This window comes from Vibrio sp. A2-1, from assembly GCF_021728355.1.
In the GTDB taxonomy this organism is placed as follows: domain Bacteria; phylum Pseudomonadota; class Gammaproteobacteria; order Enterobacterales; family Vibrionaceae; genus Vibrio; species Vibrio splendidus_K.
The window spans coordinates 57,672-115,342 of the sequence record NZ_JAKKCO010000005.1 but is presented as its reverse complement, the minus strand read 5'-3'; the positions used below and the strand labels follow the sequence as shown (position 1 = coordinate 115,342).

General features: G+C 41.4%; 50 protein-coding genes and 1 pseudogene (1 of these 51 only partly in view). 40 read left to right on the top strand and 11 right to left on the bottom strand.

The genetic code is table 11. From position 1 onward, the window contains the following. Positions 1 to 6 precede the first annotated feature (6 nt). The gene (gene rfaD, locus L3V33_RS17030) at positions 7 to 948 is read right to left on the bottom strand and encodes an ADP-glyceromanno-heptose 6-epimerase (protein ID WP_237290880.1); all 942 of its coding nucleotides are present in this window, start codon (positions 946 to 948) and stop codon (positions 7 to 9) included. A 266-nt stretch (positions 949 to 1,214) separates the two neighbouring features. Here rfaD and L3V33_RS17025 point away from each other — a divergent pair, with 266 nt between their 5' ends. Next, positions 1,215 to 1,850, top strand: coding sequence for a TetR/AcrR family transcriptional regulator (locus tag L3V33_RS17025; RefSeq protein WP_237290879.1), 636 nt, complete (start codon positions 1,215 to 1,217; stop codon positions 1,848 to 1,850). A 362-nt stretch (positions 1,851 to 2,212) separates the two neighbouring features. Here the strand turns inward: L3V33_RS17025 and L3V33_RS17020 are convergent, their stop codons facing one another. The 5 genes from L3V33_RS17020 to L3V33_RS17000 all read right to left on the bottom strand — a co-directional run bounded on the left by L3V33_RS17020 (position 2,213) and on the right by L3V33_RS17000 (position 7,030). After that, positions 2,213 to 3,364 (bottom strand): peptidoglycan DD-metalloendopeptidase family protein, encoded by a 1,152-nt coding sequence (locus L3V33_RS17020; RefSeq protein WP_237290878.1) that lies wholly within the window; start codon positions 3,362 to 3,364, stop codon positions 2,213 to 2,215. A gap of 406 nt (positions 3,365 to 3,770) precedes the next feature. Beyond that, a complete protein-coding gene (gene cysE, locus L3V33_RS17015) occupies positions 3,771 to 4,592 on the bottom strand; it encodes a serine O-acetyltransferase (protein WP_009847961.1) in 822 nt (273 codons plus the stop codon). Between the two features lie 95 nt (positions 4,593 to 4,687). Next, positions 4,688 to 5,752, bottom strand: a complete 1,065-nt coding sequence (gene gpsA, locus L3V33_RS17010) for an NAD(P)H-dependent glycerol-3-phosphate dehydrogenase (RefSeq protein WP_054547947.1) — start codon at positions 5,750 to 5,752, stop codon at positions 4,688 to 4,690. Between the two features lie 267 nt (positions 5,753 to 6,019). Continuing rightward, complete coding sequence (gene secB, locus L3V33_RS17005) at positions 6,020 to 6,496, bottom strand: protein-export chaperone SecB (protein WP_004733234.1); 477 nt, start codon at positions 6,494 to 6,496, stop codon at positions 6,020 to 6,022. A 99-nt stretch (positions 6,497 to 6,595) separates the two neighbouring features. Further along, a complete protein-coding gene (locus L3V33_RS17000; protein WP_237290877.1) occupies positions 6,596 to 7,030 on the bottom strand; it encodes a rhodanese-like domain-containing protein in 435 nt (144 codons plus the stop codon). Positions 7,031 to 7,280: 250 nt separating this feature from the next. Between L3V33_RS17000 and yjbE the strand changes: the two genes are divergently transcribed. The 8 genes from yjbE to L3V33_RS16960 all read left to right on the top strand — a co-directional run bounded on the left by yjbE (position 7,281) and on the right by L3V33_RS16960 (position 17,805). Beyond that, positions 7,281 to 7,496, top strand: a complete 216-nt coding sequence (gene yjbE / locus L3V33_RS16995) for an exopolysaccharide production protein YjbE (protein WP_102440971.1) — start codon at positions 7,281 to 7,283, stop codon at positions 7,494 to 7,496. Between the two features lie 101 nt (positions 7,497 to 7,597). After that, positions 7,598 to 8,299, top strand: coding sequence for a YjbF family lipoprotein (locus L3V33_RS16990; protein ID WP_237290876.1), 702 nt, complete (start codon positions 7,598 to 7,600; stop codon positions 8,297 to 8,299). A 17-nt stretch (positions 8,300 to 8,316) separates the two neighbouring features. Continuing rightward, complete coding sequence (locus L3V33_RS16985) at positions 8,317 to 9,252, top strand: capsule biosynthesis GfcC family protein (RefSeq protein ID WP_237290875.1); 936 nt, start codon at positions 8,317 to 8,319, stop codon at positions 9,250 to 9,252. After that, the gene (locus L3V33_RS16980; protein ID WP_237290874.1) at positions 9,252 to 11,561 is read left to right on the top strand and encodes a YjbH domain-containing protein; all 2,310 of its coding nucleotides are present in this window, start codon (positions 9,252 to 9,254) and stop codon (positions 11,559 to 11,561) included. The genes L3V33_RS16985 and L3V33_RS16980 overlap by 1 nt, the downstream gene beginning before the upstream one ends. Positions 11,562 to 12,474: 913 nt before the next feature. Further along, the gene (locus tag L3V33_RS16975) at positions 12,475 to 13,611 is read left to right on the top strand and encodes a polysaccharide export protein (protein WP_237290873.1); all 1,137 of its coding nucleotides are present in this window, start codon (positions 12,475 to 12,477) and stop codon (positions 13,609 to 13,611) included. Positions 13,612 to 13,729: 118 nt separating this feature from the next. Next, positions 13,730 to 14,170, top strand: a complete 441-nt coding sequence (locus tag L3V33_RS16970) for a low molecular weight protein-tyrosine-phosphatase (protein WP_237290872.1) — start codon at positions 13,730 to 13,732, stop codon at positions 14,168 to 14,170. Positions 14,171 to 14,356: 186 nt separating this feature from the next. Then, positions 14,357 to 16,528, top strand: coding sequence for a polysaccharide biosynthesis tyrosine autokinase (locus L3V33_RS16965; protein WP_237290871.1), 2,172 nt, complete (start codon positions 14,357 to 14,359; stop codon positions 16,526 to 16,528). Between the two features lie 105 nt (positions 16,529 to 16,633). Beyond that, a protein-coding gene (locus L3V33_RS16960; RefSeq protein WP_237290870.1) for an IS3 family transposase occupies positions 16,634 to 17,805 on the top strand; the annotation gives its coding sequence in 2 pieces (ribosomal slippage) (positions 16,634 to 16,916 and positions 16,916 to 17,805; 1,173 coding nt in all). A 316-nt stretch (positions 17,806 to 18,121) separates the two neighbouring features. On the opposite strand, the gene L3V33_RS16955 is transcribed toward L3V33_RS16960, so the two are convergent. Next, a complete protein-coding gene (locus tag L3V33_RS16955; RefSeq protein ID WP_004733275.1) occupies positions 18,122 to 18,457 on the bottom strand; it encodes a hypothetical protein in 336 nt (111 codons plus the stop codon). A 166-nt stretch (positions 18,458 to 18,623) separates the two neighbouring features. Continuing rightward, entirely contained in the window at positions 18,624 to 18,980 is a 357-nt protein-coding gene (locus L3V33_RS16950; RefSeq protein ID WP_237290869.1) for a hypothetical protein, read from the bottom strand. A 320-nt stretch (positions 18,981 to 19,300) separates the two neighbouring features. Here L3V33_RS16950 and L3V33_RS16945 point away from each other — a divergent pair. The 27 genes and pseudogenes from L3V33_RS16945 to L3V33_RS16815 all read left to right on the top strand — a co-directional run bounded on the left by L3V33_RS16945 (position 19,301) and on the right by L3V33_RS16815 (position 50,038). Beyond that, positions 19,301 to 20,409 (top strand): annotated as a pseudogene (locus L3V33_RS16945) (helix-turn-helix domain-containing protein). Positions 20,410 to 20,572: 163 nt separating this feature from the next. Continuing rightward, entirely contained in the window at positions 20,573 to 20,893 is a 321-nt protein-coding gene (locus L3V33_RS16940; protein WP_237290868.1) for a hypothetical protein, read from the top strand. Between the two features lie 386 nt (positions 20,894 to 21,279). After that, on the top strand, positions 21,280 to 22,188 hold the full coding sequence (gene cysD, locus L3V33_RS16935) for a sulfate adenylyltransferase subunit CysD (RefSeq protein ID WP_237290927.1): 909 nt from the start codon (positions 21,280 to 21,282) through the stop codon (positions 22,186 to 22,188). A 77-nt stretch (positions 22,189 to 22,265) separates the two neighbouring features. Next, positions 22,266 to 23,981: an SLC13 family permease gene (locus L3V33_RS16930; RefSeq protein ID WP_237290867.1), complete on the top strand. Its 1,716-nt coding sequence runs from the start codon at positions 22,266 to 22,268 to the stop codon at positions 23,979 to 23,981. A gap of 34 nt (positions 23,982 to 24,015) precedes the next feature. Next, positions 24,016 to 24,645, top strand: a complete 630-nt coding sequence (cysC, locus tag L3V33_RS16925) for an adenylyl-sulfate kinase (protein ID WP_237290866.1) — start codon at positions 24,016 to 24,018, stop codon at positions 24,643 to 24,645. A gap of 2 nt (positions 24,646 to 24,647) precedes the next feature. Further along, positions 24,648 to 25,610 carry a DHH family phosphoesterase gene (locus L3V33_RS16920; protein WP_237290865.1) on the top strand — a complete coding sequence of 321 codons (963 nt, stop codon included), beginning with the start codon at positions 24,648 to 24,650 and terminating at the stop codon, positions 25,608 to 25,610. Between the two features lie 70 nt (positions 25,611 to 25,680). After that, on the top strand, positions 25,681 to 27,093 hold the full coding sequence (cysN, locus tag L3V33_RS16915) for a sulfate adenylyltransferase subunit CysN (RefSeq protein ID WP_237290864.1): 1,413 nt from the start codon (positions 25,681 to 25,683) through the stop codon (positions 27,091 to 27,093). Beyond that, entirely contained in the window at positions 27,090 to 28,145 is a 1,056-nt protein-coding gene (locus L3V33_RS16910; RefSeq protein WP_237290863.1) for a DegT/DnrJ/EryC1/StrS family aminotransferase, read from the top strand. Before cysN ends, L3V33_RS16910 begins: the two co-directional genes overlap by 4 nt. Continuing rightward, positions 28,142 to 28,987 carry a sulfotransferase gene (locus tag L3V33_RS16905; protein ID WP_237290862.1) on the top strand — a complete coding sequence of 282 codons (846 nt, stop codon included), beginning with the start codon at positions 28,142 to 28,144 and terminating at the stop codon, positions 28,985 to 28,987. Before L3V33_RS16910 ends, L3V33_RS16905 begins: the two co-directional genes overlap by 4 nt. A gap of 23 nt (positions 28,988 to 29,010) precedes the next feature. Next, entirely contained in the window at positions 29,011 to 30,093 is a 1,083-nt protein-coding gene (gene rfbB, locus L3V33_RS16900; protein WP_237290861.1) for a dTDP-glucose 4,6-dehydratase, read from the top strand. After that, on the top strand, positions 30,093 to 30,968 hold the full coding sequence (gene rfbA / locus L3V33_RS16895) for a glucose-1-phosphate thymidylyltransferase RfbA (protein WP_237290860.1): 876 nt from the start codon (positions 30,093 to 30,095) through the stop codon (positions 30,966 to 30,968). The genes rfbB and rfbA overlap by 1 nt, the downstream gene beginning before the upstream one ends. After that, positions 30,961 to 32,397 carry a lipopolysaccharide biosynthesis protein gene (locus tag L3V33_RS16890; RefSeq protein WP_237290859.1) on the top strand — a complete coding sequence of 479 codons (1,437 nt, stop codon included), beginning with the start codon at positions 30,961 to 30,963 and terminating at the stop codon, positions 32,395 to 32,397. The genes rfbA and L3V33_RS16890 overlap by 8 nt, the downstream gene beginning before the upstream one ends. Before the next feature lie 54 nt (positions 32,398 to 32,451). Continuing rightward, the gene (locus L3V33_RS16885) at positions 32,452 to 33,282 is read left to right on the top strand and encodes a glycosyltransferase family 2 protein (protein WP_237290858.1); all 831 of its coding nucleotides are present in this window, start codon (positions 32,452 to 32,454) and stop codon (positions 33,280 to 33,282) included. A gap of 162 nt (positions 33,283 to 33,444) precedes the next feature. Next, positions 33,445 to 34,560 carry a hypothetical protein gene (locus L3V33_RS16880; RefSeq protein ID WP_237290857.1) on the top strand — a complete coding sequence of 372 codons (1,116 nt, stop codon included), beginning with the start codon at positions 33,445 to 33,447 and terminating at the stop codon, positions 34,558 to 34,560. A 53-nt stretch (positions 34,561 to 34,613) separates the two neighbouring features. After that, entirely contained in the window at positions 34,614 to 35,582 is a 969-nt protein-coding gene (locus tag L3V33_RS16875; RefSeq protein WP_237290856.1) for a polysaccharide pyruvyl transferase family protein, read from the top strand. Continuing rightward, positions 35,569 to 36,501, top strand: coding sequence for a glycosyltransferase family 2 protein (locus L3V33_RS16870; RefSeq protein ID WP_237290855.1), 933 nt, complete (start codon positions 35,569 to 35,571; stop codon positions 36,499 to 36,501). Before L3V33_RS16875 ends, L3V33_RS16870 begins: the two co-directional genes overlap by 14 nt. 49 nt (positions 36,502 to 36,550) lie before the next feature. After that, on the top strand, positions 36,551 to 37,714 hold the full coding sequence (locus L3V33_RS16865) for a glycosyltransferase (protein ID WP_237290854.1): 1,164 nt from the start codon (positions 36,551 to 36,553) through the stop codon (positions 37,712 to 37,714). A gap of 16 nt (positions 37,715 to 37,730) precedes the next feature. Beyond that, positions 37,731 to 38,237, top strand: a complete 507-nt coding sequence (locus L3V33_RS16860) for an acyltransferase (protein ID WP_237290853.1) — start codon at positions 37,731 to 37,733, stop codon at positions 38,235 to 38,237. Positions 38,238 to 38,270: 33 nt separating this feature from the next. Further along, the gene (locus L3V33_RS16855) at positions 38,271 to 39,518 is read left to right on the top strand and encodes a glycosyltransferase family 4 protein (RefSeq protein WP_237290852.1); all 1,248 of its coding nucleotides are present in this window, start codon (positions 38,271 to 38,273) and stop codon (positions 39,516 to 39,518) included. A gap of 4 nt (positions 39,519 to 39,522) precedes the next feature. Continuing rightward, entirely contained in the window at positions 39,523 to 40,146 is a 624-nt protein-coding gene (locus tag L3V33_RS16850; RefSeq protein ID WP_237290851.1) for a sugar transferase, read from the top strand. A gap of 6 nt (positions 40,147 to 40,152) precedes the next feature. Continuing rightward, on the top strand, positions 40,153 to 41,367 hold the full coding sequence (locus tag L3V33_RS16845) for a decarboxylase (RefSeq protein WP_237290850.1): 1,215 nt from the start codon (positions 40,153 to 40,155) through the stop codon (positions 41,365 to 41,367). A 5-nt stretch (positions 41,368 to 41,372) separates the two neighbouring features. Then, entirely contained in the window at positions 41,373 to 42,293 is a 921-nt protein-coding gene (locus L3V33_RS16840; RefSeq protein WP_237290849.1) for a branched-chain amino acid transaminase, read from the top strand. 8 nt (positions 42,294 to 42,301) lie between these two features. Continuing rightward, a complete protein-coding gene (locus L3V33_RS16835) occupies positions 42,302 to 43,114 on the top strand; it encodes an aldolase/citrate lyase family protein (RefSeq protein WP_237290848.1) in 813 nt (270 codons plus the stop codon). Between the two features lie 61 nt (positions 43,115 to 43,175). Then, positions 43,176 to 44,342, top strand: a complete 1,167-nt coding sequence (locus L3V33_RS16830; RefSeq protein WP_237290847.1) for a nucleotide sugar dehydrogenase — start codon at positions 43,176 to 43,178, stop codon at positions 44,340 to 44,342. Positions 44,343 to 45,240: 898 nt separating this feature from the next. Next, on the top strand, positions 45,241 to 47,181 hold the full coding sequence (locus L3V33_RS16825; protein WP_237290846.1) for a nucleoside-diphosphate sugar epimerase/dehydratase: 1,941 nt from the start codon (positions 45,241 to 45,243) through the stop codon (positions 47,179 to 47,181). A gap of 291 nt (positions 47,182 to 47,472) precedes the next feature. Beyond that, on the top strand, positions 47,473 to 49,005 hold the full coding sequence (gpmM, locus tag L3V33_RS16820; RefSeq protein WP_237290845.1) for a 2,3-bisphosphoglycerate-independent phosphoglycerate mutase: 1,533 nt from the start codon (positions 47,473 to 47,475) through the stop codon (positions 49,003 to 49,005). Between the two features lie 550 nt (positions 49,006 to 49,555). Beyond that, the gene (locus tag L3V33_RS16815; RefSeq protein ID WP_114634273.1) at positions 49,556 to 50,038 is read left to right on the top strand and encodes a hypothetical protein; all 483 of its coding nucleotides are present in this window, start codon (positions 49,556 to 49,558) and stop codon (positions 50,036 to 50,038) included. A gap of 114 nt (positions 50,039 to 50,152) precedes the next feature. Here the strand turns inward: L3V33_RS16815 and L3V33_RS16810 are convergent, their stop codons facing one another. Both L3V33_RS16810 and L3V33_RS16805 read right to left on the bottom strand, forming a co-directional pair. After that, positions 50,153 to 50,632: a methylated-DNA--[protein]-cysteine S-methyltransferase gene (locus L3V33_RS16810; protein ID WP_237290844.1), complete on the bottom strand. Its 480-nt coding sequence runs from the start codon at positions 50,630 to 50,632 to the stop codon at positions 50,153 to 50,155. A 257-nt stretch (positions 50,633 to 50,889) separates the two neighbouring features. Further along, positions 50,890 to 52,233 (bottom strand): MATE family efflux transporter, encoded by a 1,344-nt coding sequence (locus L3V33_RS16805; protein ID WP_237290843.1) that lies wholly within the window; start codon positions 52,231 to 52,233, stop codon positions 50,890 to 50,892. A 355-nt stretch (positions 52,234 to 52,588) separates the two neighbouring features. Between L3V33_RS16805 and L3V33_RS16800 the strand changes: the two genes are divergently transcribed. The 4 genes from L3V33_RS16800 to L3V33_RS16785 all read left to right on the top strand — a co-directional run bounded on the left by L3V33_RS16800 (position 52,589) and on the right by L3V33_RS16785 (position 57,155). Next, positions 52,589 to 52,879, top strand: coding sequence for a co-chaperone GroES (locus L3V33_RS16800; RefSeq protein WP_076667770.1), 291 nt, complete (start codon positions 52,589 to 52,591; stop codon positions 52,877 to 52,879). A 51-nt stretch (positions 52,880 to 52,930) separates the two neighbouring features. Further along, positions 52,931 to 54,577, top strand: coding sequence for a chaperonin GroEL (gene groL / locus L3V33_RS16795; protein WP_017079119.1), 1,647 nt, complete (start codon positions 52,931 to 52,933; stop codon positions 54,575 to 54,577). Positions 54,578 to 54,835: 258 nt separating this feature from the next. Further along, positions 54,836 to 55,393 (top strand): hypothetical protein, encoded by a 558-nt coding sequence (locus L3V33_RS16790; protein WP_004733330.1) that lies wholly within the window; start codon positions 54,836 to 54,838, stop codon positions 55,391 to 55,393. Positions 55,394 to 55,676: 283 nt separating this feature from the next. Further along, positions 55,677 to 57,155, top strand: a complete 1,479-nt coding sequence (locus tag L3V33_RS16785; RefSeq protein WP_237290842.1) for a sensor domain-containing diguanylate cyclase — start codon at positions 55,677 to 55,679, stop codon at positions 57,153 to 57,155. Positions 57,156 to 57,296: 141 nt separating this feature from the next. Here the strand turns inward: L3V33_RS16785 and L3V33_RS16780 are convergent, their stop codons facing one another. After that, a protein-coding gene (locus L3V33_RS16780) for an MgtC/SapB family protein (RefSeq protein WP_237290841.1) crosses the window boundary here: on the bottom strand, positions 57,297 to 57,671 show its 3' portion. Its footprint extends 114 nt past the window's final position; 375 of the gene's 489 nt are visible here — the last part of the coding sequence; its start codon lies beyond the right edge, outside the window — the gene reads right to left on this strand; the stop codon is at positions 57,297 to 57,299.

Here is a 57,671-nt window from a genome sequence, read left to right as displayed (position 1 = left end):
GAGTGATTATTGGTTTTGCAGAGTCATGTATTCCGCAACACCTTCTGCAACCGTTTTGAACTCAATATCACAGCCAGCAGCACGAAGCTTGGTTAAGTCTGCTTGTGTGAATTCTTGGTAAGCGCCTTTTAAATGCTCAGGGAAAGGAATCGTTTCGATTTCACCTTTACCGTGGTGTTTAATGACCGCTTTGGCTACTTCGTCAAAAGACTCAGCATTGCCGGTGCCTAGGTTAAAGATGCCAGAAACACCATTTTCGAAGAACCACAGGTTTACGGCGGCAACATCACCTACGTAAACAAAATCACGCTTAAAGGTTTCGCTACCTGCGAACAGTTTAGGGTTCTCACCGGCGTTCATTTGGTTGTTTAGGTGGAAAGCAACAGAGGCCATGCTGCCTTTGTGATCTTCACGAGGGCCATAAACATTGAAGTAACGGAAACCCGTAATTTGAGGCAACGTCTCATTATGCGCTACAGCATCTGCTGTTAAGCGACGAACATAGTTATCAAATTGTTGTTTAGAGTAACCGTAGACATTTAATGCGCCTTCGTACTCTTTCTCTTCGATAAAAGTATTGGTCTCACCGTAAGTAGCGGCAGAAGAGGCGTATAGAAATGGAATTTCACGCTCAATACAGTAGTGAAGCAGCTCTTTTGAATACTCGTAGTTGTTGAGCATCATGTATTTGCCATCCCATTCAGTCGTCGCAGAGCACGCACCTTCGTGGAAAACGGCTTCAATAGGGCCGAAATCATCGCCAGCCATAACTTGAGTTAGGAAGTCGTCGCGATCCATGTAGTCAGTGATGTCTAGGTCGACAAGGTTTTTAAACTTCTTACCATTTTTGAGGTTGTCGATGACCAGGATATCGTTGTGGCCAGCTTTGTTTAGCGCCTTAACAATATTGCTGCCAATCATACCAGCACCACCAGTTACGATAATCATACTTTTCCTACTCTTTTGAATACAAAACTATCGCGAGTATAGCAAGGAATGAACAATACGGGCTAGTGCAAACCCAGGTGACTCATTCATTAGTATATGAATTAACTTCATGAATTTAGCTATCCAATGCGACGTCTAAGATAAACATGGTGAGCGACTTATGAACGGATGAATATTGAGCTTCGCAGACCAGATGTTATCAGCTCGATCTATCCGCTTAGTGGCGATATACTGAACCACTAAACGGATAGGGATACTAGTAACTAATGAAAACACGTGACAAGATTGTTTACGCTGCTCTAGAGCTTTTTAATGAGCACGGCGAGCGTAGTATTACGACCAATCATATTGCTGAGCATATCGAGATTAGCCCTGGTAACCTCTACTACCACTTCCGTAACAAACAAGAAATTGTACGTGATATCTTCACCCTCTATTCAACAGAGTTGCTTGAAAGGTTCACGCCGATTCAAGGCCAGCAAGAAAGCCTGACGCTATTAAAGACCTACTTAGATTCTATCTTCACGCTAATGTGGAAATACCGATTTTTCTATGCGAATCTGCCTGAAATATTGTCACGTGATGAAAAACTCCATCTTGATTACATGGCTGTGCAAGAAAGATTGCAAACCAACCTTGTCGATATTATGAGAGCCTTTGTTGAGTTGAATTTGCTAAAAGCAACGGATACGGAAATGAAGTCGATGGTCACTTCTCTTCACTTGATCGCATCGGGTTGGTTAGCTTATCAATCTGCGATGTCGCCAAAAGCTCAAATTACTGAGCAAGTAGTTCATCAAGGAATGCTGCAGATGATCGCAACCGTTAAACCAATTGCGACTGCTCAAGGTTTTGAGCAGCTGACACTGTTGGAAGATGGTGTGAAAGCTTTGAACAGCTAACGCCAGATGCGGGTAATCGAGATTCGAGTAACGAAAAGCAGGGTACAGCGACGACTAGGCTAGCATTTTTCATGTAACGTTTTACTCTAACCTTGTATCTGCTTTCATGCTTTTTGTATCTCGGTTACTCGAATCTCGCATCTGATTTCAAGCTCTTCGCATTTCGGCTACTCGAATCTCGCATCTGCTTTTAAGCTCTTCGCATCTTGGCTACTCGAATCTCGTATCTGCTTTTAAGCTCTTCGCATCTCGGTTACTCGCATCCCGTGTCTGCTTTCAAGCTTTTCGCATCTCGGTTACTCGCATCCCGTATCGGCTTTTAAGCTTTTCGCATCTCGGTTACTCGAATCCCGCATCTGCTCTTACCTAACTAACCAACTCTTTGGATTCTGAGCTTGGCTGTTTCTGCGAATTTCAAAGTACAGTGATGGGCGCGTTTGGCCGCCAGTGTCACCAGCAAGTGCAATCGCTTCACCCGCTTTCACTTTGTCACCTTCTTTCTTTAAAAGTGCTTGGTTAAAGCCGTAGAGCGTCATATCGCCTTTACCGTGGTCAAGTAGTACTACTAAGCCATAACCACGCAGATACTCTGCAAAAACCACCGTGCCTGAATAAACAGACTTAACTTGCTGACCATATTTAGCGTTGATCACCATGCCTTTCCAGTTAATTTGCCCCGTTTGGCGTGAACCGTAGTTATGCAGAACTTTGTCTTTGATTGGCCAAGGTAGTTTGCCTTTACGTTTGGCTAACCCATCCATAGGGATTGCATTACGTCTCTCGCGAGCCGCTTTCTCTGCTTTCGCTATTTCAGCTTTTAGGCGAGTTTCATTGCGTTGAAGCTCTGCCAAGTAATTCTTGTCACCCGAGATGTTTTTCTTGATGCTGCCAACGGTTTTCTTACGCTGCGTTTGAGTTTTGGCTAACGTATCGCGCTTGGTGGTTTGCTGTTTTAACAGTGATGCTATCTGTTCTTGCTCAAGTTGACGCTGTTTATGGCTTTCTTCTAATTCAAGTTGCGTCTGTTCAATCGTTTTGATTGTTGCGGAGCGCGCTTTGGCAAGGTGTTGGTAATAGTGACTGATGCGATCTTCTTCAACACCCGTGTTGAGGATGTGAGAAGACGCTTTAGCTCGACTTGTCATGTAGTAAGTTTGAATCAGTTGTTCTAACTTGTCGGTATGGATTTTTTTCTGAGCCGTAAGCGCTTTAATCTTGGTGTCTAAGTTAGCAAGATTTACATTAGCGGTATTGAGTTGCTTTTTACTGTCTAGAATCGCCTTTTCAAGCGACACAATGGACAGCTCTTGTTTCTTGAGGTTTGCCTGTAGGCTATCGAGTTTTTTTTGCTGTGAGGAAAGGTTTTTTTGTTGGCGAGATATTTCGCTCGATACGCCTTTCAGTTCCCCCTGAGAGGCGGAAAATGACGATGTAGATAACAGAGCAGCGCAAAGGCTGGTAGATATCAGAAGAGTCCGGCTAATGGCTCGAATTTGTTTCATCATTATCGTCATTTAGTTGTATTCATCTGCTCTTAATTTTTCGAATTTCGCTGAATCGAATCCCGAATCTGCTTTTAAGCTCTTCGCATCTCGGTTACTCGCATCCCGAATCTGCTTTTAAGCTCTTCGCATCTCGGTTACTCGAATTCTGAATCTGCTTTTAAGCTCTTCGCATCTCGGTTACTCGAATCCTGAATCTGCTTTTAAGCTCTTCGCATCTCGGCTACTCGAATCCCGAATCTGCTTTTAAGCTCTTCGTATCTCGGTTACTCGAATCCCGAATCTGCTTTTAAGCTCTTCGTATCTCGGTTACTCGAATCCCGAATCTGCTTTTAAGCTCTTCGTATCTCGGTTACTCGAATCCCGAATCTGCTTTTAAGCTCTTCGCATCTCGGTTACTCGCATCCCGTATCTGCTCTTAAATCCCATCACCATGGATGAAGTTCTGAGAGCGACCGTTAAACCCCTGATCCATATCCAAAGACGGCTTGTCAGTTTTCGGCTTTCCAACAATTTTTGCAGGAACGCCAGCGACTGTCGTATGAGGTGGAACTGCCTGAAGAACCACAGAGCAAGAACCAATCTTCGCGCCTTCACCCACTTCAATGTTGCCGAGTATTTTAGCGCCGGCACCAATCATTACGCCTTCGCGGATCTTAGGATGACGATCGCCACCTTCTTTACCGGTACCACCAAGGGTCACGTCTTGAAGAATCGATACATCATTTTCAACGACAGCGGTTTCACCAATCACAATGCCTGTCGCGTGGTCGAGCATGATAGCTTTGCCGATACGAGCGGCTGGGTGAATATCCACTTGGCAAGCAACCGAAATTTGGTTCTGTAGGTAAGTGGCAAGTGCAATACGCCCTTGCTTCCACAGCCAGTTAGCCACTCGGTAACCTTGCAGAGCGTGGTAGCCTTTCAGATAAAGCAGAGGCATCGAGTACATCTCGACCGCAGGATCTCGATTTACCGTCGCGCAGATATCACAAGCGGCAGCATCAATAATCGATTGGTCCTGCTTAAATGCTTGTTCAACCACTTCACGTACTGCCATTGCTGGCATTGAAGCCGTCTTTAGCTTGTTTGCTAGGATATAGCTAAGGGCTGCGCCTAAACTTTCATGGTTGATAATCGTGGCATGATAAAAACTCGCAAGCATAGGTTCTTGCTCCGACTGCTGTCGAGCTTCCTTCACAATGCATTGCCAAACTTTTTGTTGTTCACAGTGTTTCATTTTACCATCCATTCCTTTAAACCAGATACGTGTAGCGAGATGAGAGATGCGAAGAGCTGTAAGAGCAGATTACTCGAATCCCGTATCTGCCCTAATTATCTTTCTGACTTCTTGTCTCGTGCAAGTAGATCTTGTGCTGCTAAGTGGGCATCTTTCCCTTGATACAACACTTGATAAATTTGTTCAACAATTGGCATTTCAACGCCCATGCGTTCTGATAATAACCAAACTTCTTTGGTGTTGCGATAACCTTCAACGACTTGGCCAATTTCTTCTTGTGCGGTATCCACATCTTTGCCTGCGCCAAGTGCCAAACCAAAGCGACGGTTGCGTGATTGGTTATCAGTACAGGTTAGTACTAAGTCACCCAACCCTGCCATGCCCATGAAGGTTTCTGGTTGCGCGCCAAGAGCTGCACCTAATCGGCTCATTTCCGCTAAGCCGCGAGTGATAAGTGCGGTACGTGCATTAGCACCAAAGCCAATACCATCCGACATACCTGCGCCAATTGCGATAACATTCTTCACTGCGCCGCCAAGCTGCATACCAATGAAATCAGAGTTTGCGTATACGCGGAATGTTTTGCCGCAATGAATCTTCTCTTGCAGCTCTTCTAAGAAAACTTCATCAGGTGAAGCGACAGAGATAGCCGTTGGCATACCCATCGCTAACTCTTTGGCAAAAGTAGGACCCGACAGAACAGCCAGTGAGTAACCATCACCAAGTACATCGTGAGCGACGTCTTTAAGTAGGCGGCCTGTTTCTGGCTCTAAGCCTTTGGTCGCCCAGCAGATGCGAGAGTTCTCTGTTAAGTGAGGCTTAAGGCTATTTAAAACGATACCAAACACGTGGCTTGGAACGACAACCAAAAGGTCTCGGCTTGAAGTCACGGCTTTTTCTATATCTGACTCAATAATTAAGCTGTCTGGGAAAGCGATATTGGGTAGAAACTCATTGTTCGCACGCTCAGATTCAAGGCGAGCCATATGAACAGGGTCATGTCCCCAAAGAACAACATTGGCACCGTTACGCGCTAGAGAGATCGCTAAAGATGTCCCATAAGAACCTGCGCCTATCACTGTCATCGCAATGTCTTTACCGTAAGCGCTATCTTTACCGTAAGCGGCTTTCGCGTGAGTCGGGCGAGTTGTTTCTGTCATGCTTCCACCTAAAAATAATGAGGGAAATCGAAGAGTTCTTGAGATGTTTTCTAAAGTAAGAAGAAAAATCTCTCTATCAAAGTACAGTGTAAATAAAAAATGCACATCGCAGAAGCTGCGATGTGCATTTAAAAGCTAACTATTTAACGAAAACTAGCTATCTAATAAAAGCCCAGCTTCTTAAAAATAAGCGATTTGAGCATTAGTCAGAGTAGTTCTATTTCGAAACTTAAGCTCTACTTGAAAACCTAAGCTCTATTTGAAAACCTAAGCTTGCTCGCCTTCAGTTTGTTCTGCTTGTTGAGCTTGGTTTTGTAGGTAGTTCATGAACAAAGCATCAAAGTTTACTGGCGCTAGGTTCAGTTGTGGGAACGTACCTTTAACCACTAGGCTAGAAATCGTTTCACGAGCGTATGGGAACAGGATGTTCGGGCAGAATGCACCTAGGCAATGAGCTAGTTGGCCAGCTTCCATTTCGCTTGCAGAGAAGATACCGCCTTGTTGAACTTCACAAAGGAATGCAGTGTCTTCTGCGTTCTTAACCGTAACCGTTAGACGTAGGATGACTTCGTAAACGCCTTCGCCAAGTTCACGGCTTTGAGTGTCTAGGTCCAGTTTTACATCTGGGTTCCACTCTTTTTGAAACATGTCTGGAGAGTTTGGCGCTTCGAAAGAGACGTCTTTTAGGAAGATACGTTGGATTGCGAAGTTTTGTTGTGCGTCTTGTTGTGCTGCTTCAGCCATTTTCTTGTCCTTAAAAATTTTAAATTAGACTCTGTTCATTATATTTATCGAACAAAGCCTGAAAGTTAGTATATCGGTCAGCCGCTTCTTGCCTTTAAGCTATTTCTTACCTTTAACTAAAGGAAGATTAGCTTCGCTCCAAGTCACTAAGCCGCTTTTCAGTACGCTTACGTTTTCGAAACCAGCTTTAACCAGCAAGTTCGCGCTTTCTTGAGCGGTTTGACCTGTCTTGCATACTACGATGATTGGGTCTGCTTTGTGGCTTTCAAGGCTACCAAAGCTATTTGCTTTGATATCTGACGGCAAAATGTGAACTGCGTCCGTAATATGGCCCTTTTTGAACTCATCCTTAGTACGAATATCAACCACAATCCCATTTTCACGGTTAATCATGTGTGTGGTTTGCGCTGCCGTGATCTCTTTGTAGGCTGCGTTTGATGTCTTGATAACGTTCGCAATGATGGCAACAACCAAGCCGATCCATACGATGGCTAAAATCATATTCTCTTGAACAAATGGAACTAACTCTTGCATATCTTGAACTCTTATTCGTTATTGGGCGAAAAACTATAGGTCAGGAGTATAGCGATAAAGGATAGGAGAATACAGAGGAAGCATAGGGTTGTGATGACAGGTGAGATGTAAAATGGTTTCTGTCTACAATTTATGCATTTACTTGAACACATTTATTCACTAATATTGTCAATTGGTTGTTTAAGCTGAACAATCAGTTGAGGTTATTCTTAACCTCAGCATATAAACGTTTATATTAATGGGAATCATTATGAAAAAAATGGCTTTAGCGGCAGCACTAGCTGTTAGCTTCTCTGGCGGTGTTTTTGCAGCAGCAGAAGGTGCAGCAGCAGGTGCTGGCGCATCAACAGCAGCAGCAGGTACAGCAACAACAGTAGCAGTAACAACTGCAGCAGTCGCAGTAGGTGCAGCAGTTGCTGTTGCTTCTAACGACGGCGGCGCTACAACTACAACTACAACTAAATAGTTCTTATTTGTAGTCTGTATAAAACCATTTTATGTGAAAGCATAAAATGGTTTTTTTATATCAGTGTGTCCTAAATAGCCTCGCTAGGAAGCAAAATAATCATGATCAAACCGCTTATCGTATTTTTAGGGCTGCTAGTTACTGGTTGCTCACAACAGTTCCAAGATCTTAATTCCACATTCAATGAAGCTCTCTTTGGTGATGCCGACGTCAGTACCACGGCCGAATATATTCAAGATCTGCCTTACGCTAGTATCTATGCCGAAATTAACGACCAAGGTAAGATTTTTATGGTGTTGGCTTTTGTTGGTCAAAACCCTGTAACCGGGGCTGAACAACTCAAATGGATGTCATCAGACAAAGCCATGATCGTGACGGAAAATGGACGAGTGGTTCAAACCTTATTACTGCCTTATGAAAATCTATCTGGTTTAACCGTTAAACCGGCCAATGCATTAGTACCGAGTTTTGATTTGTCGGCAACGCCCAAGGCTCAAGAGTGGCAAGCTACCTACGATTGGCAACCAGATTACCGATTTGGCTACAGTGCAAACATCGTTCGAACATACATTAGTGAAGAAACCGTACAAACCCCGATTGCGAACATTGAAGCGCGTAAGTTTGTCGAGCAGATCCGTTACCCAGCCCTAGGACAAGATATTGAGAATCAGTATTGGGTAAACAAACAGGGGCAGGTCGTCAAAACGGTTCAATACCTTGGCCCAGAGATGACCCGTTTAGAGCTGACCTTGCTAAAGCCTTATCAAACGAATAAGTCAAAGCCCAATCAAATTAAAGAATAAAGTGGTGAGTGAATAAAATGAATTATTTAAAAAAACTAGGGTACACAGCAGTACTTACGGTTTGTAGCGTTCTAGTGCCACCACTTGCCACGGCTCAAAGCCAAGTTCCAGTGCTTACGGTTGAGTTACCGATGCAAGGTATCACGCTGCAATATTCGCAACCTACGCGCTTAGAACAAGTATTAACGGATGCCAATGCGAATGGCGCGTTAAGGTATTTCCCGCTGTCTGCCCAGTTATTTGATCGCAATGCTCAACTGCAGGTAGACAAGGTAAAACAACAGGTGTTGGATAAGCTCAAGCATTTAGCTTTACAAGAGCCACAAGCAACATCTGTGCTTAAGCAGCTCGAATCTTTTGATTATCAAGCACGTTACTTTGTTGAGTTAGACCAAAATGCAGTGATGTCTCAGGCAGATAAGAATCCCTTATTAGTTTCAAAAGAAACAACTGTTGCATCAAAAAAGCCAGCTATGGCATCAACACAGCTAGCTATGGCATCGAAACAGTCAGCGACGGCATCAAAACAACAAGCTACGGCGTCGAAACAGTCAGCTACGGCATTAAAAAAACCAGCTTCGCAAGGGGTTAGCGCTAAATCAGCGGAACAACAGCACTTTGAGTTATATCTAACCGCTCGCCCAACCTCTGTGAATGTAGTCGGGGCAGTAAAGCAAGCTCATACGCTGTCTTTGGTTGAACACGCTCAGCTAGATAACTATTTAACGCGGTTGCCAAAAGACCAGCTGCTAGGTATTGCTGATAACAGCACGGCATTTGTCATCCAACCCGATGGGCAAGTGAATGAAATCAGTTATGCCTACTGGAACAGTAAGCCTGCTTATTTTGCTCCCGGTGCTATTATTTTTATCGCCTTTGATTCTCTCCCTTCTGAGTTTTCCACTTTGAATCAAGACATTGTCGAACTTCTACGTCATAAGGTTAATCTGTAATGTCGGCTACTCAATCATTTCCATTAACCCTGCTCGCAAGTTCGATTACGGGTACCTTACTGGCTGTCAGCAGTTTTGCTGTTAATGCGCAATACCTTTCTGCCACCACGCAAGAGCTACCTTCTCAAGTCGAGGTTTCTGGCTTTAGTGCGCCAACGCTAAAACACTCTCAATCGGACTTTGGGGGGGTGGGTTTAATGCAAATGCCTACCGCGCGTATGGCTCCAGAGGGTGAATTCAACCTAAGTGCATCGTTCAATAACGAATATTATTTTTATAACGTTAGCCTGCAATTGATGCCTTGGTTAGAAACTACCATTCGCTATACCCAAGTTCAGGATCTGCTTTATAGCGGTAATGGCAGCGCAGACTGTTCGCAAAACTCATTCAGTGGTTGTACTAAGTACACTGACAAAGGCATCGATTTTAAAGTTCGCTTAATGGAAGAAGGCTACTATTTTCCGGAGCTTTCTGTCGGAGTGCGCGACTTTGGCGGCACAGGGTTATTTGATGGTGAATTTGTTGCGGCGAGCAAGCGATTTGGCCCGCTTGATGTCACGTTAGGCATGGGCTGGGGCTACATGGGCACCAGTGGTAATATTACCAATCCATTCTGTAAAGCCAGCGACAAGTATTGCGAACGAACATCAGATTTCAAAGGCAACGGTGGCAGCGTCGATTTTGAGCGTTGGTTCAAAGGCGATGCGGCAATTTATGGTGGTTTAGAATATCAAACACCCTATAAGCCATTAACGCTTAAGCTTGAATACGACAGCAATGATTATTCACAAGATTTCCCAGTTATGCGTGGTGGTGTCGACATGACACAACATACGCCATGGAACGTGGGTGCTGTGTACCGTTTTACTGATTGGGCAACGGCAAAAGTGAGTTATGAACGTGGTGACACCCTGACAATGGGTTTTGATTTAACCACCAACTTTAATGAAATAGCCTCCGTGTGGCGAGATACCGAAGCGGCAACTTTGCGACCAAGCGAAACAAGCAGCATGGATGACGTTGAACTGGCCAAGTTGACCCAAGAACTTGAGACCGTAGCGGGTTATGAGCAAGCGCAGATCTTGGTCGATGATAATACGCTGATTGTGAAAGGCGAGCAGGTGAAATACCGCAATCGAGAAGTTGCGCTGGAACGTGGTGCAACGGTGATTGCCAACCATGTCCCTGACTATATTGACACCTATAAGATCGTTGAAACCAGTAACGCAGGCGAGTTAAATCAAACCGCTATCGATGCCAATCAATTTAAGCAAGTTGCTACATACCAATATTTGGACTCGGATATTCAAGACGCTGCACAGCCAAGTGATGTTGAATCGAAATCGGCGATGGCTTATCAAGATGGTATAGATTATCGCGAAGGTATAACTTATTACGATGACAGAGAACGTTTTGACGTGTCTGTTGCACCTAATTTGGCGCAATCTTTTGGATCAGCGGAAGATTTTTACCTATATGCTCTAGGCTTATACACCAATGCGTCTTTCTGGGCGACCAACAACGTTGAGCTGTCTGGTTCTTTGTATATCAACTTGATCGACAACTACGATAAATTTAATTATGAAATCCCAGAAGATGGCACTGCGCAAACGCCACGAGTGCGAACGCTTTTCCGTTCTTACGTTGACGAGCCTGTTCGTTTAGACCGCTTGCAACTGACGTGGTTCGAAGACTACGGCAGCGGTATCTATACCCAAGCTTACGGTGGTTACCTAGAGAGCATGTTTGCGGGTGTAGGTGGTGAAGTACTTTACCGCCCATACAACAGCAACTGGGCAATCGGTGCCGACATGACAGCCATCAGTCAACGTGACCCAGAAAGTTGGTTTGGTACGTTTGATGAAGAACTGCAATACCATGAAAAAGATCAGGCTTACTACAAGGTGATTGATAAAGGCACCACCGGATTTGTTACCGGCTACTACATGCCGCAGTGGGATTTCTTAAGCGACACTTTATTTAAAGTCGGTGTAGGTAAATTCTTAGCGGGAGATATCGGTACTCGTATCGATTTCTCTAAGCAGTTCAAGAGCGGTGTTATCGCTGGTGCCTTTGTTAGCTTAACCGACATGACCACCGAAGAATACGGTGAAGGCAGTTACACCAAAGGCTTTTACGTATCGATCCCATTCGATCTAATCACGGTTAAACCGAGCTCAAGCCGTTCACAATTTACATGGCAACCGCTAACTCGTGATGGTGGACAAGTGCTGAATAAGCAATACAACTTGTTCGACCAAACCGACGCTCGCTCACCTTGGTTCCAAAGACCAAGTAGCGTTAAGTAGAGCGGAAAGAGCAGTATCGAGATGCGGGTAATCGAGTAGCGAAGATCGAGAAAAGATAGATACGGGTAACGAGTAACGAGATACGAAGAGTAGGGAAAGAGCGGTATCGGGTTATCGAGTAACGGGTACAAAGATCTAAAAATCAGCAACGAGATTCGGGTGATCGGGTCTTGAAGAGCTTCAAGGTAGGTGAGAGAAATTGAGCCTACGAAAGCCTATCTTTTGGTTCTCCCCCTTGAGCGCCGTTCGTTTGTGAGCGGTGATGTTCATCAAAGGGGGAGTTAGAGGGGGATGTTAAACTATGTGTTACCAACCCCTCCCAGCCTCCCCTTATGTTGGTATTTTCTGCCAAGCTGCACCTGTGATAAAGGGGAGGAGCTAAAAGCATCCCGTTACGGCTTTACCTGCTCTTGGCTCTTCGTTTACTCGTATCTCGCTACTCTCATCTGCTCTTGCGCTCTTAAGCTTTTCGTATCTCGTTCACTCGCATCCCGCATCTGCTCTTGCGCTCTTAAGCTCTTCGCATCTCGAATCCCGCATCTGCTCTTTAACCATTCAACTAGGTTGATAATAAGCATAAATTGTGGATAATGTTCAGGGATTAAACTAACCGTGTGCAGTGGCTTTTTTTGCGACGTTTAGTTGTTCAGTCAGTTAGATAGTCCTATTCAATTTTAAGCGTCTTTTGGGGCCTGCTGAGTGAGTAGGATTAAATAAGTTACGCAGTGTGATGTCGCGGGTTATCAAAGGGCGGTAGCGTCCCCATTTTTTAATTGTAAATGGGAGTAAGATCTTACTACTTTTTATTACTTTCTCTAATATCCTCTTGTGTAATTGATAAAATCACGAACCCTCTATTCTTTGGATGTCCTTTTAGGCACCAGACACATTCCGTTTCTATGAATTGGTAAACATGAAGATTAATAAAAATCGCCTCCTTTTAGCGCTCCTTCCTGCTTTACTGGCAGGCTGTACTACTCCAGGGACTCACCTTTCTACCGACAATAAGAATGTGATTCTTCCTTCTGAAGAACAGCAAGAGCCTGACATTTCTGATGTGGTTAATCTTTACCCATTGACGGCTCAGTCAGTATCGAGTTATCAAACTAATGTTTTGTCGGTTTCACAAGCCAACCCTGAGCTTGATATTGATATCGCCAAATATGAATACCAAGTGGGTATCGGTGATATCTTAAATATCACGATCTGGGATCACCCAGAACTGACGATTCCTGCCGGCTCTTACCGTAGTAGTACAGAAGCAGGTAACTGGGTTCATGCTGACGGCACCATCTTTTACCCATACATTGGTACAGTAGAAGTCGCGGGCAAAACCGTTCGTGAAGTGCGTGCTGATATTGCAACTCGCTTAGCGAAATACATCGAAAGCCCTCAGGTTGATGTTAACGTAGCGGCTTTCCGTTCTAAGAAAACCTACATTACTGGTGAGGTTTCAAACCCTGGCCAACAAGCGATTACCAATATCCCTTTAACATTATTGGATGCAGTGAACCGCTCTGGTGGTTTATCTGAAGACGCCGACTGGCGTAATGTTTCATTAACCCGCAATGGCGTGGAAGAGAACCTTTCGCTTTATGGTTTGATGCAGCGTGGTGACCTAACGCAAAACCGCTTATTGCAAGCCGGTGATATTGTTCACGTGCCGCGTAATGACAATCAAAAAGTATTTGTTATGGGGGAAGTGAACGACCCACAACTGTTGAAAATCGACCGTGTCGGCATGAGCCTAACGGAAGCGCTTAGCAACGTTGGCGGCATTAACCAGTTAACGGCAGATGCCACGGGCGTGTTCGTGATTCGCACTTCGGATGATAAATCAGAACGCATGGCCGATATCTACCAACTCAATATGGAAGATGCCTCTGCATTGGTGATTGGCACTGAGTTTGATTTAAAACCTTACGACATTGTTTACGTTACCGCCGCACCAATCAGCCGTTGGAACCGTGTTATCGGGCAGCTTGTACCGACCATTTCTGGCTTCAACGACCTAACCGAAGGTGCGTTACGTATCCGTAATTGGCCTTAGGCTAAGATAGATTAATCTTCAGGTCACATTTCACGTGTGACCTGATTTTTTATATTTATAAGTGCGTCAAGTTTATAAATACGCTCGGTTTACGAAAAACTAACGTTATAAGTGAATTATGTTTAATAAAATTTTGGTGGTGTGCGTCGGTAATATTTGTCGCTCACCCACTGGAGAACGTGTTCTTCAAAAATTGCTTCCCAATAAAGAAGTGGCCTCTGCAGGCATTGCTGCCGAAAAAAGTCGTTTAATCGGTAAGCCAGCAGATGAAACGGCGATTTTGATTGCCTCTGAAAATGGTGTCGATGTTGAAAATCACCAGTCTCAACAAGTTACACCGCAGCTTTGTGCTCAGTATGATTTGATCTTGGTGATGGAGAAGGGCCATTTAGAAGCGCTCACTCAAATATCACCAGAAGCGCGTGGTAAAACCATGTTGTTTGGCCAGTGGATTGGTCAGAAAGACATTCCTGATCCGCATCGTCAAAGCCGTGAAGCGTTTGAATATGCTTACAAATTGATTGACGAAGCCGCACAAGCTTGGGTGAAAAAGCTTTAGATAAGAGATAAGAGATAAGAAAGTTAAGCGTTAGCCAAAGCTCGTAAGCTTTCTATATAGCCAGTCAAGCTTTAGAGATACCCAGCTAAGCTATGTGAATAGCCATTAATAGAATCATATAAAAGAGAAGCACATAAGCCGTATTTAACTTCTCTTCAAAATACTAGTTTAGGAAGTAGTAATCTGATGACAACACAACCATCTCAGCAATCACACACAGATAACTCTGATGAGATAGATCTAGGGAAACTGCTTGGTATCTTATTAGATGCTAAATGGTTAATCATACTGACCACATTTGTTTTTGCTGTGCTTGGTATTGCGTTTGCCCTGCTTTCGACACCCATTTACAAAGCGGATGCGCTGATTCAAATTGAAGAGAAGAGCTCTGGTGGCATTTCTTCTATGGTCGGCGACATGGGTGACATGTTCTCTCAGGAGTCTTCTGCCACGACAGAAGTGGAGATTATTAAATCTCGTATGATTTTGGGCGAAACGGTTGATAAATTCAATTTAACCACCGTAACTGCACCGAGTTATGCACCGATTGTCGGTAAAGGATTTGCTCGCCTAACCGGTGATATTAACCACATTGTCGTGAGTCGTTTTGCGTTGCCAAGTTATGCAAGCGCTTACGGACATAAGATTCAGATCGTCGATGCTGAAAAAGGTACTTACCAGCTAGTTCGTGACGATGAGCGCGTTATCTTGAACGGTAAAGTGGGTGAGCTCGCGACAGCAGACGATTACAGCTTGTTTGTGGCAGGATTTGAATCGCATAACGATTTTGAATTCTCGATTGGCAAACGTAGCCGATTAGCTGCAATTGAATGGCTGAAAGCTTCTTTGTCTCTTGCTGAACAAGGTAAGCAAACGGGTATTTTGAAGCTAAGCTTTGAAGGTGAAAATAAGCAGCAGATTTCTGAAATTCTCAACCACATTAGCCAGATCTACTTCTTACAAAACGTGAAGCGTAATTCAGCAGAAGCAGAGAAGAGCCTAGAGTTCTTAGAAAGCCACCTTCCAGGCATCAAATCTGAGTTAACCGGCTATGAAGACGTACTAAACAATTACCGCCAAGAGAACGAATCGATCGACTTGGGCTTAGAAGCACAGTCAACCTTGAAGGTAATGGTCGAGCTTGAAGCGCAATTGAATGAGCTGACGTTCAAAGAGAGTGAAATTAGCCAACGCTTCACTAAAGATCATCCTGCATACAAGGCATTGCTTGATAAGCGCAAAACGCTATTGGGCGAGAAAGATCGCCTAAACAAGCAAGTGCAAAAACTGCCGAAAACCCAACGTGAAGTACTGCGTATGACACGTGATGTTGAAGTAAACCAACAAATCTACATCCAGCTTTTAAACAAGGTTCAAGAGCTAAGCATTATTAAAGCCGGTACGGTCGGTAACGTTCGTATCTTAGATGACGCTCAAGCGTATGCTGGTGCTGTTAAACCGAAGAAACCGCTGATTGTTGTGTTAGCAACACTACTCGGTGGCATGCTAAGTGTCGCGTTTGTGTTAGTGAAAGCTGCGTTCCACCGAGGTGTGGAAAGCCCAGACCAAATTGAACAGATTGGCCTGCCAGTTTACGCAGCCGTACCAAAATCTGATTTGCAGATAGAACTAACGAACCGCTTTAAATCGAAGAAGAAGCAGACCAAAGGGACTCAAGCGCTGCTTGCTGAATCTAACCCTGCGGATCTTTCAGTTGAAGCACTGCGTGGCCTTCGTACCAGCTTACACTTCGCGATGCTAGAAGCGAAAAACAACATCCTGATGATTTCAGGCCCTGCGCCGGGCATTGGTAAATCATTCATCTCGACCAACTTTGCCGCAGTAGCAGCAAAAACAGGCCAAAAGGTATTGTTGATTGATGCCGATATGCGTAAAGGTTACCTACAACAAAGCTTTGGTGTGAACTGGGATAACGGTCTTTCTGATGTACTGAGCGGTAAGCAAGAGTTTGCTCAATCCATTAAAACAACACCGGTAGAGAACCTAGACATTATTACTCGCGGCCAAGTGCCACCGAACCCATCTGAACTGCTGATGCACCCGCGCTTTGCAGAGTTAATGGAATGGGCATCTAAAGAGTATGACTTGGTGATTGTCGATACCCCACCAATACTGGCGGTAACCGACCCAAGCATTGTCGGCGCCTTTGCTGGCACCACATTAATGGTTGCGCGTTACGGCCAAAACACCGTAAAAGAGATCGACGTTGCTCGTAACCGTTTCGCACAATCGGGTATCGAAGTGAAAGGCGTTATCTTCAACGCGATCGAGAAGAAAGCATCAAGCTCATACGGCTACGGTTACTACAACTACACGTATTCGAGCGACAAGAAGTAAAGGCTAAAGAGCAGTAACGAGATGCGAGTGGCGAGATACGAAAAGCGCCACTCGCATTGATGTGACCCCATTAAAGTAGACACTTAATACAGAGTATTAAGTGTCATGAAAGTAAAATCACAAAGACAATTTACAGACGAATTTAAGCGAGAAGCTGTTCAGCAATCTCTCAACTCTTCTGACACCGTTAAGTCAGTAGCACTATCCTTAGGAATATCGCCGGTGCTACTTTCTAAATGGAGATGCCAAATGACGTCGAAGAAGATTAATTCCCTCCCAATACCTAATCAAGGCCCCGAAAAATCTGTTACTCAATTGGAAAGAGAGATCCGTCAATTGAAGAAGAAACTAGAGATGGCGGAGCTGGAGAATGATTTCTTAAAGGAAGCGAAGGCTTTCTTCGACAGCCAAAAAGAATAAGGTTCGAGTACATCCTAAAGAAAACCTGTGTGAAGCTACCTGTTATTCGTTTATGTCGATGGTTAGATGTTTCTACAGCGGGTTACTACAAGTGGCTCACGAGACAACCTTCGAAACGAGAGGCAGAAAATGAGTCCTTAAGTAACTACTTGAGGCGGGAAAGCAAAGCTCAGCACTGTATTCCTGGTTATCGAAAACTTTGGGAGGCGGCTGTTGCTAACGGTTTTATTTGCAATAAAAAGCGAGTACAGAGGCGTTTGCAAAATATGGGCTATCGCTCTTGCGCTAGCAGGAAGCGATATGGACTTGCGCCAAGGCAAAATATACTCATGCCCGCCTATAACATTCTTGCCCGTCAATTTAACGTGGATAAATCAGATCATGTTTGGGTGTCAGATATAACTCAGGTGCGCTGTACGGATGGTTGGCAATACCTGTGCGTCATCTTAGATTTGTTTTCACGTAAAGTGATTGGCTGGTCAACAAGTCGTGTTAACAATGCAAAGTTAGTGCTAAGAAGCCTGAATAAGGCTTGGAAACAAAGGCAACCTTTAGGTCACGAGCTTTTGTTTCATTCCGATCAAGGTATTCAATATCGAGCGTTGGAAACGCTCCGTTGGCATCGTAAACGCAAGATTAAAGTCAGTATGTCGAGAAAAGGAAACTGTTGGGATAACGCTTGTTCTGAAAGCTTTTTTGCGCAATACAAGAAAGAGTGGATGAACAACTTAGGTGAGCTATCACGACAAGAAATGACGATGCAGAGTCGAATTTACATCGATACCTATTATAATCCGGTAAGAAGGCATGGGACTCTAGGTGGAATGAGCCCCATGGATTTTGAACTAATCAATTAAACCCCTGTGTCTACTTTTTAGGGGCCACATCACATCCGCTCTTCGAATCTCGCTACTCGTCACCCGTATCTATTCTTTATTCACCCGCATCTGCTTTTTAAGCTCTTCGCATCCCGTTTACCCGTTACTCGCATCTGTTTTTTAAGCCTTTCGCATCCCGTTTACCCGCTACCCGCATTTGCTCTTTTAGCTCTTCGAATCTCGTTTACCCGCTACCCGCATCCGCTCTTAAGCCTTTCGCATCCCGTTTACCCGCTACCCGCATCTGCTCTTAAGCTCTTCGCATCCCGTTTACCCGTTACTCGCATCTGCTCTTCTACTTCTTCACCACGCCACCTGTTAAATACAATCCAATCGCCGCTAACACCGGATAGCCAAACGCTTCATTGGTCATTTCTCCTAATGGTTTCCAATCGTAGCCGTGCATACAACCCAAAATCACCATCACATGCAGTGCCACATAAGGAATGGTGAACAACAACACAATGTAGCGTTGTACCAACTTAAAAGGTTCATACGCCTTAAGCAGTGCCAGCTTGTGCTTCGCTTTTTCTTCATCAGTAAAAAACATCGCATCTCCTGTGTTGGTGAGTGCATCTAACCCCTTGCTAATAGAAGACTGGCTCCCGAATATTCTCCCGAACAATGTCATACTGCTCCTTGGTTTATTGATGGTTATATACCGCCTCTCTCGTCATTCCGCCATTCTGTTGCTTTAGAGGCGAGGAACGAAGTGTCTGGGATCTGTTTTTAAGCTTTTCGTATCCTGCTAGCCCGCTCTTCCGAGTCAGCCAGTTCTTGTGAATCAGCAGGTGCTTCTAACGGCTGGTGTGGAACTCGATCAGTTGCTGGTGGAGTGTTTGACAAAATAAATCCTCGTGTTGTTGTAAATAGGCGATTAAAGGCGTTGATAACGATTCTTTTAAATTAGGGGGCAATGCGATGTGTTGTCGCAAACTGGTGGCTACGGTTTTTGCATAACCAGAGTGGTGGCTGACATAACGTAAATACATCACGCGATAACCCAGTGGTTGGCTTCGCCGCGCTCGGCTGATCATCCAACAAATATCCTCATAGCTCGAGTCTTCGAAATACCGATCTTCAAAACATCGGCACTCGATGCTGGCCATTCCGGGTTGGTACGCTGAAATAAAAAGAGAAACTATCGCCTTCATTAAGCACCTTATTGTTGTATGGGGAGGGCAATGTACTTCAACATTCTTGATTGGGGTTGGCGGTAATAACGCGAAAACGGAGGAACGCAGAAAAGTGAGAGGTGCTTCGAAGGTAATTATCTTAAGTAGTGTTCTTGTTGCATAGCAGTGAGAGCACATAGGAAAAACACTTTTTGTTACTTTTTATCTCGCCGCATCTTCGCCCCCAAAGCGCCAAAAAGTGTTGTTAATGCCTTTTGTATCAATGGTTATGCGTATCTATGAGCTTTTATAGCGAGAACCATGCAATTAGATAGACCAATTAACAAGGAGCGTTATTCATGTGTGTTTCCCTCATTCTTTCTTTCATCCCATTAAAAACCGGATCGCCAATTAGTAAATTGGTGTTATTAAAATTGGCCGATAACGCAGACGCGCGCGGCGTGTGTTTTCCTTCCCTCAATTACTTAGCGCAATATTGTGAAGTGTCGGTAAGAACCGTTAAACGACACGTTAACGAGCTAGAAAAGCAAGGGTTTGTGAAGCGGATAAAGCGGTTTGATAATTCAGGACGCCAGCGCAGCAATATATATCAGCTGCGCCTACCCAGCGACAGCCACATTCAGCAGGCCGATCTAGACCAAGCAGCCAGAGCTCTCGATCAAGAAGAGAGAGATCTAGACTTAAATGATCAAACCGACCTAGATAACGCCAATGTAGAACAAACAGACTTACCGTCAGCTTCGCTAGAAAATACACAGAAGACAGAGCGAGCAAAGAAAACAGAACAGGCGCAGAAAACCGATCATTCAGACACTCACCAGGGTGACTCAAGATCCAACACGGAGAGTGATCATCCTGCACACATAATCTTTCATAAAGAACATAAAACAGAGTTGAGCTTGAAAAGCGACATCTTAGATGACACCGATGTGATTGATCCCCCTCGCGGTTCTGAAGAGCATGAGAGCTCCGAACCCAAAAGCAAAACCAAAAATGACGCCGTGATTCACCTGCTCACCAAAGAGGGCAGCGCGCCGGTTTATCATGAGTTCACCACAATATTAGAACGCACCTACCCAAAGTTAGATGTGCTGCAAGAACTGCATGCCATGCAAGCGTGGTTGTACATCAACCCCGACAAGCGCAAGCCCTTTGAGCACATTGGCCACTTTGTGAATGGCTGGCTAAGAAGAAGTGCCCAAGCCAAGACTAAACGAGGCTCTTCGCCAATCACGAAACAAACAAGGGCAGGAAAACCAGCAAAGGCTTCTACACCAACCAACGCAGCTAACACCCAACAGGCAACTAAGCCCATGGAACCGAAACAACCCACACCTGTCTCTCAGGCCTTAGCGGACTACAAAGCCAAAAGCGCCACCAACCCGTTCGAAGCACGTATCAAGGCCCTAGTCCAATCTAAGTCGTGAGCACGGACTCTAAGCAGTGACCATTCGAACATTCACAGACTAAGAGCTTGCTCACACAGCCCTAAGCTATGAAAAACAAGAGCTTAGTAAACAAAAACTTAGAAAAACCAAACGCTAAGGCAGAAAAAAGCGAATCTAGCCAAAAAACGGCAAGAAACAAAAAGTAGAATTAGGAGAGGGAAAATGGACGATACCAGCCTAAAAAAACTGACAGCGGAAGAAAAAGTAACCATTTTAGAGAAAGAGATAGCGCGAGTTGAAGGGCGTATTGGCGAGTTCTTGAAACTGTTGGTTAGCCACTACCCACAAGGGCTAACACGCACCGAGATTAAAGCGTTATTGGTTGTAAACAACAACCCAAGCTTCGTCTCGCTGTACCGCAACAGCAACATATTCATTGATATAGAAAAACGCTATTGCGACACAGCACAAGAAAACAGGTACTACATAGGGACCCAGTACCTGCAAGACGTACAGTGCTTCCGCTGGGTAAATGCTTGGTGAGAGGTCAGTCCAAATTGGGTTAATTTCAAACTGGTTAATATGCACTTACTTTGCTAGAATGCGCAGCATATTTAAAATCGTATGAAAACCGCATAAAAGCGAACAACTTGTGATTATTGCCTTTAGGAGCCAAACCTAAGGGCGGTAGCGTACCCAAATGCAAATGGGTAACAAGTAAAAAACGCTACAAACTACAGAAAGGTTGCTTTTGGCGGCCTATTGGGGCGGTTTTAAAAAAGGTAGCAAAATCTAGGTTTTACAAGGGATTGTCAAAAATAGACTGTCTCAAAATGAATGAAAAGTGTCTCAGTGCTATTAAAAGACTGAGGCGTTTTTGTAGAAAATTAACTCAATTGGCGTGGGCAAAAAGTAACATGACGATGAAAATGACTCCGGAAAAAATGACTCACTTAAAGCAATTGGAAGCCGAGTCGATTCATATTATGCGCGAAGTGGCGGCAGAGTTCGATAACCCAGTGATGCTGTACTCAGTGGGTAAAGACTCATCGGTTATGCTTCATCTAGCACAAAAAGCGTTTGCTCCAGGTACTCCTCCATTTCCACTCATGCATGTTGACACGACCTGGAAATTCAAAGAAATGATTGAGTTTCGTGACTACATGGCCGAGAAGGTGGGAATGAAGTTAATTGTTCATCAAAACCCTGAGGGTGTCGAGATGGGTATTAACCCATTCGTTCATGGCAGTTCAAAGCACACTGATATCATGAAAACGCAAGGTTTGAAACAAGCGCTCGATATGAATGGTTTTGATGCCGCTTTTGGTGGCGCGCGTCGTGATGAAGAAAAATCTCGCGCAAAAGAGCGTGTGTATTCATTCCGTGATGAACACCACCGCTGGGATCCAAAAAACCAACGCCCAGAGCTGTGGAATATCTACAATGGTAAAGTTAACCAAGGCGAAAGTATTCGAGTTTTCCCTTTGTCTAACTGGACGGAGCTAGATATCTGGCAGTACATCTACCTGGAAAACATTGAAATCCCGGGGCTGTACCTATCTAAACCGCGTCCGGTAGTCGAGCGTGATGGTATGCTGATCATGGTCGATGATGAGCGTATGGAGCTTAAAGAAGGCGAGGTTGTAGAAGAGAAAATGGTTCGTTTTCGTACCCTTGGCTGTTATCCATTAACTGGCGCTGTAGAGTCAGAGGCGACGACGCTTCCCGAAATCATCCAGGAAATGTTGCTGACGACAACGTCAGAACGTCAAGGACGCGCCATTGACCACGATAGCTCTGGCTCGATGGAGAAGAAAAAGCGCGAAGGCTATTTCTAAAACGCATCAAGACAAAGATATATTGTATTTGGCAATAGCTTATCATGAGCTCTGATAGTAATTTGAGTGGTTAGAAAATGATTGTCACAGCATGTGTCCTCATCGGATTAATTATTGCTTTAGTGAGTAACCGATTCAGAGCCAGTTATGTTTTTGTTGCCGCGGTAGCGGTGCTGTATGTATCTGGCGAAATCACCCAGGCGGTGATTTTTTCCAATGTCACGAATCGCTCAGTCGTTATTTTACTGTTGTTGCTGCTTTCATCTTTGACCTTAGAAAGAACCGCGTTATTGAGTTGGGCGGCCAAAACGCTATCTCATCGCAGTTATTGGCAATCTTTGTTGCGCTTGGGTACGGTAAGTGCAATGAGTTCGGGAATGCTGAATAACACGGCAGTGGTCGCGACCTTAATGGGAAGTGTTCTTAAGAACCCTTTCCATGCGCCTAAAAAATTACTTATCCCTCTTTCATACTTTTCTATCTTAGGTGGCACCTTAACCTTGATCGGAACCGCGACTAATCTTGTCGTTAGCGGTCTACTCGAAGAGCAAGGTTATCCGGGGCTTACTATCTTTGCTTTCTTCCCAGTTGGAGCAAGCCTGTTGATAGGGTGCGGCTTGATAGTGATGATTGTATCCCGTTGGTTGCCAGATGAACCAGTGAAGGCCGACGCATTAGGGGACTACTTCCTGGATGCAGAAGTCGATGAGGGCAGCAAGCTCATAGGTAAAAGTGTATTAAACAACGGATTACGCTCACTCGATGGTCTGTTCCTAACGGAAATTATTCGAGACAAACAGTTGATATCACCCGTTTCACCAAGTGAGCTGATTTTGTCTGGGGATAAGCTGGTATTCAGTGGTGACGTTTCGGAAGTAAAACAGTTGTTTACCTTTGATGGGCTAAAACTTTACGTTGAAGAAGAGTTCGAGTTGGATAAAAACCTCGTAGAGGTATTGGTGAGTCCGGAGTCTGTTTTGATAGGCAGAACTCTAAAAGAGGTGGAGTTTCGTTCTCGCTTTGATGCAGCAGTCGTTGCGATAGCGAGACAAGGTAAGAGAATATCTGGCAAGCTTGGTGAATGCTCTATACAGAGCGGAGATAAGTTTATTCTTGCGGTTGGGGATGACTTTAAAAAGCGCCCAAACTTATCTCGTAACTTTTTTCTGCTAAGCGATAAGTCAGTTAAAAGCCCCTTGTCTTTGCCACAAAACGTGTTAGGTATTGTCGGGTTCATTTCCGCTATTATCTTAGCTGCTTGTACCAATTTAGACCTTATCGAGACTCTGTCTGGCTTCCTACTTTTATCCTTGGTAAGTAGAATTATTGATGGCACTCAATTGAGAAGGCGTTTCCCTTTTGAGTTGCTGGCGATACTCGTCTCTGCGCTGTGTATAGCTAGTGCATTTTCTAGCAGCGGGTTAGCCATAGCGCTAACGCAAACCTTTGAGTCTATGGCTGGAAACTTGTCTCCGAACTGGATGTTGGTAGGCATATTGGTGTTAACCATTCTTTTGACCGAAATTATGACCAATACGGCCGCCGCAGCCATTATGCTGCCAATAGCATTAGCGCTGGCATCGACATTTAATATTGGTTATCTACCACTGGTCATGGCTGTCGCTTATGGCGCGAGTGCCTCCTTCATCAGCCCCTTTGGCTACCAAACTAATCTTATGGTGATGAACGCAGGTGGCTATGCCCTTTTAGACTTTATGAAAGTGGGTTGGCTGGTCACCGCTACTTACATTGCAATTGCAGCGATGGCTATTCCGATGGTATTCCCTTTTTAGTTGATATGCATTTTTAGATAGGTATGAGTTGATAATGACCTCTCCTTATGTAACAAAAGATAATGACTCTGTTAGTGACGATGTCGTGTGGCATAACGCTACGGTCACGCATGAGCAGCGTTCTGTACAAAAACAGCAAACACCAGTGGTACTTTGGTTTACGGGGCTAAGTGGCTCTGGAAAATCCACGGTTGCTAATGCGGTCGAGAGTAGATTAATGAACTTAGGCAAACACAGCTATCTGCTTGATGGTGATAATGTGCGCCATGGTTTAAACAAAGATCTTGGCTTTAGTGATGCCGATCGAGTAGAAAACATTCGCCGTATTGGTGAGGTGGCTAAGTTGTTTGTCGACTCGGGCACGATTGTCCTCACCGCCTTCATCTCTCCGTTTATCGCGGATCGTGAGCAAGCACGTACGCTCCTGTTACCCGGTCAATTTCTAGAAGTGTTCATTGACACTCCTTTGTCGGTGTGCGAACAGCGAGACCCGAAAGGGTTGTACAAGAAAGCGCGAGCGGGTGAAATTAAACATTTCACGGGGATTGATTCTACTTATGAAGCTCCGCTGAATGCTGATATTCATGTTGAAACTGAAGGGTACTCTGTTGAAGCGTGTGCCGAGGCTGTTGTGAGTCAGCTAGCTGATTTAGGGTACATTTAACCATGCATTATGACGTATTCAATGGCGATGCAGATGGCATTATCGCGCTGCTTCAGTTGCGAAAGGCTGAGCCCAAATATTCTAAGCTCGTTACTGGTGTGAAGCGTGATATTAAGTTATTGCAGCAAGTGGTAAAACAAAGCGATGTTAGCGGTTGTACCATCTTAGACATTTCGATGGAAAAAAATATTGATGCTCTCTATGACTTGATTGAGCGAGATATCCCTCTTTTTTATTGCGACCATCATCGTACTGGAGAAGTGCCGCAAGCGGATAACTTTACAGCATTGATTAACTTGGATGCGAACACCTGTACGAGCTTACTGATTAACCAACACTTAGCTGGTCGATATGCTGATTGGGCGATTGTTGGTGCTTATGGTGACAATATGTTCGCCAATGCTGAACTGTTAGCAAATAGCATAGGTTTTAACCTAGATGAAAGAGCCTTCTTAAAAGAGCTAGGTACCTTAATCAACTACAACGGTTATGGTGCGTCGATTGATGATTTGCACATTGCACCAAAAGAATTGTTTCAGCGATTGATGGACTATGTATCACCTTTTGACCTTAAGCGTGATTTAAGCTCTCCGTATTATATTTTAAAGCAAGGGTATGAAACTGATAACCAATTTGTTAAGTCATTAGCTCCGATAGAAAACTCTGATGTATCGGAAATCTATCAGCTGCCTTGCGAACCCTGGGCAAGACGTATCAGCGGTGTATTTGGTAATGCGTTAGCAAACCAATCCCCAGATAAAGCTCATGCAGTACTTACATTGAACGAGAACCAGCAAAACTTCACCGTGAGCGTTCGTGCACCGTTAAACAACCGCACCGGTGCTGATGAAGTCTGTTGCCAATTCGTAACTGGCGGTGGCAGAAAAGCCGCGGCGGGCATCAACGCGCTTCCAATCGATAAGATTGCCGAATTCATTCAAGCATTGAATCATTTTTATAAATAAGTTTTAGTGGATTTGAACGGATTATCTTCCATTTCTAAATACTTCAAATCCCTACAATTAAGGAAAAATCATGTCACACAGTTCAGATCTGATTGCTCAAGATATCGAAGCCTACCTAAAAGTTCACGAGAACAAAGACCTATTACGTTTTCTTACTTGCGGTAATGTAGATGACGGTAAATCGACGTTGATTGGACGTTTGTTATTTGATAGCAAATTGATTTATGAAGATCAGATGGCGGCCATTGAAAAAGACTCCCAAAAATTCAACACCACCGATGAATCGTTTGATTTAGCGCTGTTAGTTGATGGCCTACAATCAGAGCGTGAACAAGGTATTACTATTGATGTGGCGTATCGTTACTTCTCGACAGACAAACGTAAATTCATCATTGCTGATACTCCGGGGCATGAGCAGTACACTCGTAATATGGTGACTGGTGCGTCAACTTGTGATCTTGCAATTGTGATGGTTGATGCTCGGTATGGTATCCAAACTCAAACTCGTCGTCATAGTTACATTTGCTCGCTATTGGGTATTAAGCACATTGTTGTCGCCATTAATAAAATGGATTTAATGGATTACAGCCAAGAGGTGTATCAAAGCATTAAAGCCGATTACCGTGAGATGGCTAAGAATTTCAACATTGATGATATACGTTTTGTGCCAATCTCAGCTCTGAAAGGCGATAACGTAGTCACACCAAGCGAAAACATGGATTGGTATCCAGGCGCGACGCTGATGAAGCTGCTTGAAACTGTGAAAGTCGATCAAGACAAAGATTTAGAGCATATGCGTTTCCCTGTTCAATATGTCAACCGCCCAAACCTTAACTTCCGAGGCTTTTGTGGCACACTGGCTTCTGGTCAAATTAGTGTGGGTGATGAAATTACAGCGTTGCCTTCTGGTAAATCTTCAGTAGTTAAGTCAATCTTTACTTATGACGGAGAGCTTAAATCAGCACAACCAGGTCAAGCGATTGCGATTACTCTTGAAGATGAAATTGACGTCTCACGTGGTGATATGCTTGTCCATAAAGGCACTGAACCACAACTTACCAATAAACTTGATGCCCACATTGTGTGGATGGATGAAAACCCACTTCGTTGCCATAAAGAATACACCTTCAAGTTCGCTACGAAGTCTTGTACGGGTAAGGTTTCTGCTATTAAGCATAAGGTGGATATCAATACACTCGAGCAACACGCAGAGAGCTCAGAAACAGTAGAGCTGAATGAGATTTCATTAACAGCCATCAGCTTCGCAGATAGGTTTGTGATTGATGAATACCAAGCGTTACCTCAAACGGGGGCATTCGTAATCATTGACCGCTATACGAATGTAACGGTTGGTGCAGGTATGGCTTATAAAGCCAATTTTGATGAAGAAGTAAACATTCGAGTGTATTCTGAATCAGAAAAAGAACTCAATGCCTATATTTGTAAGTATTTCCCTGAGTGGAATTGTAAGGAAGTCAAATGATCCCTGTAACTAAGCCTTATTTACCACCAATAGAAAAATATAAACGATATATTGATAGGATTTATGAATCAGGAATCCTAACAAATCGAGGCCCTTTAGTTCAGGAGTTAGAAGAAAGGTTAGCTGATTATTTAGATGTAAAGCACGTCATATGCGTAGCCAATGGTTCTTTAGCATTACAAGCTGCGTACAAAGCATTAGACTTGAAAGGTGAAGTTATTACAACGCCGTTTAGCTTTGCAGCTACATCTAGCACTTTGTTATGGGAAAGTTTAAAGCCAGTATTTTGCGATATTGATTTAGATTCGTTTAACTTAGCCCCAGAATTAATTGAACAGCATATAACAGAAAATACGTCTGCTATTTTACCAGTACATGTGTTTGGTAATCCTTGTGAAATTGAACGCATTCAAGAGATTGCGGATAAATATAAATTAAAAGTTGTTTATGATGCAGCTCACGCTTTTGGTGTGAAATATAGAGGTGAAAGTGTGTTAAGGCATGGAGATGTAAGTACTCTTAGTTTCCATGCAACCAAATTATTTCATACTATTGAGGGAGGGGCTATTATCACTGAGTGTGATAATACAGCAGCTACAGTAAGAAACTTAATCAATTTTGGTATTACAGGCCTTGAATCGTTAGAGGGTGTTGGTACAAATGCTAAAATGAATGAATTCGAAGCGGCTATGGGACTTTGTGTTTTAGATGACATTGATGGAATTGTAAATAGCAGGAAGAGAACTATCCATGAGTATAAAAAATTATTAGGTTCAAAATTCAAATTGCAAGTGATTAATCCTTATGGTTCAGAATTAGTAAGCTATATGCCTGTTGTTTTCGAAAATGAAAGTGAATTACTTAGTATAAAAGCAAAGTTAGAAGATAAAGGTATATTTCCACGCAGATATTTTTATCCAAGCCTAGATGTAATATATGGTAATGAGACTAAGTGTGAGAACTCTAAGTTGTTAAGTGAAAGTATATTATGTCTGCCACTATATACTACTCTAGAAAAAGAGTCTGTAGTTAAGGTTGTGAACAACTTATGAAAAATATTGAACATGTTTTTATAATTGGTAACCCTCGCTCTGGTACGTCTATGTTTCGGATGATGCTGAATAGCCATCAAAATATGATAGTACCACCAGAATGTGGTTTTGCTCATTGGCTATCATCAAAATATTCAGGGTTAGATAATTATAATCATATAGTCTATGAAAACTTTGCTTCAGATGTATTTAATTCTAAAAAGTTTGAAACCTGGAGTATTTCAAAGGAAGATTTGTTAAGTGTAATAAGAACTAATCAGCCTAAAGATTTTGAATCGTTAGTTAAGAGTGTTTATTTATCATATATTGAAGCTGAAGCTGATATTAAAGTTGTTGGTGATAAAAACAATTATTATATAGACCACTTGCCCGAGATTAAGTCGCTATTCCCTAGTGCTAGATTTATACATTTGGTGAGAGATGGTCGTGATGTAGCATGTTCCTATAAAGCATTAGATAAATTGGATAATGATAGCATTTATAAGCCAAAGCTATCCGCAAACATTTCGGATATTGCACAGGAGTGGAACTCAAATAATTCCAAAATATTACAGTCTTTACAAGGTGATATGATTTCAATTCGGTACGAAGATTTAATTGAAAGTCCAACTGTAGAATTGAAAAAGGTATGTAAATACTTAGGTGTTGAATTTGACGGAAAAATGCTTGAGTTCCATCTTAATAACGATGAACCCAAGGAGCTTCTTGCATGGAAAAAGAAAACAGAATCTGAAGTTGACCCTAGTAATAAAGGAAAGTATTTAACTATTCTATCTGAGAAAGAAATATCCCGATTTGAAGATGTAGCAGAAGAAATGCTACTACACTTCAATTATATTTAATAAATTAGGTTTTAAAATCTACAATGACTAAGAAAATACTAATAACTGGTGGCGCCGGATTTATTGGTTCTGCAGTGATACGCCATATTATTAACAACACTAATGATAGTGTAATTAACCTTGATAAGTTAACCTACGCAGGGAACCTAGATTCTCTAGTCGAAGTTAGTAAAAGTAACCGCTATACTTTTGAACAACTGGACATCTGCAATCAGTCAGAGTTAAATCGTGTATTTAAAGAATTTCAACCTGATACGGTAATGCACTTGGCTGCTGAAAGCCATGTTGATCGTTCTATTGATGGCCCTGCTGAGTTTATCCAAACCAATATTGTTGGTACTTATAGTTTGTTAGAGGCAGCTCGTACGTACTGGAAAAGATTAGATTGTAAACAACAAAAGTCCTTTCGATTCCATCACATATCAACAGATGAAGTATATGGTGATTTAGAAGGTATTGATGATCTATTTACTGAAACAACGTCATATGAACCTTCAAGCCCATATTCAGCTTCTAAAGCATCAAGTGATCATTTAGTTAGGGCTTGGCAACGTACTTATGGTTTGCCAACTGTAATTACTAATTGTTCAAATAATTATGGACCTTATCACTTTCCAGAAAAGCTTATTCCTTTAGTTATTTTAAATGCTTTAGACGGGAAAACATTACCGATATACGGTAATGGATTGCAAATACGAGACTGGTTGTATGTAGAGGACCATGCTCGTGCTCTATACCTTGTCGCGACAGAGGGGGAGGTTGGTGAAACATACAATATCGGTGGGCATAATGAAAAAACGAATATAGATGTTGTTAAAGCTATTTGCTCACTGCTTGGTGAATTGGTACCGAATAAGCCGAACGGACTAAAGTGTTATGAAGAGCTAATTACATATGTAGATGACCGACCTGGTCACGATGTACGTTATGCTATTGATGCCTCAAAAATAGAAGCTGAGCTTGGTTGGAAACCGGAAGAAAGTTTTGAATCGGGTATTAGAAAAACTGTCGAATGGTACCTGAATCATAAAATGTGGTGGACTCGAGTTTTAGATGGTTCCTATGCTAGAGAACGTTTAGGTGTTACCACTCTGGAGGTAAAGTAATGAAAGGTATTATTCTTGCGGGCGGATCAGGTACTCGTTTGTACCCTATTACTCAAGGTGTTAGTAAACAGCTATTGCCCGTTTATGATAAACCAATGATTTATTACCCTTTGTCTGTATTGATGTTGGCCGGGATTAATGAAATCTTGATTATCACGACACCAGAAGATGAATCAAGTTTTAAACGTTTATTAGGTAATGGTGATAAGTACGGCATAAAGTTAGATTATGCAGTCCAAAGTTCTCCAGATGGGTTGGCGCAAGCTTTCATCATTGGTGAGGAGTTTATTGACTCAAGTTCTGTTTGCCTAGTCTTAGGTGACAATATATTTTATGGGCAATACTTTTCTCCGAAATTAAGAAGCGCGGTAGAAAATGCTGAAAATGGAATTGGGGCTACAATATTTGGATATCAAGTAAAAGATCCCGAACGGTTTGGGGTAGTTGAATTTGATGCAGATAGAAAAGTAATATCAATAGAAGAAAAACCAATTAAAGCGAAAAGCAACTATGCAGTAACAGGTTTATACTTCTACGATAATAATGTAGTTGAATTAGCAAAAAAAGTAGAACCCTCGGAGCGTGGCGAATTAGAAATTACAACACTAAATGAATTATATTTGAAGCAAGGGAACTTAAATGTAGAAATGTTGGGGAGGGGGTTCGCTTGGTTGGATACTGGTACCTATGAAAGTCTATTAGAAGCTGCTCAATTTGTTGAGACTATTGAAAAACGACAAGGTTTTAAAATAGCCTGTTTAGAAGAAATTGCTTTTAATCAAGGCTGGCTAAATAAAGAACAGATAAAAGAAAGAGCAAGTTTGATGGCTAAGAACAGTTATGGTGGATACCTAAGTGCTTTAGTAAATGAGTGAGAAACTAAAGAGAACCAGTAATAGTTTAAAGTGGAGTGCTATAGAACGTATTGCTACCCAAGCTATTCAGTTGCTCGTTATGTTATATTTAGGTCGGAAGCTAGGCCCTGAAGCTTTTGGAGTCGTCGGTATGATGGCTATTTTTATAGCCATTTCACAAACCTTGGTAGATAGCGGCTTTGGCAACGCACTAGTGAGAAAACTTGATAGAAATGAAACTGATTTTGCTACTACTTTCTATTTTAGTATATTTGTGTCATTTTTATGCTATGTGACTTTATTTCTTATTTCACCATTAGTTGCCGAGTTTTTCGAACATGAGGAACTAATTTCCCTATTAAGAGTGTTGGGATTAACTATAATTTTTAATTCTATTACCGTTGTTCAGCGTACAAAATTAACCATTGAAATGGATTTTAAAAGGCTGGCGTTCATCTCATTTATAAGTGTGTTAGTCAGTTCGACATCAGCTGTTGTTTTTGCTAATTATGAAATTAGTGCGTGGGTGTTGGTTACCCAAACTTTAATTTTTTCGATATGCAGTACACTTTTAACAGCTTATTTTAAGCCTTGGAAACCCCGATGTTTTTTTAATCGAGCGTCTTTCGATGAATTATTTGGTTTTGGGTCAAAATTACTTTTAGCATCATTAATAGATACTATATATAATAATATCTTCCAAGTTTTTATTGGTAGGTTTTTTTCTGCTTCTCAATTAGGTATTTTCACACAAGCTAAATTCTTATCAGAGACACCATCAATGACATTGGCAAATATTGTCATGCGAGTTGTTTATCCAGCGTTAAGTAAAATACAAGATAATAATGAAAAGTTAAGGGATAGTTATATATTTACGCTAAAGTTAACTATGATTATTGGGTTTCCAATAATATTTTCTGTTGCAGCAATATCAGAACCTTTAGTTAAATTTGCGCTAGGGAGCGATTGGGAGGAAGTAATTCCATTAATTAGTATACTGTGTTTAGGATTCGTTTTATTTCCTTTACATGCAATTAATTTGAACTTGTTAAAAGTAAAAGGCTTATCTGGACTTATTTTGCGTTTACAAGTATTAAAAAAATTTTTAGGTATATTATTTCTTGTTTTTTCTTATGACTATGGAGTTACAGGGATATGTATAGCTATAAGTGTTCATTCATATTGCTCATTGATAATAAATTCCTATTACACTGGACTTATAGTTAGATTCAACCTTGCTCAGCAAATGAAAATGTTTCTCCCAATATGGATTATAGCAATTACTACATGGTTCGGGACTTATATTGTTGTAGATCTAATGGCAGTTAACGAAATGTTAAGTATAGTAATGATTTTATTTTTTGGTAGTGTGTTATATTATAGCTTAATGTTCATGATTTATAGAAAAGAAGTTGATATTTTTAATAAATCTCTTCTAAATAAATTATGACTCTTAATTTGTGATAAAACTAGATATTTGTAGAGTTGTAAATTTGGATTTGTTATGTCAATAAAAGTAACGGTTTGCTGTGTTAGCTATAACCATGAGAAGTATTTGAAATCTACATTAGATGGTATTTTGAATCAAGAAACAGATTTTGAATTTGAAGTGCTTGTATACGATGACTGTTCGACAGATGGTAGTCGAACAATCATTGACCAGTATAAAGATGAAAGTATACATCGCTTTAAAACTGTTTATTCGGAAGAGAATAATTATTCAAATGGGATTAGGCCATTATCATTTTTAATACCGTTAGCAGAGGGAGATTATATTGCTTTTTGCGAGGGTGATGATTACTGGATAGATCCTAAAAAGCTGCAAAAGCAATTTGACGCGCTTGAAAAAAATAAAGATATCGATATTTGCTTCCATCGTGCGCACACGTTAGAAAATAAAGTAATTTCAGATAAAGGATATGGCTATTATGGTGATTTAGAAAGGGTTATATCTATAAGAGAGGTTATAAAGTTTAGTGGAGGAGTAATGCCTATGGCATCAATCTTTATTAGAGCTAATAAATTTAAGGCACTGTTCGAAACTGAACGTGATTTCTTTAAACGCTTGTTGAGACATTCTGCAATACAAATAATCAACTCTGATAAAAATGGCGCGCTATATCTCCCTGATATTATGAGTGTTTATAGATTTATGCATCCTGGATCATGGAGTCGTATACAAGAAAGCGATAAGTTGGCTCAGAAGAATAGTTTCATTGAATTCTGCCTTCGGAATAAGGCGTTAAACCGAATCACTGAGCGCCGATATTGGCTGGATTTTAAAATTCTTTTTTTAAAAAGAATGATAAGATATTTAATTAGCATCGTAAGATGAGTTTCATAAATATATTCTTGCGTATTGTTTGATCAATAAGCTAAGTCGGCCGTTGTTTATTACCTAGTATTGTGGCTATTAATGGGTATTATTAATAGCTTATATTATAGTTTATTTTAAATTCGGTGTGTTATATGCCTTATTTAGGGTTGGTGCAAGTTAGTGTTACTTAATAAATTTAATTTTGCAATTTTTCCATTAGTGTTAGGAATTACATTTCAAGTTGGTCAGCCATTTGGCAGTCGGATAGGCTTTGTAATTGTTTGTGTATTGGCTTCATTTTCTTTGTTGATTCTTATTCGTGATATAAACAAAAAAATCACGAAGAATGAATTTTTATTGATATTGTTTGCATTCGCGAATATTTCAATATACTTATTTAACAGTGTTGAATTTATTGGTTTTTCAAGGTCTCTTCTTGCATATTTAACCTTTTTTGTAACCTATTTTTTATTTCGATCTTTGACTATAGAAAGGCGTGAAAAAATATTCACTTGGATTCTCGTCCTCGCTTTGTTATTTTCAATTCTGGAACTAACTTCAAGATTGCAAGGGTTGTCAGACTTAGTTTACCTTCTAAACTCAAATTTACACTCTCTAAAAAGCCAAAGTGCATATTATTCTGACTCTAATGGCTATGGTATATATATATTATGTATAATAATGCTATTAATTCTATACATACTTAATAACGAATTGAAAAGGCGTCGCTTTTTTGTCTTGGGTGTAACTATCCTATGTTTATTCTTAATGTTATCACTATCAAGATCTGCAATTATATCTTTTTTCTTCTTTTTGTTTTTTATATTTTCATGTCATACAAAGTCGAAACTAGTTAAGTACATACACTTTCTAATAATGGTTGCTGCAATATTATTATTAATACCTAAACTATATGAGTTTGTTTTATCGGATAGTAGTGGAAGTACAAGAATATTAATATTCCAGCATACATTTTCTGAATTTGGTTCTGATACCATAAGTGAAATGTTCTTTGGTCTGGGAGAAGGTTTAGGTAAAATCAGGTTTTCATACGAAGAGGGGGCATATGCCCACGCCTTAATCCCTTTGTTACTAGGAATGTCAGGATTAATTGGTACTGCAACATATTTTATGTTTTGGGTGATTTTGATTTTATCTGAACGAATGCTATTTCTTTTTCTTGGACCGCTGTTTATTACCGGATTGATTCTATTACCACCATATTTTGAAGTGATATATTTTTGCTTGGGAGCGCTATTGGCACAAAAAAACAAAGAACCAATTAATAACAATTAATAAGTTTAATTTGGTTATCGTATTTTCAGTAAATTTATAACTTTGGAGTACAAATGAATTGTTTCACTATTGGCTATTTTCAAGATAACTTAGGCGATGACTTAATGCTAAGTATATTGGCGAAGTCAAATCCTAATAAGAACTTCAGGGTTACTAACTGGAAAGATTCTAAGCTTCTTTCTTTTGAAAAAATAGATAATGTTGAATTGTCAAATGTGAATATTATCCGCGAACTATTTCGTTGCCAAGAAATAGTGTTTATCGGTGGTTCATTATTCATGGATTCCAAGCCTACCTCTTGGATCTATTATATGAAGTTGTTTTTATTTCTTGCGCTTGGTCGAGTTTTGAAGAAAAACATTTATGTTTTTTCTTCAAATATTGGTCCGATTTTAGATAAGAGAACTAAATTTTTTTCTAAGTTAATATTTAAGCTATGTAAAAGAATAATTGTAAGAGACCTCACTTCATACGAATTTGTTAGTAAATTAAATCATAGCGATGTTCTGATAAGTAAAGATATCGTCGAATATCTCCCTGTAGTTCAATCTGAGGTTGTAAGTGGAAGGCTTGGAGTAAGTGTATTAGGTTCTGGACCTTGGGAACAGAATAAATACGAAAATAACTTGATAGAATCAATTTGGGAAAAAGTCAACTCAGGCTATAGCCAAGTCTATTTGTTTTCTTTTAAAAACACACAAGACCTAAAACTTTGTCAAAAGCTGTACAACATTTTTCATAGTAATGGGGTGTTTGTGAAAATTATTCCATATGATGATGTAGATCGTTTCTTACTGGAGTTTTCTTATTTAGACTATGTTATTTGTACAAGGTTTCATTCAGTGATATTATCAATGGTTTATAATGTGAATTTTTCTGTTTTTATATATTCAAACAAAATATCCGACTATTTGAATACGAATTATAATATTACTGTACCTGATAAATCCGAATCTATTGTCGATGTATCACTCGAAAATAAGTTAACTTCATCAAAAGAAAATCCTTATGTGTTTAGTTAAGTTTTCTATAGTAATTCCTGTTTATAACAAGCAAGAATATATAATAAATAGTATCGAATCAGTTTTACAACAAACATTTTCAGACTTCGAGATTATTTTTGTTGACGATGGTTCTGTCGACAGTTCTGTTGACGTAATAAATCAAGCAATGATAGGAAAAGATGTCTCCTGGTATTTGGTTTCCGGACGAAACTTTGGTGTTTCTAACGCAAGAAATAAAGGTATTGCCTTAGCTCGTGGGGAGTTCATTGCATTCTTAGATGCTGATGATATCTGGCATAAAGATTACTTAGCAACACTAAATAGAGTTATATTGCAAAACCCCAATGAACGATATTTTACATCTAATTATAAAGAAAGATATACTAACGAAGCAAAAAAGGAATCAGTATTAGATTTTGATTTTGATACTATTAATTGTAGAATCGTTAATTATTGTGTAGACCAAACTCATTTCTACACGTCATCAGTATGTATTTCGAAAGATGTTTTTTCTTCAAACTTGTTTTTTTTTGATGAAAATCAAACTCATGCTGAAGATACAGATGTCTGGTTTAAGTTGTCACTTCGATATGACACAGTTTTTATTGATAATGCATTGGTTTATTATGTTCAATGCGATACAGATAGCGCTACATCGAATATTCAAAAACTTGATTATTCGACAATTTTTGATAAAAAAGTCATTGATAATATACATACAAACTTGATTGTAGAAACTAAAAATGTTAAAAAATATATTGATAATCAGAGGTTGAGGTATGTAAAGTCGAACTTGAAAAGAGGTAATTTAACTAATGCACGAAAAATTATAATGAATGGTTATTCTATACCCTTAATTTTTTTCCTACCGTTAACCTTTTTTCCAGCGAAGCTTGTTGTAGGTATTGCAAAACTTGTTAGGAAATTAGTACGGTAACATTTAGTAAGACTTAAATTTTCATCAAAATACTGGTAGGTAAAAATAGATGAAGAGTCCAAATAATAACACTTTGATTTTTTATTGTTCTTGGGGGGTTATCGATACTCCTAGTGGTTACTTAATTGACCCTCTGCATAATCTTTACATTACTGAAGCTAAAAAGCATTTCGACAAGGTCGTTCTAGTTTCAAATGCTACAGTTGGCGATACTGAGGATAAAGTGGCTATTTCTTCAGACGTCGAGGTATTTACTTTGCCCGTTTTTAGTTCGTACCTTTCAGCCATTAGAAAAATTGGTGGATTTAATAGAGTCATAAGGGATGTCTCATATAAATACCCCGGATCTAGATACTATTTACGATCACCTGAACCGTTTTCATGGTTGTTTCATTTCTACAACAAAAAGAAATCAAAATTAATATACCATTTCATGTCTAATCCTTTAGAAGCAATATTGAATAGGAAGCATTCTACTTTAATATCAAGGTGTATTAAATATTGTATGTACATGCCAGAGTTGATGTTTACAACGTATATAGCAAAAAAGAATCATGTTAGTTGCAATGGTGAGTTGTTGAAGCGGAACTTGTCGAATTATTTACCTAAAAATACAGTGGTACTTAACGAATCTACGTTAAAGTGTGAAGATTTCGTTTCGGAAATGTCTATTAACAAGCGTGATTCTTCGGAGCCGATAAATATGTTGTATGTGGGTTACCTCAGGGAAGCAAAAGGTGTTGATAATTTGATCGATGCTCTTGTTTTACTTCATGATACCGGAGTAGATTTTATTTTTAACATCGTTGGATCTGGACCCATGGAAAACTTACTTCGTTCTACGGTTACATCAAAGGGAATGGGCGAAAAGATCAAGTTCTTAGGGTACATTTCTGATAGAGATCACTTGTTAAATATCTATAGCGCTTCTCACCTCTTTGTTTTTCCTTCATTATCCGAAGGGAGTCCGCGAGTTGTTATTGAAGCTATGTCTAGAGGAGTCGCTGTTATTGCAACTGATGTAGGGAACACAAGAGAATTGCTAAAAGGAAATGGATTATGCATTAAGCCAAATGACGTTAATGCTATTCTAGACGCAATGATTTTTTATAGTAAGCATGATAGTAATAGATACTCAGACGCAAGAAAGGCTTTAGAATACTCAAGAAATCTAACTATTGAGAATTTTTTTATTAACTTTAAGAGAATCTAACGTTAAGGACGTTTTTGTGCATAAGTTTAACCTTTTATATACATGGTTTATACGTACGGTGACTTATTGGTTGCCAGACCAACCAGTTATAATGAGACTAAGAGGGAAGCTATATGGTTATCGTATGAAAAGTTGTGGAAGAAATTTTCAAGTTTCTTCCAATGTTATTTTGAGAACATTGGAGAATTTAACTGTAGGAGATGATGTCTATCTTGCACCAAATGTAGTAATAAACTGCTCTGATACCATAACTATCGAATCGGAAGTTTTAATTGGATTTAATGTCGTAGTTGTATCAAGTAATCACTCTATCTTAAATGGTTCATATCGATTTGGCACTTCTATCGACAAGCCTATATTTATTGGTTTTGGTAGTTGGATAGGTGCGAACTCTACCGTGCTCGCCGGAAGTTATATTTCAAAGAGTGTTGTCATTGGTGCTAATAGCGTCACTAATAAATTTGTTGAAAGTGACGGTATATATGCAGGTTCACCAGTTAAGTGTTTAAAAAAAATTAGTTGATAATAGTTTGATATATGCTTTAAGGAGTTCAGTTTGAATGTATGGCTAATTATGTCCGGTGAACCACTCTCTCTTTTCGAGGACCGGCCACATAGGATAGGAATTTTATCAGAGGTGTTATCAAATCTTGGGCATTCAGTTACATGGTGGACAACGACATTTGATCATCAATCTAAATCTTATTTTTTTGATAATAATAAGCATATTGATGTCCAAGCCAATCTATCAATGAAGTTCCTTCATTCTAATAAACCTTATAAAAAGAACGTATCCCTATCTAGAATTATCAACCATGGGGAAGTTGCGCAGCAGTTTATCGAGTTGGCGAAAAATGAAAGTAAACCAGATCTAATTCTTTGTTGTTACCCAACCATAGAGTTAGCCTATGAGGCAACCAAATATGGTAAGGAAATGTCTGTTCCTGTTGTGGTTGATGTAAGGGACTTGTGGCCTGATATATTCTTGGATGCTATCCCAAGTTTTGCTCGCCCTTTTGGTAAACTCGCCCTTAAAAATTATTACAAAAAAACTAATTACATTTTTGAAAATTGTACTGCTATTACCGCTGTTTCGAAGAAGTATTTAACGTGGACGGAAAGCTTCTCCAAGAGAACCATTGATAGCAGGGACTCTGTTTTTCCCTTAGCCTACAGGATATCTGATGACGGATCAGATGGCTTACCTGAAGTAATCGAGCATTTTGAAAAGCTAGGGGTTGATTCTGAAAAGGTAATTGTCTGGTTTGTAGGGACTTTTGGAAGAACTTATGATTTATCTCCTATCATAGAAGCTGCTCGTGCAATCGATAATCCTCATGTTCAGTTCGTGTTTACTGGTGAAGGTGAGCAGGGAGATATCTGGAAAAAAATGGCATCAGACCTTGATAATGTCATATTTACAGGGTGGGTTGATAGAAAAGGTATCGCTTATCTATCTACGATCGCTTCAATTGGTTTAATGGCGTACAGAAAAGGTGCACCTCAAGGCTTGCCTAACAAAGTCTTTGAGTATCTTGCTGCAGGCCTTCCAATATTGTCTTCTTTGGAAACAGAAACAAAAGATCTATTGGAGCATCATGAAGTTGGTTTTACCTACAAAGCGAGTGACTTTAGGGATTTTCAATCAAAACTAGAAGATTTGGTGGCAAACCCAGCTAAGCTAGAGAAGCTTGGGAAACAAGCAAGAAGGTCGTTTGTTGAAAACTATTCTGCGGATACAGTCTACGAAGAAATGGTAAACTACTTATCTAATACAATACAAGAATACAAGAATAGAACTTAATATTATGAAAAGATTTTTTGATATATTTTTCTCACTTATCGGATTAACCTTAGTTTTTCCCATTTTATTAGTTATCGCGATAGCTATAAAAATTGACTCTTCAGGTCCAATATTCTTTTTTCAAAAAAGAATTGGTATTAATGGTAAAGTATTTAGCATCATTAAATTCAGGACTATGATAGTAAATGCTGAGAATATGGAAGGAGGGATATTTAATACCGCTAATGACCCTCGGGTGACGAAAACAGGAAACTTCCTTAGAAACTCAAGTTTAGATGAAATTCCTCAGTTTATAAATATATTAAGAGGTGACATGAGTTTTGTTGGACCTCGACCACCTGTTACTTATGAATTGGGTAATTATGAAGGTTGGGATGCTGATCTTAAGAAAAGCTTCTCTGTTAAGCCTGGTGTTACTGGTTTAGCGCAAGTGAGTGGTAGAAATGAACTCAACTGGGACGAGAAAACAAAATTTAACCTAGAGTACATTGAAAAGTATAGCTCTTATGGCCTCCTTTTTGATATTAAAATTATACTTTTGACTATTGTCAAAGTCTTAAAAAATGAAGGTAGCCATGAATTGTCCGATAATGTCGAAGCTGATAAAAAAAGAATAAATAAAAAGTAGGCCAAAATGAATTATGAATTATTAAATGAACTAAATTCACTGCATGGTGATAGTTTTTACCTTCTTGATTCGTCAAAGTTTGAAGATAACTACGATGATTTTTTACTTGCATTTAAGAGGTATTATTCCAAAACGAATATCGGTTATTCTTATAAAACAAATTATACCCCCAAACTGTGTAAGATCGTAGATCTCAAAGGTGGCTATGCAGAAGTGGTTTCTGATATGGAATACGCACTTGCTCTTAAGCTATCTGTAAAAGCGGAAAATATAGTTGTAAATGGTCCTTACAAGCCTTTAAATTTTTTGAAGGAAGCAATTTTCGGGGGGAGTATAGTAAACTTGGACTCCTACACTGAAATTGAACTAGTAAAAGAACTTGCTCAAGATAACCCAGATAAGCAGCTTAAAGTCGGTATAAGGTGTAACTTCGATATAGGCAATGACGTCGTATCAAGATTTGGTATTGATGTTGAAGATAGCACCTTTTTTGAGCAATTTAAGCTTATAAATGAAATTGCCAACCTTGAAGTTGTCGGTATACACTGTCATTTTCCTGACCGAAATGCACCGTCATATAAGGTACGAGCTGAAAAAATTATCGCATTATCTGATAAATTGTTTAAGACTCCGCCTAAGTATATTGATGTTGGCGGTGGATATTTTGGTAAAATGCCAGATGTACTTAAAGACCAGTTCTCTAGTTATCATGTATATGATGAATATGCTGAAAATATAGCTTCTCAATTTGCAAAACGCTATGGTTGTTTGCCTGAAAGTGAACAGCCAATATTAATATTGGAACCTGGTAGTGCTATTGTCGGCGATACTGTGAAATTTGTCTCTAAAATAATAGATATAAAATCTATTAGAGGGAAGTTTATTGCGATGAGTTCTGGTAGTAAATTTAATATTGGACTATTATCTTCATCAGTAAATATGCCGATAGAAGTTTTCTCTAAAGAACAAGGTGAGTGCTACAGTGATATAGATATCTCAGGATTCACGTGTATTGAAAGTGATTATCTTTATAAAGGGTATAACGGCCCTCTTTCCAAGGATGATTACGTTGTTTTGAGTAATGTCGGCTCATATTCAATTGTATTTAAACCGCCGTTCATTTTACCAAACTTTCCAGTGCTTGAAATAGCTGAGCAATCATTTGAGATTGTGAAGAGAAAGGAAACGGTTGAAGATATTTTTACAACATTTGAGAATTAATATAAATGAACGAACAAAAAAGAATGATTTGGTTATCCGGTGAGATCGTACCTTTAGAAGATGCTAAAATTCATGTTCTATCTCCAACGAGCCAGTTTGGTCTTAATGTATTCGAAGGACTTCGCGGGTACTGGAATGAAGAGCAGAGTCAGCTTTATATCTTCAGACTGCAAGAACATGCAGAGCGTTTGCTTAAGTCAGTTAAGATGATGCGATTTGATTGCGATTATACCCTCCAATACTTGCAAGACAGTGTTCTTGAAATTGTTAGAGCGAACGAATACAAAGAAGACATTGCCGTTAGACAGACGATATTTGTGGATGGTTTTGGAAATTGGGCTTCAACAGGGCCAACAGGGATGTTTATTGCGCCGATAGCCAAAGGGCGTCAGCTTGAAGGTGAGTCAAAAGGCATTCATGTATGTGTAAGCTCTTGGGAAAGAATTAGTGATAAATGCCTTCCTCCTAAAATAAAACTGGGCGCTAATTACATGAATAGTCGACTGGGGCAAATGGAAGCGGTTCGAAATGGTTATGACTCTACTTTATTTTTAACTGCTGACGGGAAGGTCTCTGAAGGCCCAGGTTCTTGTATGTTTATGGTTCGTGATGGTGAGCTAATTACGCCTCCAGTGACTTCATCTATTTTGGAGAGCATCACCAGAACGACTCTTATTCAGATTGCAAGGGACGAACTTGGCTTATCTATTGTTGAGCGAGAGATTGATAGAACCGAATTATATATTGCTGATGAAGTATTCATGTGCGGTTCAGCGGTAGAGATCCTTCCCGTCTTGAGCGTTGACCGACTTAATGTCGGAAATGGCGATGAAGGTGATATCACTAAACGTATCGAGAAAGCATATTTTGATATTATCACGGGCAAAAAAGACAAAAATAGTGCTTGGCTAACACCTGTATATTGAGGCTTATAATGATAAAAATGATACTGGACAATGATGTCGACAAAATTAAAATGTACGACGAAGTTGGCATAGACCGTATCTTTCTGGATTTGGAGATCAATGGAAAAATTGACAGGCAAGGCGGGTTAGATACTGTTATTAGCGATCATACTATTGATGATGTGATCGAAGCTCGTAAGGTGATTGAGAATGCGGACCTGTTGGTTCGCATCAACCCAATACATGATCATAGCAATGAAGAAATTTCGGCTGTCATTGATGCTGGAGCTGATATTATTATGCTCCCGATGTTTAAAACGAAAGAAGAAGTAGAAACTTTTATTCGTTTGGTTAATGGCGCTGCAAAAATATCATTGTTACTTGAGACTTCAGAAGCTCTAGCTAGAATCGATGACATATTAGAAGTCGATGGTATAGATGAAATTCATGTGGGCCTTAATGATTTGCATCTTTCGCTTGGTTTAACTTTTATGTTTGAGTTGATGGCTGGCTCCTTACTTGAATATCTCACTGATAAATTTAAAGCAAAAGGCATTGAGTTTGGTATAGGTGGGGTTTCGCGAATAGGTTCTGGTAATTTAAGTGCAGAGAAGATTTTAAATGAACATGTTCGATTAGGCTCAACACGAGTTATTTTATCTAGGGCTTTTAAAGAGGGTAATATGGATGCTACTACTTTAAAGAACGAGCTTGATATACTCCATCAAGTTCTAGATAAAGCGAGACTAAAAGATAATTCAGAATTACTAGACAACAAGTATCAACTTAAAAATCAAGTGGATAATTTAGTCTTTAATTTGGTTAATAAAGGTCATTTTTAAATTTATTCGATGTAAGATATAGGAAATCTATATCAATTTTATTTCAACGTTTGGCTTATTTATGAAAATTGCAATTGCCGGAACAGGCTATGTAGGCTTATCAAATGCGATGTTGTTGGCTCAACACCATGAAGTTATCGCAGTCGATATTATTGAAAAGAAAGTACGCCTGCTCAACGATAAAGTATCTCCTATTGCCGATTCAGAAATAGAAGATTTTTTGGTAAATAAATCTTTAAATTTCATCGCGACACTAGATAAAAATTTTGCATACGCTAATGCGGAATTTGTCATCATCGCTACACCTACGGATTACGATGTTGAAACGGATTATTTCAATACATCTTCAGTTGAAGCGGTTATTAAAGACGTCATGGCTATCAATCCCAATGCAGTCATGGTAATTAAGTCCACAGTACCCGTTGGCTACACGGTTCGCATTAAAAAGGAGTTAGGGGTCGATAACCTTATTTTCTCTCCTGAGTTTCTACGTGAAGGTAAGGCGCTATACGATAACTTATATCCTTCTCGTATTATTGTGGGTGAGCACAGTGAGCGAGCTCAAACATTTGCCGATTTATTGGTTGAAGGAGCGAAGAAACAAAATATTGAAGTATTGCTTACGGATTCTACAGAAGCTGAAGCAGTAAAGCTGTTTTCTAATACTTATTTGGCGCTGCGAGTATCTTACTTTAATGAGCTAGATACTTATGCTGAATCCCACGGCTTAGACTCTCGCCAAATCATTGAAGGAGTGAGCTTAGACCCGCGTATTGGCTCTCATTATAACAACCCTTCTTTTGGTTATGGTGGTTACTGTCTACCAAAAGATACCAAACAATTACGAGCTAATTATGCTGATGTTCCGAATAATATTATCGGCGCGATTGTTGATGCAAACACCACCCGTAAAGATTTTGTTGCGGATTCGATTTTAAGTAAAAGGCCAAAACGCGTTGGTATCTATCGTCTTATCATGAAGTCTGGGTCGGATAACTTCCGAGCATCGAGTATTCAAGGTGTGATGAAGCGTATTAAAGCGAAAGGTGTTGAAGTGGTGGTGTATGAGCCTGTTTTGAAAGACGATGAGTTTTTCCATTCACAAGTTATACGCGACCTTAAAGAGTTCAAAGAGAGTTGTGATGTGATCGTATCGAATCGAATGGTAGATGAAATTAAAGATGTCGCAGACAAAGTTTATACGCGTGATTTGTTTGGTTCTGATTAATCGACACCATTAGTGCAGCCTATTGGGGCTGATCTTTTTCTGTCGTGATTTTACTCTGCTAATCATAATCTTATTGTGCTTTCTGTCTCAGCCCTGAGATAGTCGATCGTCCAAGATCCTCTTTTTGAGACTCCGCGTAAACATCCCAATAGGCCCGGTTCTGGGCACTATTGGGAGTACCATAACCATCGCTCTATATTGTTGATTTATAAGTCTTAAATTTGATTATGAAAATTGAGTGAGACAGTTTTTCTATAAATTATTTAAAAATCACCTTTTTACATACAGAGATCGTGATCCATCGTCTCAAAATCAGAGATCCTTTTATTCTGTCGAGCAGAAATTACGGATTTACCAGTGAATATCTACATTTTAGTAGCGGCTCCCCACGTGACTTTGAGCCTAATATTGGGATTAGATTAACCAGTAGGTCTGGTTAGCGAGAAGAGTGTTATTCACGCAGATAGTGCTCTCGCAGCAGGGTTAAAATCGTTTAGTGAATAAGCCTTATGTCGTATAAGATCCATCATTGTGAATATGTGCTAAAAGTGGTGCCAGTATTTTTTGTTCTGATGAGTTGGGTGAACGTGAGGAGGAGGTATGGCTGTTTTGTCTCACTCATGAGGCGGATGAAGAAGAGCTTCATGAGTACAATCATAATCTGGATTGATTTAGTGATATTATGTGGCAAACTCAAGTCGAAATACAATGCTTTCCATACTGTGGTGAACGATTGACCCCAGACTTAAAGAAAATGAACACGGTTTATCATCATCACCTCTACGGGTAATTGTTGTTGATGTTTTGCTTAGTGGTACGATATCGATTTTAAATTGTGACCTAAACTCAGGCTGTTCAATGGCTTTATAAATAACTATTAATAATTAAGAATTATTTTATGCAACGTCTAAATTTTATATGGCAACTCTCTCGCTTAAAAAAGCGGATCGTCAGTGTCACGATTGATACTTTGCTTATTCTCTTTGCTCTGCATATTGCGTTGTGGACAAGGCTAGGCGATTTTCAATTTTTGAGTGATGGTGACAATTTATTATTGGCAGGCTTAACAGTAATAACAACGATCATTACTTTTACCAAAATAGGACTTTATCGCGCCGTTCTCCGTTACCTCACTTTCCAGGCTCTGTTTGTGGTGACGGCCGGTGCTATCTTGTCGGCCATCTCTTTGGCTGTATTTGCATATTACCTGCAAGAGCCGATCCCTCGCACGGTACCTATCATCTATGGTGCTTACTTGGCGCTATTGTGTGGGGGCTCTCGTCTTGTTGTCCGTAACCTTGTTGCCACTACGTCTCCCTCGAAAGGTTCACGTCAAGAAGTGTTGATTTATGGTGCAGGCTCTGGTGGTCGTCAGCTAGCGGTAGCGCTTCGCGCCTCTGGGGACTACCATATTCGTGCGTTTATTGACGACGATAGCACTCTCACTAATACGATGATCTTAGGATTACCGGTTGTTGGTTTAGATAAGACCCACGCTTTGATCGATAAATATGATATTTCTAAAATCTTACTCGCGATACCAAGTGCTTCTCGTGCACGCCGTAAGCAAGTTCTGGACTTGTTAGCGCCACTGCCTGTTGAGATTCAAACGGTACCAGACATGGCGGATATTGTGTCTGGCAAAGCGAAAATTGATGAGCTGACCGATGTACCTATTGAAGATTTGTTAGGTCGCGATGCGGTTGCGCCTCAGCAAGTGTTAATGGAAGCTAACATCAAAGATAAAGTGGTGATGGTGACCGGTGCTGGTGGTTCTATTGGTTCAGAGTTGTGTCGTCAAATCCTGAAACAACAACCTAAAACGTTGGTGCTTTTTGAAGTTTCTGAGTTTGGCTTGTACCAAATTGATCGTGAGCTTTCGCTCGTGAAAGAAACCAAAGGATATGATGTTGAAATTGTGCCGTTACTCGGTTCGGTTCAGCGTTCGCATCGCTTGCTAACTTCAATGCAGTCCTTTGGCGTGCAGACGGTTTATCATGCTGCAGCTTATAAACACGTTCCTCTTGTCGAGTACAATGTCATTGAAGGCGTGCGTAACAACGTATACGGCACTTACTATACGGCCAAAGCGGCGATTGAGGCGGGTGTTGAGTCTTTTGTTCTTATCTCAACAGATAAAGCAGTGCGCCCAACCAACGTGATGGGCACGACGAAGCGTATGGCGGAGTTAGGTTTACAAGCTTTAGCTCAGCAAGAAAACCAGAAAGAGAACGGAACTCGTTTTTGTATGGTTCGCTTTGGCAATGTTTTAGGCTCTTCTGGTTCAGTGATTCCACTGTTTAAGAAACAGATTAAAGCCGGTGGCCCACTCACGGTGACTCACCCTGATATTACCCGTTTCTTTATGACTATTCCTGAAGCAGCGCAATTGGTGATTCAAGCGGGCGCAATGGGTAAGGGTGGTGATGTGTTTGTGCTGGATATGGGCGAATCAGTAAAAATCACCGATCTCGCAGAAAACCTGATTAGACTTTCAGGCCTGTCTGTTAAGAACGAAGAGAATCAGCATGGTGATATCGAGATTCAATTCTCAGGTTTACGTCCTGGTGAAAAGTTGTATGAAGAGTTGTTGATTGGCGATAATGTCGCACGTACCGCTCACGAACGAATCATGACCGCACAAGAAGTGTTCTTGCCGATTGATGAGTATGACACGCTACTTGAATCCTTAGACTTTGCTTGTCATAACCTAGAACATGAAGCTATTCGTCAGCTACTTCTTGATGCGCCGACCGGATTTTCGCCAACGGATGGGATTGGTGATTTGGTTTGGAATGCGAGCCAAATGCAAGAAGCACCAAATGCAGCCAGTGTATAGCGAAAGCCGATGATAACGGTGAAAGTTAGTAGTTAGTAGTAAATAGCTAATAAAGAGCCTCGTAATGTGATTACGGGGCTCTTTTTGATTGTGTCGAATGCGTAGCGAGTACTTAATCTTCTAAGTGATTAGAACAGTCAGCTAAACACAAAATGACGTTCTTTTTCATATTCGATCATCCTACCTGCGCCCTTTCTTGATCTTCCGCTACAGTTTTGACTGTAAACTGTAGTAAAATTACGCTAATTTGTTTTTATACCGATTTATTTTGAATTGAACGAGGTCAGTCCTATGTCAGCTAAGAAGCCAATGGCTCTAGTGATCCTTGACGGTTACGGTTACCGTGAAGACAACCAAGACAACGCTATCGCAAACGCTAATACTCCAGTATTAGACGGTCTTATTGCTAACCAACCTAACACGCTAATCTCGGCTTCTGGCTTAGATGTAGGCCTACCAGACGGCCAAATGGGTAACTCTGAAGTGGGTCACACCAACATTGGTGCGGGTCGCGTGGTATACCAAGATTTAACGCGTATTACTAAATCAATCGCAGACGGCGAGTTCGCTCAAACTGAAGCGCTGGTTAACGCTGTTGATAAAGCGGTTAAAGCAGACAAAGCTGTGCACATCATGGGCCTTATGTCTCCAGGTGGCGTTCACTCTCATGAAGATCACATCTACGCAGCGGTTGAAATGGCAGCAGAGCGTGGCGCAGAGAAAATCTACCTACACGCATTCTTAGACGGTCGTGATACACCGCCACGTAGCGCAGAAAACACATTAGCTCGTTTCCAAGAGTTGTTCGCTAAACTGGGCAAAGGCCGTGTGGCTTCGCTTATTGGTCGTTACTACGCAATGGACCGTGATAACAACTGGGATCGCGTTCAAGAATCTTACGACCTGCTTACTCAAGCGAAAGGTGAATTCACGTTTGATACAGCTGTTGCTGGCCTAGAAGCGGCTTACGCTCGTGACGAAAACGATGAGTTCGTTAAAGCGACAGAAATCAAAGCGGAAGGTGAAGAATCTGCCGCTATCGTTGATGGCGATGCGGTTATCTTCATGAACTACCGCGCCGACCGTGCGCGTGAAATTACTCGTGCATTCGTACCTAACTTCGACGGTTTTGAGCGCAGCGTATTCCCAGCAATCGACTTCGTGATGCTGACTCAATACGCAGCAGACATTCCACTGCTTTGTGCATTCCCACCGGCTTCTCTAGAGAACACCTACGGTGAATGGCTATCGAAAGAAGGCAAAACGCAGCTACGTATCTCTGAAACAGAGAAATACGCGCACGTGACGTTCTTCTTCAACGGCGGTAAAGAAGACGAGTTTGAAGGCGAAGAGCGTCAGCTTGTTGCTTCTCCAAAAGTAGCAACTTACGACCTACAGCCAGAAATGAGCGCGCCAGAGCTGACTGAAAAGCTTGTTGCAGCAATCAAAGGCGGCAAATACGACGCTATCGTTTGTAACTTCCCTAACTGTGACATGGTTGGCCACACTGGCGTTTACGATGCAGCGGTTAAAGCGGTAGAGTCGCTAGACGAATGTCTGGGTAAAGTAGTTGAAGCAATCAAAGAAGCCGATGGCCAACTGCTTATCACTGCTGACCACGGTAACGCGGAAATGATGGTAAACCCAGAAACGGGCGGCATCCACACGGCGCACACTAACCTACCTGTTCCACTTATCTATGTAGGTAGCAAAGACGTTGAGTTCAAAGAAGGCGGTAAGCTGTCTGACCTTGCACCAACGATGCTTTCTCTGTCTGGTATTGCAATTCCGGCAGAAATGTCAGGTGAAGTGATCGTTAAGTAATGACTGTTTTAGACAAATAGTTTTAACTTTTATCGAATACTAGAACGGCTGCACGCGAGTGTAGCCGTTTTTTTTTGTGATTTTTTTGGACTCAATATTATACCAATCGTAGTAAATAGCAGGTCACCCTAACTTGTTAAAAACTTCGATAACTTCGTTAGAATTTTCACTTGTAGAATAAATACTTATCGAAACTTCCTGTCGAAAAAAAAGCAGCCTTGTTCTCAAGCTTTTTCCTGCTTTTATTTTATGGCTGATATGGCTGATATGGCCGACCCCGATCTTGATGAGTCTGATTATGATCATAAGCATGAGTCTTGAGTCTGCTTATAAACATGAGCCTTCTTATAAACATAAGCATCGAAGCGAAATCTATTCATCCCCCATTGTTTAGCAAATGAACAAAACCTTGCACATCAATTTTGTTAGTGCTAACTTGCTAAATCTTGAGCGATCGTTCAATTTTAATTTAATATGATTGGTTTGATGAAGATAAACCTTGGTGTGTTTTTCTATTCAAGCTGTTCTATTTCTCATGGAAGTCAAAAGTATGAATAAAAAGACGCTTATTATGACATTTGTTGTCGGCTTGATGGCTAGTATCGCCTTTATCCTGATTCAGCCTTTGTTTGGTATGTCGACCCTGACATCTCGACACGCTGCTGCGTACGTGACGTTAGGTGGCTACGATCCAACGAGTGCACTGGTGTTGTCGTGGGTTGTGCATGTTGGCGTTTCATTGTGTTATGCCTTTCTTTCGAACCTTATTTTTATCTTCAATTCATCGCTTTCCGTCAACCTCATCCAAATCGCCGTATTGGGTTGGATAACCACGCTTATTGCAACGCCAGCCAATGAATGGGTGGTGAAACTGGTGACGACAAAACAATTTCCGCCTATCAGTTCGTTATCTGCACTGAACACCGATGTTGGGCCTAAGTTATGGCTGCATATTTTGTTTTTTGTTCTTATCGTTGGTGGGTTATGGCTGACGAAAAAACAACGTTTCGCTATGGCTGTTGCGAAGATTTAAAGGGCTGTCGCGAAGATTTAAAGGGCTGTCGCGAAGATTTAAAGGGCTGTCGCGAAGATTTAAAGAGCACTTAAATAGCTATCTTGGTTTATTCGGCTACCTGTTTGTTTGCCATTATTCGTTGTTTGCCATTTTTAGCTCAAAATCCAGTAACCATTCTTTGCGGTTCATGCCTCCAGTGTAGCCCGTTAATGTACCGTTCGCCCCAATCACTCGATGGCAGGGGACAACAATGCTAAATGGGTTCTTACCGTTCGCACCACCTACTGCTCTTACTGCTTTCGGGTTATCCATTCTTTTCGCTTGCTCGCCATAGCTGATGGTTTCCCCATAAGGGATACTGGTCAACGCGACCCATGCCTTGCGTTGAAAATCGGTGCCTTTAGGTTCTAAAGGTAAGTCAAAACGGGTGCGTTGGCCTGCAAAGTATTCGTCTAGTTGGCGAGATACTCTAAGGCATAACTCGTCGGGGTTTTCTGTAAGCTCTGGTTCGGTATTGATATGGTCAATTTCAATAAGCGACACACCATTACTAACAATGATCATCTTGCCAATCGGTGCGTCATAGAACATTTTGTAAGTGGTGTCTTCCATGTCATCTTCCTTCTTCTAGTCTTTTTCTGTTCTCAAGCTCTTCGAATCTCGTATCTGCTCTTATATCTTTTCGCATCCCGATTACTCGAATCTCGCATCTGCTCTTATATCTTTTCGCATCTCGGTTACCCGAATCTCGCATCTGCTCTTATATCTTTTCGCATCTCGGTTACTCGAATCTCGTATCTGCTCTTATATCTTTTCGTATCCCGTTTACTCGTATCTCGAATCTGCTCTTATATCTTTTCGCATCTCGTTTACTCGCATCCCGCATCTGCTTTCCCCCTTATACGAAGCGCAAAACAATACCCGGATATACCGCCCATGATATTGCCGAGTGCTAAGCCAACAAACATCCCTTCGACGCCATCGATTTGGCTGCCTATCCACGCAAAGGGCAAGGTAAACACAAACAAGCGCATGAAGCTCCACTGGAAGGCTTTAAGTGGTTGATGCATCGCGTTCATGCCGCTGATCAACATCATCACAATGCCTTGGAACCCATAGCTAAAGGGCACAACTAGCAGGTAATGCCACAATATGCCTCGCACCGATTCTTCTTGAGAGAAAAGGGCGGCTAAAGGAATGCTCAGTGGCACCATCATTAAGAAGACTAACCCTTGGAATAATATGGCAAAACGCATGCTTAGAAACAGTGCCTTAAAACTGCGTTGAGGGTTGTTTGCGCCAAAGTTTTGCGCCATGAAAGGCGTAAGAGCTGAAGTCAGAGACATCAACACAATGATCAGAATGGACTCAATACGTTGCGCTGCGCCATACGCCGCCACCGCTTCAGTACCTTGCTTGGCCAACATCATCATGATGATAGCGCCAGCAAGTGGATTCAGAGCGTTAGACAGAGCGGCTGGTGTGCCTATTTTTAAGATTTGTCGCCAGTCACTGACGATGTTTTTCAGTTTAGGAGGAGCAAGCAGTTTTTCTCGCACCATCAATACGTACAGTGATCCACATAAAGCACCAAACCAACTGAAACCACTGGCAATGGCTGCGCCTTGAATCCCCAGTTCAGGGAAAGGCCCATAACCGAAGATGAGCAGCGGATCTAAAACGCCATTGATAAGCCCAGCCAGTAGCATGATCTTGGCGGGCGTTTTTGTATCACCGGTTGCTCGAATCGCGCTGTTGCCTGCCATGGGAATGACCAACAATGGGATCGCGAGATACCACACCGACATGTATTCCGATATCAGCGGCAGCAACTCTTGCTCTGCCCCTAATAGGGTGAACATAGGCTCTAAGAAAGTAATGCCTAGCGTAGAAGCGCAACCAACAAGAAGCAGAGCCAGCAATAAGCCATGACAGGTAAAGCGTGCTGCATTTTGTGCGCTGCCTTGGCCAAGCAATCGCCCAATACATGTCGAAAGGCCGATACCGATTCCCATGGTGATGCAGTTGATGCCAAAGGTGACTGGAAAGGTAAAGCTCACCGCAGCTAAGGCTTGAGTACCAAGCAACGAGATAAAGAAAGTATCGACGAGGTTAAACATCAAGATCGCCACCATACCGAATATGGTCGGTATGGTCATGGTACGCAATGTACTCTCAATTGGGGCAGTTAATAGCCCGTGCTTATCTTGCATGTAAAACGCCGATAGAAACCAAAAGCGTAGGATAAACAGATGCGGGCGGGAAGGGAATAGCTTAAAAGCAGATACGAGATGCGGGTAAACGAGTATCGAAGAGCTAAAAGCGGAGAAAAGAAAAGCAGCCTTCTTTTGCTTAACCCCCTGACATTTACACAAGATTATTCGCAGGGGCGTTTTTGCTTTTCGTATCTCGCATCCCGTTTACTCGCATCTGCTCTTATCTGCTCTTTGGATCACAATTTTTCTCTTTCACCCCTTGGGATCTTCTGCATCGCCCCAACATACTGATTAACCCATGCCAATTGTGGCAACTATCATATTAAATGGAAATTATCAGGAGATCTGACCGATGAATATCCGTCCTCTACACGACCGAGTTATCGTTGAGCGCCAAGAAGTTGAATCTAAATCTGCTGGTGGCATCGTTCTAACTGGTTCTGCCGCTGAAAAATCAACGCGCGGTATTATTCTAGCTGTTGGCAAAGGCCGCATTTTAGAAAACGGTTCAGTACAACCATTGGACGTTAAAGTTGGCGATACTGTTATCTTTTCTGAAGGCTACGGCACTAAAACTGAAAAGATCGACGGCAAAGAAGTTCTGATCATGTCTGAAAACGACATCATGGCGATCGTTGAGTAATCCGCGCCACACATTGAACTGATTTAATAAAGAATTTTAAAGGAAATTAAGATGGCTGCTAAAGACGTTAAATTTGGTAACGACGCACGTATTAAAATGCTAGAAGGTGTAAACGTTCTGGCTGACGCAGTAAAAGTAACGCTAGGTCCTAAAGGCCGTAACGTTGTTCTAGACAAATCATTTGGCGCACCGACTATCACTAAAGATGGTGTTTCAGTTGCACGTGAAATCGAACTTGAAGACAAGTTCCAAAACATGGGCGCACAAATGGTTAAAGAAGTGGCTTCGCAAGCGAATGACGCGGCGGGCGACGGAACAACGACAGCAACAGTATTGGCTCAGTCTATTATCGCTGAAGGCCTAAAAGCGGTTGCTGCTGGCATGAACCCAATGGATCTTAAGCGCGGCATCGACAAAGCGGTTATCGCGGCAGTTGAAGAGCTGAAGAACCTTTCTGTTCCTTGTTCAGACACGAAAGCTATTGCTCAAGTAGGTACTATCTCTGCGAACTCTGATTCGACAGTAGGTAACATCATTGCTGAAGCGATGGAAAAAGTAGGTCGTGATGGCGTAATCACGGTTGAAGAAGGTCAGGCTCTACAAGATGAGCTAGACGTAGTTGAAGGTATGCAGTTCGACCGCGGTTACCTGTCTCCTTACTTCATCAACAACCAAGAAGCCGGTTCTGTTGACCTAGATAGCCCGTTCATTCTTCTTATCGACAAGAAAGTGTCGAACATCCGTGAACTTCTTCCGACTCTAGAAGCGGTTGCTAAGGCATCTCGTCCACTTCTTATCATCGCTGAAGATGTAGAAGGCGAAGCGCTAGCAACTCTTGTTGTGAACAACATGCGTGGCATCGTTAAAGTGGCTGCGGTTAAAGCACCTGGTTTCGGCGACCGTCGTAAATCTATGCTGCAAGACATCGCTATCCTAACGGGCGGCACGGTTATCTCTGAAGAGATCGGCCTAGACCTTGAGAAAGTAACGCTAGAAGACCTAGGTCAAGCTAAGCGCATTACGATCACTAAAGAAAACTCAACCATCATCGATGGTGCGGGTAATGAAGAGATGATCAAAGGTCGCGTTTCTCAAATTCGTCAACAAATCGAAGATGCGACGTCTGACTACGATAAAGAAAAACTTCAAGAGCGCGTAGCTAAGCTAGCTGGCGGTGTTGCAGTAATCAAAGTTGGCGCTGCGACTGAAGTTGAGATGAAAGAGAAGAAAGACCGCGTAGAAGATGCACTTCACGCGACTCGCGCTGCTGTTGAAGAAGGTGTAGTTGCTGGTGGTGGTGTTGCACTTATCCGCGCTGCATCTAAAGTTGCTGGCCTTGAAGGCGACAACGAAGAGCAAAACGTAGGTATCCGCGTTGCACTACGTGCAATGGAAGCGCCTATCCGTCAAATCACAACCAATGCTGGTGATGAAGAATCTGTTGTTGCTAACAACGTTCGTGCTGGCGAAGGTAACTACGGTTACAACGCGGCGACTGGCGAATACGGCGACATGATTGCTATGGGTATCCTAGATCCAACTAAGGTAACGCGTTCTGCACTTCAGTTCGCAGCATCCGTTGCTGGTCTTATGATCACAACAGAAGCGATGATCACTGACAAGCCACAAGATTCTGGCCCTGCAATGCCTGATATGGGCGGCATGGGCGGTATGGGTGGTATGGGCGGCATGATGTAATCATCCCCCTTTCTCGTAACAGAGAAAGCTATACATAAGCTTTAGAACGGAGACCTCGGTCTCCGTTTTTGTTTTTCGCATCTCGTTACTCGCATCCCGCATCTGCTCTTAACCATTGCTCTTTATGATTTTGCGTCTTATATTCAACAGTACAGTTATGACATTGATCTAACATGGATAGCTGTTGAATAAAGGATAATAAATGCTTGATTGAAAATGGATTAATCAAGTCAACAATAAGTCAGTGGAGACTCCCCAATGAAAAAATTACTTTCAGTACTTGCTGTGTCTGCAGCGGTAATGGCGCCAGCAGCATTTGCTTCTTCGCCTGTTATGTTTTCAACGATCAATGGCTTCAATGCTCCGGATTCAGATGCGGTTGGTGGTGTACGTTTGGCTCTGCTTCACGGACAAGTGAACGACGTTAAAGGTGTCGATCTTGCGGTTGTGGGTATGTCAGAAACACAAACCACGACGGGTGTGAACCTGGGTATTTTTGGTGCGCATAAAGTAAACCAAGAAATGACCGGTGCTTCTTTGGGTATATTCAACTGGAACCCAGGAAAAACAACAGGCTTGAACTTGGGTGCAGTGAACATCACCAATGATGTGAAAGGCGCGAACGTGAGCTTCGTCAACTACTCTGAAGGCAACACTATGGTTGATGTTGGTGCGGCGAACCTTTCAGAAGTGTCGACGGTTCAGGTTGGTATCTTCAACAAAACCAATAAAATCGAAGGCGTACAGATTGGTCTGATCAACTGTGCTGATAACGGTTTCTTCCCGTGCTTCCCGATTGTCAATTTCGCTAAATAGAATATGAATTTCACGAAATAGAACGCGGTTGAGCCTCTAGATTCACTATTGGTGAGTTAAGTGATTTATTAGTGCTCAAGCCTATCAATGCCTAAATTCTTTTGTTTAGGCATTATTCTTTTGTTTAGACACTGTTCTTTTGTTGAAGCACTGTTGTTTCAATCCCTTTTCCGATTTACATACCTCAAATTAGTTAATAAGCACTTGGTTTTATACTTTCTATTGCAGTATTTTTACTTATAAGTACAATGTGCGCTAAAATCACAACGTCGACTTATATGCTTTGATAAAACACCATACCATCGATTTTAAAAAGGCTTTCTTAAGCCTTACCGCAAGTTTTTTAGTCGTTTTGGGCTTATTGCTCGTTGATTCAGCGGAAGAATCAGATAAACAGTATGGAATCGAAAACCAAGGTGTCACGCGCTCTCTTGCTGAGCTCACAAAGATTATTAATGCCCTTGAATACAACATCACGGCACTTTACCCACTGCATGGCGATACTTATGTGTTCTCGCATGAAAAAAAGGTAGAGGGTGAGACGTGCTATTTCATCAGTGAGGAGCAACAAGCCCCTCGTTTTGACTTCATGTTCTCAGGCCCTAGCGAAATGTGTGATCCGAAGTCAGAGCTTAACTCTGAAGCCGGTAAGCGCTTATTCATCGCTCCAACCATGGCTTATTTTGCCAATACTATTGATACCATCTCTGCGATTTACTTTATCTCGAAAGAGAAGTTTATTATCTCTTCGCCTTCTGATTTTGCTCGCACGATTAAGGGCGATACCTTTGACTCTGTGGTGAACAGTCGTCCGTACTGGGTGAATACGATTCGTTTTGGCTTAGCGCAAGGTCAAGACCAAGTTGTCTATACGGGCCAATATGATGATTACCTGACGGGTAAAAAAGTGGTGACGTTAACCAAAGGCATTTACGTTAATGGTGAGTTTAAAGGGGTATTGGGTGTCGATGGCTATGTTTCTAACCTCGTATCGAACCCTACTCATGGTTATAAAGTCACCAGTACTCGAGGCGCAAACAAGTACGGGGTTATGGACTTTACCTATTCCAAGCCTTTGTATGTTGATGACATTAACACCCAGTTATATCTCAGTATTGAAGAAGAGAAGAGCGAGCACTTTCTGCATGTATTGGAGATGGAGAAGATTCAGCTTTCGATACTGTTTGTTTTGTATTTGCTCTCGGTTTTATGGCTATGGCGTTTTTATACAAGACAAGAACACCAGCGTTTGAATGACCTAGCAATGTGCGACCCATTAACTGGTTTACTGAATCGACGCGGCTTTGAAGCTCGATTACTGGCTCAGGACGAACAGCCGATTATTGGTGTTGGCGTGTTTGATATCGATGATTTTAAAGTGGTTAATGACCGCCATGGCCACAAAACAGGGGACGAGGTGATTTGCCATGTGGCTCAGTTGATGCTGAACAGCGTTAGGCAGCAAGATATCGTGGCACGGTTTGGTGGTGAAGAGTTTGTTGTCGCGATCACGGGTGAATCATCTGAATTGCTTTCATCGATTTTTCAACGAATTCAAAACGACATTAGCCTGCAAAGTTACCGATGTCCGACGGGTGACAAGGTGAGTATTTCTGTTTCTGGGGGAGCGACGCTCTATTCTCTGTACAAGTTCGACAGTGTCGGGCACTTGTGGGAAAACCAGAGTATTCGTTCTTCGGATGAGCAGCTTTATAAGGCGAAAGCCGCGGGTAAGAACCAAGTGTGTATTCACGTGCATTAAGCGCTTGTCTAAAAACTCAAAGCCTAGTCGTTTGACTAGGCTTCTTTTTCGTTTCTAAGAATTCGTCTCTAATAATTTGCCTCTAAGAAATCGAATCTAAGGACAAAATGTCTTTAAGATAAACGCATCTAAAATTAGAGGTTACTTCTTCACGCGACCTTTATTCATCCACTTCTGATGCACACCACGACGCAGGCTTTGGAAACTGTTTTCCACCTTGTCGACACCAAGCAGTATCACAAGCGCCATTAGAGTGATGATGACAGACTGAGAAAGGTGTCCTAAGGCAATCATCATGCCTAATGCTGCGAGTACCCAGATAATCGCGGCTGAAGTGACGCCATGAATCTTGCCATCCAATGTCATCATTACCCCGGCCCCAAGAAATCCCACCCCCGTTATTATCTGACCAAGCACACGGGCTTGATCGAGTGTGTTGGGAGATAAGCTAATCGCCATGGTGAGAAATAAATAAGTACCGCTGATAATCAAAATGGAGGTTCGTATTCCAACGGG

What these genes read in the sequence shown, in the direction of transcription:
- rfaD (WP_237290880.1), bottom strand. Translation starts at nt 948, where the DNA reads ATGATTATCGTAACTGGTGGTGCTGGTATGATTGGCAGCAATATTGTT.
- L3V33_RS17025 (WP_237290879.1), top strand. Translation starts at nt 1,215, where the DNA reads ATGAAAACACGTGACAAGATTGTTTACGCTGCTCTAGAGCTTTTTAAT.
- L3V33_RS17020 (WP_237290878.1), bottom strand. Translation starts at nt 3,364, where the DNA reads ATGACGATAATGATGAAACAAATTCGAGCCATTAGCCGGACTCTTCTG.
- cysE (WP_009847961.1), bottom strand. Translation starts at nt 4,592, where the DNA reads ATGAAACACTGTGAACAACAAAAAGTTTGGCAATGCATTGTGAAGGAA.
- gpsA (WP_054547947.1), bottom strand. Translation starts at nt 5,752, where the DNA reads ATGACAGAAACAACTCGCCCGACTCACGCGAAAGCCGCTTACGGTAAA.
- secB (WP_004733234.1), bottom strand. Translation starts at nt 6,496, where the DNA reads ATGGCTGAAGCAGCACAACAAGACGCACAACAAAACTTCGCAATCCAA.
- L3V33_RS17000 (WP_237290877.1), bottom strand. Translation starts at nt 7,030, where the DNA reads ATGCAAGAGTTAGTTCCATTTGTTCAAGAGAATATGATTTTAGCCATC.
- yjbE (WP_102440971.1), top strand. Translation starts at nt 7,281, where the DNA reads ATGAAAAAAATGGCTTTAGCGGCAGCACTAGCTGTTAGCTTCTCTGGC.
- L3V33_RS16990 (WP_237290876.1), top strand. Translation starts at nt 7,598, where the DNA reads ATGATCAAACCGCTTATCGTATTTTTAGGGCTGCTAGTTACTGGTTGC.
- L3V33_RS16985 (WP_237290875.1), top strand. Translation starts at nt 8,317, where the DNA reads ATGAATTATTTAAAAAAACTAGGGTACACAGCAGTACTTACGGTTTGT.
- L3V33_RS16980 (WP_237290874.1), top strand. Translation starts at nt 9,252, where the DNA reads ATGTCGGCTACTCAATCATTTCCATTAACCCTGCTCGCAAGTTCGATT.
- L3V33_RS16975 (WP_237290873.1), top strand. Translation starts at nt 12,475, where the DNA reads ATGAAGATTAATAAAAATCGCCTCCTTTTAGCGCTCCTTCCTGCTTTA.
- L3V33_RS16970 (WP_237290872.1), top strand. Translation starts at nt 13,730, where the DNA reads ATGTTTAATAAAATTTTGGTGGTGTGCGTCGGTAATATTTGTCGCTCA.
- L3V33_RS16965 (WP_237290871.1), top strand. Translation starts at nt 14,357, where the DNA reads ATGACAACACAACCATCTCAGCAATCACACACAGATAACTCTGATGAG.
- L3V33_RS16955 (WP_004733275.1), bottom strand. Translation starts at nt 18,457, where the DNA reads ATGACATTGTTCGGGAGAATATTCGGGAGCCAGTCTTCTATTAGCAAG.
- L3V33_RS16950 (WP_237290869.1), bottom strand. Translation starts at nt 18,980, where the DNA reads ATGAAGGCGATAGTTTCTCTTTTTATTTCAGCGTACCAACCCGGAATG.
- L3V33_RS16940 (WP_237290868.1), top strand. Translation starts at nt 20,573, where the DNA reads ATGGACGATACCAGCCTAAAAAAACTGACAGCGGAAGAAAAAGTAACC.
- cysD (WP_237290927.1), top strand. Translation starts at nt 21,280, where the DNA reads ATGACTCCGGAAAAAATGACTCACTTAAAGCAATTGGAAGCCGAGTCG.
- L3V33_RS16930 (WP_237290867.1), top strand. Translation starts at nt 22,266, where the DNA reads ATGATTGTCACAGCATGTGTCCTCATCGGATTAATTATTGCTTTAGTG.
- cysC (WP_237290866.1), top strand. Translation starts at nt 24,016, where the DNA reads ATGACCTCTCCTTATGTAACAAAAGATAATGACTCTGTTAGTGACGAT.
- L3V33_RS16920 (WP_237290865.1), top strand. Translation starts at nt 24,648, where the DNA reads ATGCATTATGACGTATTCAATGGCGATGCAGATGGCATTATCGCGCTG.
- cysN (WP_237290864.1), top strand. Translation starts at nt 25,681, where the DNA reads ATGTCACACAGTTCAGATCTGATTGCTCAAGATATCGAAGCCTACCTA.
- L3V33_RS16910 (WP_237290863.1), top strand. Translation starts at nt 27,090, where the DNA reads ATGATCCCTGTAACTAAGCCTTATTTACCACCAATAGAAAAATATAAA.
- L3V33_RS16905 (WP_237290862.1), top strand. Translation starts at nt 28,142, where the DNA reads ATGAAAAATATTGAACATGTTTTTATAATTGGTAACCCTCGCTCTGGT.
- rfbB (WP_237290861.1), top strand. Translation starts at nt 29,011, where the DNA reads ATGACTAAGAAAATACTAATAACTGGTGGCGCCGGATTTATTGGTTCT.
- rfbA (WP_237290860.1), top strand. Translation starts at nt 30,093, where the DNA reads ATGAAAGGTATTATTCTTGCGGGCGGATCAGGTACTCGTTTGTACCCT.
- L3V33_RS16890 (WP_237290859.1), top strand. Translation starts at nt 30,961, where the DNA reads ATGAGTGAGAAACTAAAGAGAACCAGTAATAGTTTAAAGTGGAGTGCT.
- L3V33_RS16885 (WP_237290858.1), top strand. Translation starts at nt 32,452, where the DNA reads ATGTCAATAAAAGTAACGGTTTGCTGTGTTAGCTATAACCATGAGAAG.
- L3V33_RS16875 (WP_237290856.1), top strand. Translation starts at nt 34,614, where the DNA reads ATGAATTGTTTCACTATTGGCTATTTTCAAGATAACTTAGGCGATGAC.
- L3V33_RS16870 (WP_237290855.1), top strand. Translation starts at nt 35,569, where the DNA reads ATGTGTTTAGTTAAGTTTTCTATAGTAATTCCTGTTTATAACAAGCAA.
- L3V33_RS16865 (WP_237290854.1), top strand. Translation starts at nt 36,551, where the DNA reads ATGAAGAGTCCAAATAATAACACTTTGATTTTTTATTGTTCTTGGGGG.
- L3V33_RS16850 (WP_237290851.1), top strand. Translation starts at nt 39,523, where the DNA reads ATGAAAAGATTTTTTGATATATTTTTCTCACTTATCGGATTAACCTTA.
- L3V33_RS16845 (WP_237290850.1), top strand. Translation starts at nt 40,153, where the DNA reads ATGAATTATGAATTATTAAATGAACTAAATTCACTGCATGGTGATAGT.
- L3V33_RS16840 (WP_237290849.1), top strand. Translation starts at nt 41,373, where the DNA reads ATGAACGAACAAAAAAGAATGATTTGGTTATCCGGTGAGATCGTACCT.
- L3V33_RS16835 (WP_237290848.1), top strand. Translation starts at nt 42,302, where the DNA reads ATGATAAAAATGATACTGGACAATGATGTCGACAAAATTAAAATGTAC.
- L3V33_RS16830 (WP_237290847.1), top strand. Translation starts at nt 43,176, where the DNA reads ATGAAAATTGCAATTGCCGGAACAGGCTATGTAGGCTTATCAAATGCG.
- L3V33_RS16825 (WP_237290846.1), top strand. Translation starts at nt 45,241, where the DNA reads ATGCAACGTCTAAATTTTATATGGCAACTCTCTCGCTTAAAAAAGCGG.
- gpmM (WP_237290845.1), top strand. Translation starts at nt 47,473, where the DNA reads ATGTCAGCTAAGAAGCCAATGGCTCTAGTGATCCTTGACGGTTACGGT.
- L3V33_RS16815 (WP_114634273.1), top strand. Translation starts at nt 49,556, where the DNA reads ATGAATAAAAAGACGCTTATTATGACATTTGTTGTCGGCTTGATGGCT.
- L3V33_RS16810 (WP_237290844.1), bottom strand. Translation starts at nt 50,632, where the DNA reads ATGGAAGACACCACTTACAAAATGTTCTATGACGCACCGATTGGCAAG.
- L3V33_RS16805 (WP_237290843.1), bottom strand. Translation starts at nt 52,233, where the DNA reads ATGCAAGATAAGCACGGGCTATTAACTGCCCCAATTGAGAGTACATTG.
- L3V33_RS16800 (WP_076667770.1), top strand. Translation starts at nt 52,589, where the DNA reads ATGAATATCCGTCCTCTACACGACCGAGTTATCGTTGAGCGCCAAGAA.
- groL (WP_017079119.1), top strand. Translation starts at nt 52,931, where the DNA reads ATGGCTGCTAAAGACGTTAAATTTGGTAACGACGCACGTATTAAAATG.
- L3V33_RS16790 (WP_004733330.1), top strand. Translation starts at nt 54,836, where the DNA reads ATGAAAAAATTACTTTCAGTACTTGCTGTGTCTGCAGCGGTAATGGCG.